Origin of the sequence: Paraburkholderia acidicola (assembly GCF_002362315.1) — a bacterium.
GTDB lineage: Bacteria > Pseudomonadota > Gammaproteobacteria > Burkholderiales > Burkholderiaceae > Paraburkholderia > Paraburkholderia acidicola.
Window position 1 is genome coordinate 1 of sequence record NZ_MTZV01000006.1, and the last position, 56895, is coordinate 56895.

Sequence of the window (56895 nt, forward strand, 5' to 3'; positions counted from 1 at the left end):
ATGCCTGATGACCATAGCGTGTCGGTACCACCCCTTCCCATCCCGAACAGGACCGTGAAACGACTCCACGCCGATGATAGTGCGGATTGCCCGTGTGAAAGTAGGTAATCGTCAGGCTCCTCATGCTGCAAGACAAGACCCCGCCCTTAACCAGCGGGGTCTTGCCGTTTACAGCGCACGGGTTTTACCGTGCGGCCAGACGCGTCTCCGTTACGCGTTCAGCTGAAATACCCCACACAGCGCAAGCGTACCCGTCCAGAGCAAATCGAAGTTCACCCACTTCGTTCTGAGACCGCCCAATCCCCACCAGTCGAATACCGCTAGCGATATCGCTCCAATCGTTGCGAGCATGGCTGCGCTGTGCAGCAGGAGCGCGGCGAAAGCGAGCAGCGCAATAGACGGCGTACCCGTGCCTACAGCCGTCAACGCATTGCAAGTCGGCATCAATACCGGAATCAGCATCAGCCCTGCACCGTGCGAGCCGGACATTGCAAAAGACCAGGCAGCGAGTCCGGCAAACCCTGTTTGCATGCCGACGCGTGAACGCATCTTGTGCCCTCGCACCCAATGCCAGATGGCCCAGCCGATCAACAACGCGCCACACACCCGGTTGAGCGTCGTATGACCGATCGCAGCGCTTAGCGAAAGTCCGGCAGCCAGCAACAGACCTGCCGCAAGCGCATGTCCAAACGCAATCGGCACCAGCGCCAGCAGCACCACCCGCCGGCTCTTTCGATAGAGACCCAACGCTACGGCGAACAGCCAGCCCATCGCAGGGTTGATGCCGTGGAACACACCGAGCCCGACGATCGCGGCCCACATCCAGGCGGAGTGTGGCGTTGGGCTCCAGAGTGTCATGGATAGCAGTACGAGTCCGACGAACAGTCACCGCCTTCGAGCCGTATCTGGTGCGGACGATGACCGGCCGGCCACTCGAGAAAGAACTTCGGATCGAACCCAATGCCTCCGTTCGCGGCGACGTCGAGCTTCACCATCCAGCCATCGATACCATCGGGATAGAACTGCGAGTCGACCGCACCGTATAGTGAGTTCGTGAAGTAGACGCGCTTGCCGTCGCGACTCACTTCAACCATCTGCGGACCGCCATTGAGCGCACCGTTCGACGCGCCAGGATGCGACGCACGCGACACGATGCCGCCGATCCGCACCTTCCCCACCAGCTTCGGCGCAAACGGATCGGAGACGTCGTACTGCAGCAGATCGCCGGTCCCCCAGCAGGACACATATAGAAAGCGATCGTCCATCGACAGATCGATGTCCGACACCAGTGGCGGCACTGCGCCAAACGACTTCAGCATCGGTGGCAGGAGTTCAGCGGCGGCCGGCTCGGCGGGAATATCGATGATCTTGCGCACGCCCCATGCGTTTCCATCGCGGTACCACACCCAGATCGACGACGAGAGATCCTTCAGGCTGATCACGCAATTGACGAAGCCGTAGGCCTTGGTTGGATCGTGTGCAGGCCGCAGTTCGAATACCAGTTGGTACTCCGGCCCGAAGTCGATCTCCTGAAGGTGCTTACGCCGGGTAAGGTCCCAGAAATGCAGCCGATGCCCATACTTTCCACCGAGCAGTATCTCGGGAACCAGACCGTTCTCGAACGTATCGGGCGTTCCCCATTCACTTGTGACGAGCGTGTCGTAGCCGAGATGCCACCAGCCGTCGTAGGCGAGCTGCTGTGAGCCGCGATCGACTTCCCAGCGCCCGAGTGGCTCGAAGCTATCCGGATCGAGCAGAAAAATACCGCCAGGCGCACCGCCCTCCGCGCTACCGAGCGCAGTCACGTAGATGCCGCCCGGACCGCAGTGCACGGTATGCGGTCGCGTGTAGCCGGTCCGCTTCGCGATCGTTTCGGGCTCGATGATCTTGGCGATCGAAGGCTTCAGCGGATCGGGTTTCGTATCGACGATATAGATGCGCGACGAACGGAGCCCAGGCACAACCAGATAGCGCCGTTCGGTATGCGGATGAGGCGCATTCGGACAGAGACACGAAGAGCACGCGTTCCATCCAAAGTGATGCAGTTCGTCTCCGACGTTCGGCATCGCGAGGTTGCTCACGATCGTGGCGTAACGCGATGAGGTCGAGTCGACATCGACGACTGCTATGCCGTCAGGTTGCTTGCGCTCGGGATCGAACGCGGCGACGTAGGCGAACTTTTCCGGCGGCGCCTGCGCAGCGAGGCGCGGCGATGGATAGAAGCTCGGGTCCGGCTTCCAGATACCCATAATGTTCCTCCATATCTCGACAGCAGAGTCAGACAGGACAGCAACATCATGAACTGTAGCCGCTTCGGCCGCGGCTCAAAGCTCGATATCGAATAAGCAAATGAGTTCGCGGCATGTGCGTTGCATTCAGCAATGGACGAGCAGCACATCGCCATACGCAGACCGCGTATTGAACGAATGGGGACGCGCAAAAGGGAAGAAGAGAACAGCTTGCACAACGTGCGGCACAACGCGGCGCACGCAGTTCGATCGAACCGGCCCGATGCTACAGATTGCTACCTGAGTAGCAGGGCGGTGCGTGATGAAGCGATCAACAAAACGATCAAACGATCAAGGCAAACCGAAACGATGTCGATCGCAGAGGCGTCAGGCAGCGGCTGCTACCTGACGCCGGAAACGCTACGCTCCTCGTCGGAAGAGCCGGATGATGAACAGCAGAATGACTGCGCCGATTACCGCAGTGATGATCGAACCGATCCAGCCACCGCCGAGCGTAATACCCAGCACGCCGGCCAGCCACCCGCCGATGAACGCACCGACGATGCCGACGATGATGTCGACGATCAATCCGAAGCCGCCGCCTTTAACCAGCACACCTGCTAGCCAGCCAGCGATCGCACCGATGATGAGCCATGCAATGATGCCGTGTTCCATAATCGAGACTCCATGGTTGAACGTGAAGGGGTTCACCGAACGGAGCTTAGTCGATGGCGAGGGCGCCGTCCATCCTTCAGGATATGGAATTAACAATATCTGAACCAGCCGGTAGCGTATTGCAACCTGGCGTGAGGCGCTGTGGAGTATCGCAAGCCGCCTGAAGACCCGATCCAGAGAGCATCTGGCGATGCAGCATTACGACGTCATTCGGGGGTTGGCTCTGCTTCCTGAGCGATCCAGCTGACGCTCGACACACTCTTTTCCATGCTGATCCGGCTGGCCATCCACTCGAGCTTCGGTTGGTCTTTCGGATGCAGTTTCAGTGTCGCCGTGACGAGAATGCGTCCCGGTTGATCGGCGACATCCTCGCTCGTCAGGCTCTGGAACGACAGGGGCGTCGACGACATTGCGTTCGACAGGGCCGTGCGGATATGGATTTCGTCGTCGTCGCGGCACACTACACTCAACACGTACGCCCGGATCAGGTCGGCGTTTGAAACGGGCGTCGCGTTGATCAGCTGGCTGACTTCGCGCAGCACGGTGTTCGTCAGCAGTACGACGCAGGTGCCGGCAAGCGCGGGACCAAAATGGCCGCTACCGCTCAGCACACCGACTGCTGCAGAGCACCACAACGTGGCCGCCGTATTGATGCCCTGGACGGAACCCTTCTCGCGCATGATCACGCCGCCTCCGAGAAAACCGACCCCCGAGACGACATACGCGGCGATCTGCGTGACGCCGGCGGTACCGTTGCCGGTCAGTACGCCGAGCGTGACGAACAGGCACGCACCGCTCGCAACCAGCGTGATCGTGCGCAGCCCGGCCGTGCGCTGGCGCATCTGCCGTTCGATGCCGATCGCGACACCGCAGGAGAACGCGACGAGAAGCCGTAGAAGAAATTCAAGCGTCATGAGATAAAAGACAAAACGTGCAGACGCACAGGTTGATCGATACGCATGACAGGCGCGCGAAACGGGCGTGCGATGTCGATGCGCGGTCACGCGCGGCAATCCATGACCATTCGCGACGCTCCGCGATCACGCGCAAAGAGAATACGGATGATCGCGAAGCGATGTTCTCACGCGCGGGCGGCAACGTGCGCAACATGCAATGCATGGCGGCAACACGCAACGTGCGTGGAAACGGTATGACGCGCACCGCTTGCCCGGATGGCAAGACGGCGGCAGGAGGAAATCGGGCGCGGGGTCTTGCCGGTCAGGCGAGCGGGAAAGTCGGGATTCGGCTACTGCTACTGTCCAAGGTACAGGTTCCAGTTCGACGGATGGCCGGATTTTGGCGGGGCGTTCGCGCGAAGTCAACCGCTGTGAGGCGATGGTGTGCCATTCCGCGGTACCGGTCGAAGCCGATGCATTCAACCTGCATGGGTAACGAGATCGAGGGTGAAGCGCGTCCATCCGGCCTCGTGCGCTGCCGTTGTGATCGTGCCATTCAAAGCGACCACACGACGCGTGTCCGCCGCCGGGATCAGGAGATCGATCGAAGCGAATGGCGGGCGCCCATGTCCCGCCCATTCGACCGATACCGAAAGCGTCGCGGCATCGCATGCGACGCGCAGCTTCACGCTTCCATGTTCGCCGGCGCGCCAGGCTTCGGATATACCGTCGTCTTCGACACACACACCTTCGACAACACCGCTACCCACGCACGGTGCAACGACAAACGCACGCTGTTCAGCGGGCTGGGCAAAATGCTGCGTTGCGATGTTCAACGGGATGGCCGTTCCTTCACGCATCAGCATGACGGGCTGGTCCCAAGGCGCAGGGAAGCTTACGGTTTGCCCTCCAGCAAAAGTTTCACCGCTCCAGTACGACACCCAGTGCACCCCGTCGGGCAGCCACACCTGACGATGCGTCTGCCCGGATTCAACCACCGGCGCTACGAGTAACGCGCTACCGAGCATCATGTCGTCGCCGTCCTCGTAGCATCGAGGATCGTGCGGGAATTCAGCGAACATCGGACGCAGTACCGGTTCGTAGCGCTGCGTCGATTCCCACAGCAGGTGATAGAGATACGGAATCAACCGGTAGCGCAGTTTGATCAGCGCCGATACGTGCGTTGTCGCTTCGCGATGCATCCACGGTTCGTTGACCGTGCCGTCGTCGTTCCACGAATGAATGCTGAAGCGCGGCATGAAGATGCCGAACTGTATCCATCGCACGAACAGTTCCGCGTCCGGTGCCGGACCCGAAAATCCGCCTATATCGTGGCCCGTGTTCGACACACCCGACATCGCGAGACCCAGTCCCATCTTGAGGTTGTAGCGCAGCGTTTCCCACGACGTGTAGTTGTCGCCCGACCACGTCTGCACATAACGATGCATGCCGACGCCGCCGGAGCGCGACACGAGAAACGGTCGTTGGTCCGGCGCATGCGTGCGCTGTGCATCGCGTGATGCACGCATCATCAGCATCGTTTGCAGGACCTTCGCTTCGCGTGCCGGGTACGGCTTGCCGAAGCCCTGTGCGATCGCATCGTCGGTCCAGATTTCGAATTCGTTGTTGTCGTTCCAGGTCGCTGCGATGCCGTGATGCAGCAGCGCATCCGTGACGTGCGCCTGCCACCACGCAAGCGTGTCCGGATTCGTGAAGTCGAGGTATGCACCGACCTCGTCCCAGAACTGCACCCAGGCCGGTGCGCCGTCGCGTGCGCGGATCAGCAGACCATCGCGCGATGCCTGCTCGAACTCGGGATGATCGCGCAGCAGACACGGCTTGATGTTCGCGCAAAGTCGCACGCCGTGTGCGAGATAGCCCTGCACGAAGCCGTCGATGTCCGGAAACTTGTCGTGGTTCCAGTTGAACACATAGCGCTTCGCGCCGATCGACGTGTAGCCCGACGACAGATGAAACGAGTCGCACAGCACATCGTGTTCGCGACAGCGCTCGAGGAATTCGCCCATCTGGTGCTGCGCATCGGGTGCGTCGGTATAGCTCATCGTCGAGCCGGAATAGCCTAGCCCCCACTTCGGCATCAGCGCGGGTCGCCCGGTGAGCCAGGTGAAGCGGCGCACAGCTGCAAGCGGTGTGGCCGGCGATGCAATGAAGTAGTAGTCGAGATCGCCATGTTCGGCGATGAAGTGTCGATAGTGGCCGTGATAGTTATCGAGTTCGCGACCCATGTCGAATGCGCAGTCGGCGAGGGTGTCGTAGAAGAGACCGAAGCCGAGCGCTGTTTCGCGCTGCCACGTCAGATAGAACGGGATGTGCTTGTAGAGCGGATCGGTGGTGCGAGCGCTGTAGCCCATCGCATCGACGTTGACCATCCGGTACTGGCCGCCCGCGCGATCGAGCGAGCCGGCACGCTCGCCGAGTCCCACATACATCTCGCCGGGCTCGCGTCGCAGGTAGTGATAGACGCGCTTGTCCCACCAGCCGAAGTTATAGGCCTGGGTCGCGCGATCCTGCAGCACACGTCGCCATTCGCTGCCGTCATGCAGTTCCCATGCGCAGTGGCCGCCGTTCAGCGTCACGGTGAGACGGATCTGCGTGGTTTCGATCTGCACACGGTCGTTACCGGCAACGACGCCGAAAGCGGGCAGTGCGAATCCCGACAGATCGAGCCGGTCGCGGCCTTCCACGGGGACATCGTCGAGCCCGGGTGCAATCGCCCATGTACGTGGACCGTGTGCATCGCCGTCAGGCAAGACGCGTACGCGGACGATGTCGTCCTCGAGTACGAAGACTTCGATGCTCGCGCCTACCGCGCTTGTGAAATGCAGCGCGTTACCGTCAGTGTGGGTCAGGGCGAATACGGGAGGGTGGAGCAGCGACGTCATGAGACGGGTTCCTTGAACGAATCTTGTGTAGCGAGGAGGCGGGCGCGCATCATCGGCATCATGAAGCGGCGTGTGCACGTTCCTGCTTCGTCTGGCCGCGGATCAGCAACACCAGCAGCGCGGCGCCGATCAGATCGAAGGCGCCGAGACAGGCGAACAGCGGCCCATACCCCACGGTGTCGGCAAGCGCCCCGACGACCAGCGAAAACCCCAGCCCACCGATCCACGCCGCCATACCGGCAAAGCCACTTGCGGTGGCGACTTCGTCGGGATCGAAGACATCGGCGCTGAGCGTGTTGACGAGTGCGGAGATCATCTGGTGCGCGAAGCCGCCTACGCAGAAGAGCGCAATGGCCGAGTACGGTGACGCGACAAGCCCGATGCAGGCCGGCCCGATCATCATGAACGCGCCGAGTATCACACCGGCCACGCGCGACCAGATAAGCGGAATACGGCAGTAGCGCATCAGGAATGGCGACAGATAACCGCCGAGAATCCCGCCCAGGTCGGCCGCGAGAAACGGCAACCACGCGAACAGCGCGATCTGCTTGAGATCCATGTGACGCTCGGTCACGAGATACAGCGGGATCCAGAAGCTGAATGTCTGCCAGGCGGGTTCGGCGAAGAAGCGCGGCAGCGCAATGGCCCAGAAGCGTCGTGAACCGAGGATGTCGCGCACCGGTCGTTTGCTTGCTGGCGGAGAATGCGTCTGGCCCTGCTGAATTAGCGTGCGTTCATCGGTGCCGAGACGTGGGTGGTCAGCCGGCGACCGGTAGACCGCGTACCAGAGCGCGGCCCAGACGAAGCCGAACGCGCCGGTCACGATAAACGCCGACTGCCACCCGTAACGCAACGACAGGAACACGACGAGCGGTGGAGCGAGCAACGCGCCGAGCGACGTACCAGCATTGAAATACCCAACCGCAACGGACTTTTCGCGGTCTGGAAACCATTCGGCGACCGCCTTCATGCCCGACGGAATCGCCGCGGCCTCGAACAGCCCGAGCATGCCGCGCATCGCCCCGAGCGACATCCAGCCGGTCGCGAAGCCGTGCAGGACGCCGGTGGCTGACCAGAGTGCCGCGAACAGTGCGAAGCCGAGCCGCAGCCCGATCAGATCGACGACGATGCCGCACACCGGCTGCATGATCGTGTAGCCGACCTGGAACGCGCCGACGATGTAGGAGTACTGCTGCGTACTGAAATTCAGCGCGTGTTTCAGTTCAGGTGCGAGGACGCCGAGCGAATTGCGCGCGAGGTAATTCATGATCGTGCCGATGCATATCAGCACGATGATCCACCAGCGCAGGCCTCTGACGGTCTTCAAATTCGTCTCCGTTGTATCGCGCGTTCTCTTCGCTGCGGCGGCTCGTTTGATAGGTCATCACATGACTCAACCCCATTCAGCCATCAAAAGCAGGCTGAATCGGGTGTTTTGGCGCGATTATTTGTCAGACGACTGATCTCAATGAGCTTAACGCGCATCGTATGTTCGCAAACGAGCGAGGTCAACCCTTTTTGATGTTCGAATGAACATCGGTGGAGTCGGTCGGCGTCTCAGGCGAAGGCTCCATTTCTCCCGACACCGCGATCTGATCGCGGCCGAGCATCTTCGCGCGATAGAGGCTGCGGTCCGCATCGAGCAGCCACGCGTGATAGTCGGCGCCGTCCGGTGGGCAGGGCGCGATGCCGATACTGATCGTGAACGGCGATACGGTGTGCTCGTGCCGGGTTTTCTCGCGGACCGCGTAGAGCAACCGCGTCGCGATTGCACGCGCCTCGGTCAGCGCCGCGCCGGGCAGTACGACGCCAAACTCCTCACCGCCGTAGCGCCCGATGCTATCGCTGTGCCTGAACGCGTCGCGCAGCATGTCCGCGAACGACTGCAGCACTGTATCGCCCGCGAGATGGCCGCGCGAGTCGTTGATCTGCTTGAAGTGATCGAGATCGATCAGCAGCAGGCACGACGTGAGGCGCTGGACGTTGCAGCGCTCGAATTCCGCGGCCAGCCGCTCCTCCCAGTAGCGTCGGTTGAGCAGGCCCGTGAGCCCGTCGGTGCGGCTCAGATGCTCGAGCGCTCGGGTCTGCGTGGCGAGCTTGCGCGACATCCGGTAGACCGACCAGCCGAGCGCAAGCGGATACAGCACGAGAACCGGCAGGCAGGCCACGACGATGCTCATCTGCGATTGCGGTTCGAGGACGAAACCGAGCGTCGCGATGCCGATTGCCGCACCCGCCAGATTGGCGGCGACGCCGCGCAGAAAGAGCCGTAATCCGCCGGACGCGATGTTGTTCATGCTCAACATGCTGAGCATCAGCACGCCGGGCAGTACGTTGAAGCGGATCGCGACAAGCCAGAATCCGCCGAACACGGCATCGACCATCAGATTGCGCTGTTCGCTGCGATACGGCACGGCGCCGGCCAGCGCGGCGTAGCGTGCGAGATGCGGCCAGACGAAGCCGTACAACAGCAGCAACGCCCATAGCAACGGACCGTGATGCAGTTGCAGGAAGACCGGGGCGATGGAAATAAAGCCGAGCGCGAGCCCCGCCGTGCGCAAGCGATAGATGCGCTGGACGAATCGTTTGCCCTTTTTCGCCGTGGATTCCATGTCTGACATTGATCAGGCACGCGACAGGATCGCCGTGTGGGCGAAGGGTCGGTTGCTCGCGTGTTGTTTCAGCAGAGTGTTGCGGACCGGGTGTAGTCGCTGTACCGGCGAACGATGGTATCAGTAACCGCGACCCGGCGAACGACCCATGCCGCGCTACCCGGCGAGGCTGCGGAACCGTTCGCGGTATTGCATCGGCGTCGCGCCGATGCGCTTCATGAAGACCGCACGCATGCGGTCCGCAGTGCCGAAGCCGCAGTCGTAGGCCACTGCTTTCAACACGCCGTCGCTGCTTTCCAGCAGCTTGCGCGCGGCGTCCATACGCGCGCGCTCTACGAATTCGTGCGGCGTGACACCGGTTTCCTCGACAAAGACACGTGCGAAGTTGCGCGCGCTCATGCCTGCAACATCGGCGAGCTGCCGGACCGTAAAGCGCTCGCGAATGTGCTCCATCACGTGGCGCTGGATCTTTGCGACTGGCGAGGCGTCGTCGGTGGGGGCGGTCAGGTACGGGCTGAACTGGGACTGGCCGCCTTGCCGCTGGGCGAATACCACGAGCCGTTTTGCCACCGCGAGCGCGAGCCGCGGGCCATGATCTTCGGCGACCAGCGCCAGCGAAAGATCGATCCCGGCTGTTACACCCGCCGACGTCACCAGCCGCTCATCGCGCAGATAGATCCGGTCGAAGTCGACCTGTGCGTGCGGAAACTGATCGGCGAGCTGCCGCGCATGCTGCCAGTGCGTCGTGACGCGACGCCCGTCGAGCAACCCCGCATGTCCGAGCGCGAACGCACCGGTGCAGACCGAGCCGTAGAGCGCGCTGCGCGCAGCCGCCTGCACGATCCACGCGATCAGACGCGCATCGGGCGGCGCGACCGGTAACGCCGGTCCGCCCGCGACGAGCACGAGGTCGAAACGCTGCGGCGTTTCGTCGAAGGTGCTGTCGGCCACGATGGCAAGACCGTTCGATGCACGCAGCACGCCTCGTTCAGGACCGACGACCGTAACGGCGTAATGCTCGCCGGCAGGCAGAAAGCCGTTGGCTTCGCTGAAAACATCGAGCGGACCGGCGACGTCGAGCGCCTGTACGCCGGGAAAGATCGCGATCGCTACGCTGCGCATTCGAGGGTCTCGTCAGAGGGCGGGGTAGGCAAAAAGAGCGGCCCCGGCAGTGTTTGCCGTGCGGTTGGCAGTGTTGCACGGTTCGCCGGCGTTGTCCGCAGGCGCCCGATTGCCAATACTGGGTCCATCGCCCCTTCACGGATGAACACCATGAAAAAGCATCTCAGGACAGGAACGCGCAGCGCGCTTGCAGCTGGGCGTCGGGCACATCGCGCACGGCGGTTGGTACTCGCCGCATCGTTCGCCGATGCCGATCGCGCAAACGCCGCGCACGCGCGCCAGGAAGCGTTACTCGACGAAGCGCTCGCCGAGACGTTTCCGGCCAGCGATCCCATTTCGCCGAGTTATATCGGCTGATCGAATGCGCGTTGCGCGGCTATCGCACGATGCGCGATCTTTTCCCCATCGAGGACATTCACATGGCAACGACCATTGCAGGCATCAAGATTCCGGACAGCATCATGGCGCGCGAAGCGACCGATCTCGTGCGCGACACGGAAACCGATCTGCTGTTTCATCATTCGCGGCGGGTGTTTCTGTTCGGTGCATTGACCGGCGAACGCAAGGCACTGAAGTACGACCCGGAGCTTCTCTATATCGGTGCGATGTTCCACGACATGGGACTCGTCGAACCGTATAGCAGCAAGGACGAACGCTTCGAGGTGGACGGCGCGAATGCCGCACGCGATTTCCTGCTGCGACACGGTATCGCCGAAACGGACATCGAGCAGGTGTGGGACGCGATTGCGCTGCACACGACGCCGGGTATTCCGAAGCACAAGAAGCCGGTCGTCGCGCTGGTCACTGCGGGTGTCGAGATGGACGTGCTCGGTCTCGCGTATCACGACTTCACGCAGGAGCAGCGCGATCAGGTGACGCACGCCCATCCGCGTGGTGACGGCTTCAAGGAAGGCATCATCGATGCCTTCGCTCAAGGGACGATACACAAGCCCGGGACGACCTTCGGCAACGTGAAGGCGGATGTGCTTGCACTGAAGGACCCGCACTATCACCGCGGCAACTTCTGCTCGATCATTCTTGGTTCGGCATGGAAGCAGTGATGATGCAGGGCGGGTGCGTGCGCATCATCCAGGCACAGCCGGGATTAGCCGCAGGCGTGTGATCTCCGAGGGTGCGCCCAGACGCTTGGGCGGTCCCCAGTAGCCGGTGCCGCGGCTCGTGTAGACCCACAGTCCGTTCAGTCGCGCGAGCCCTGCGGTGAACGGCTGCTGGAAGCGCACGAAGAAATTCCACGGGAAGAACTGGCCGCCGTGTGTGTGACCGGACAGTTGCAGTGTGAAACCGGCGTCGGCGGCGGCGTCCGCAGTGCGCGGCTGATGCGCGAGCAGCACCTTGATGCGGACGTCGGCCGGTGCGCCCAACAATGCGCCCGCTGGATCGCTGCGATGCGCAGGATCGAAATGTCCGGCCGAATAATCGGTCACGCCCGCGATCACGAGCTGCGCATCGTTATGGTCGATGACTTCGTGCTCGTTCATCAGCACGCGCAGGCCAAGGCGCTGAAACTCGGCGATCCATGCATCGGCACCCGCGTAGTACTCGTGATTGCCGGTGACCAGATACGCGCCGTGTCGCGCGGTGAGGCGTGACAACGGACGTGTGTGTTCGGTCAACTGCTCGACACTGCCATCGACGACATCGCCCGTCACCGCAATCAGATCGGGCTTCAGACGGTTCACCGCATCGACGATCGCATCGACATAGCGGCCTTTGATCGTCGGGCCGACATGGATGTCGCTGATCTGCACGATCGTGAAGCCGTCGAGTGCGTTCGGTAGATCGTCGATCGGTACGTCGATCGTGACGACGCGGGCGCGTCGGCGCGCGTTGAAAAATCCGACTGCAGTAGACAGCAGCGCGAGCAGCGGAACCGCGGCCGCGCTGTTCGTGCGCCAGTGTGCAAGCGCGATCGTGTGCGGCCAGATTGCGTCGATGGTCAGCAACGAGGCGAGCAGCAGATCGCGCACGAAGGTCAGCACCAGCAGCGACGAAAAGAAGCCCATCGGCATCAGACCGAGCCATGCAAGCCGGTCGCCGAGCTTGGGTCGCGTCACGGTAATGCTGCGCGCGAGCATGCCGAGCGGAATCAGCAGGCACGACAGCACGAGATAGAACGCGGCGAGCCAGTGCCAGGTGCTGCCGACCGGAAGATCCGGAATCAGGCGAAAACCGACATAGACGTGGAACAGGATGCCGATGAGGATCAAGCGGATGAAGAACTGCGAAAAGCGGCGCATAGGGGAGGCAGCAGACAAGAGGGGCAGCAGTGCTCCGGCGCAGCAGGGGCTGGCCGGCGGTCCATTCTACCGGCACTTGCCGGCGGCCGCTGAAGGCCCTGTGGACGGGCTTCTGGCGGTGTTTGCGGCGCTTTCGGCGGGCGGCGCTGACACGTTCCAGCAGGGTATCTGCCTTGTCGGTGCGTTGATCGGCAGGATCGTGTTCTCCGTAGTGCGGCGGATCAACTGAGAGGCTCGCTAGTGGACCGCAATCAAAGCGCAAGTTCGCGCGTCGTAACGCGAACCTTCCGGCGCGATAATGTCGCGTGTGTTTTCCTCTGCTGACCGTTTGTGCCGCACGGATGCGCGCGTGCCGACGATGATTGCCTCATGCCAACGCTCGATCTGTTCGACGATCTACCTACCCCCGATGTGGCCTGGTTTCCCGACTGGCTCGCGGCCGATGCCGCCGCGCAATTCCTCGCGCGCGTGGCCAGCGAAGTGGCGTGGAAGCAGGACACGATGGGCACGCCCGCAGGCCGCGTGCCGTTGCCGCGCCTCACCGCATGGCAAGGCGAACCGGATGCCGTCTACACGTACTCGGGTATTCGCAATGTGCCCGATCGCTGGACGCCGGCGGTCGCCGAACTGAAATCGACTGCCGAGGCGGCAAGCGGAGCGCGCTTCAATAGCGTGCTTTTGAACCGTTATCGCCAGGGCAGCGACAGCATGGGGTGGCACGCGGACTCCGAGCCGGAACTCGGCGCGCAACCGGTGATTGCCTCCGTGAGCCTCGGGGTGGCGCGCCGCTTCGATCTGCGTCACAACGGAACAGGTGTCGTTCAGTCGTTTCAGTTGAAGGGCGGGAGCCTGCTGGTGATGCGCGGCAGGACGCAGGCGGAATGGCGGCACCGGGTACCGAAAGAACCCGACGTGCAGGGCGAGCGGATCAATTTAACGTTTCGCTGGGTCACTCCGCGCAATTCGCCGTCACGCTAGTTAGATTTATAAAAAATGTAAGAAGTTTAATTAGTTTATGCGCATAACGATCGTGCTACGCGGCGGTGTCGAGCCGTCGGCGGATCGTCGTCGCAAGCGCATCGAAGCCGGTCGCGCTTGCCGCGAGCGCCGATGTTTCCGGAAAGTGCTCACGAGCGATATCGGTTAACACCTGTCCGGGCGGCGCTTCGACAAACACCCGGGCGCCCATTTCATGCATGGCAGTCAGCGCGTCGAACCAGCGCACCGTATAGCGCATGTTGACGGCGAGATCTTCGCGGATCGCGTCGGCGGTGTAGAGCGGACGGCCACCGCGATTGCCAATGTACGCGCTGTGCGGCGCATGGAAGGGAACGGTTGCGGCATAGGCGAGCAATTCGTCGGCGGCGGGCGCAAGCAGTTCGCAATGCGACGGCACGCCGACTGCGAGACGTGTCGCCTTGCGCGCACCGTTTGCCAGTGCGCGTTCGATGAACGCATCGAGTGCGGTATCGGCGCCAGCCATCACGATCTGGCGCGGCGCATTCACGTTGCCGATATACACGCGCGAATTGCCATCGCGTTCGTGCATGAGGGCCAGTTGTTCGATCTGCGCTTCGTTGAGTCCCGACACGGCGGCAAGCCCATAGCCCGACGGGTACGCGGCTTCCATCAACTGCGCGCGTCGGCGAACCATTCGCAGTGCGTCGTCGAAGGCGAGGGCGCCACAACTGACCGCCGCTGCGTAGGCACCAACCGATAGCCCTGCGTTGAAGTCCGCCTGCAATTGCTCGCTAGCGAGTGCACGCACGGTAGCCACGCCTGCTACGACGAGCGCGATCTGCACCGCGACCGTCGAACGCAACGCATCGTGTGTGTCGAGCGTCAGCACGTCGAGACCCAGGACCTGTGACGCTTCGCCCAACGTTGCATCGACGCAGGCGCGTTGCGGCAGGCGATGCAGAAACCCCTCGCTTTGCGCACCCTGGCCGGGGAACAGATACGCGAGCATCACGCGACGCCGTAAGCGGCGCTCCACGGGTTGTCGATCAAATGCGGGCCGTGTGCGCTGCGTGCGAGCACGCGTGGTTTGCCGGCTGCATATTCCGCGAGTGCGATGCCGCCTGAAGGTGTTTCGAGTTGTGCGTCGACGCGCGTACCGCTATGTTGCGCAGCGCGTTGAAGTTCGCCCAGTAGAAGCAGGGCATTGGCGTGCGACAGCGGCTCGGGTACGCGGATCAGCAGATCGAGATCGCTCGTCGGTGTGACGGTGAGTGCGTGTGTTGCGAGTTCGAAGCCGGCGCTGCCCGTGGGGCCCCATACGAAGGTGTGCAGATAGCGTGCATCGCTTCGCAGTGCAGTGAGCGCGACAAAGGCGGGCAGCGTGTGGCGGCTCGCTGGCAGCGTGAAGAGTTCAACGTCGCAGAGATCTTCAGGGGCGATGCACTGTTCGATGTCGGATGTTTTTGCCCACGTGCCGTAGCGCTGTGCACGTGTGATGCCACGTAGTCCAACAGGTACTAAACTTTCCGCCGCAAGCGGAAGCGCGCGCCGCACGACAGCGAACGGCGCACGCATCCATGCGTCGTGTACCCATTCCGGTTCGTCGTCGGCACGCTGGATGTCTCGCAAGCGCAGCAGGTCGTGCGGCTGCGAGTCCATTCGATGCACGGGCACGGAAGAATCGACGGCGCACCGCGCTGCGGCACAGGCACACATCACACGGCATCCCACTGTTCGGCAAGCCGCCGTCTAACGTCGATCGACGCGGCGCGCGTCTTCTTCGCATTAGCCGACTGCAGACGATGAGACAGATCGCGCGTACCTGTGCGCGCGCTTTCAACCGAATCGATCAGCACCTGCCGCACGCGTTCGATCTGCACGGCGTCGGGCGCGTCTGCATCGATACCGCCGATCAGTTCGTCGAGCAGTCCGAGCTTCGCAAACGACGCCATCGAATACGACATCGGCACGATCGTTTCGCCGAGCTTGTCGAGTTCTTCGACAGTGCGGCGCGTGACGCGCGCGGCGGCTTCGCGACCCATCGCGTGAACCATCGTGCCGGGCGCGTCGAGTGCGACGATCCGGTTCGCCTGATAGCCGTGCGCGAGGAACGCACCGGACATCGCCGGGCCGACGATCAGCGCGATCACCGGGTGACCTGCATCGCGTGCGGTCGCATAGGCGTCGACAGCGGCCGCGCACGCGAGATGCACGCCGAGCATTTCCTCGCGATAACCGTAGGCCTGGCTCTTGACATCGACGATGGCGACGATCGGCCGCTTCGTTGCGCGCTGTGCATCGTCAGCGATCGCATCGCGCACCGCGCGTGCGAGTTGCCAGCCTTGCATGAGGCCGACCACGTTATCGACGGCACGCGGAAAGCGGTTGTCGGGATCGGGAACGACCGCGATAAAGCGTGCGTTGTTAGCGCCGAGCGGCGCATCCTGGTACCAGACGGGCGCGCTGCTCGCGGGTGTACCGGCGAGTGCGTGGAACCAGCGTGCGCCGCGGGTTGTCGGGTTCGAGTCGTTCACAGTGCCTCCTTACGATCCGCGTTGAACACCACGCGCATCGTGTCCGGCGCGATCGTCGCGGGATCGACGCGCGTAAGCCGCGCGAGATATTCATCGACCTGGGCGCTACGCGGCACAGGTTGCGCACCATCCGCACGAGGCGCGCTAGCTTCGCGCACGGCCGCGCGTATGGCATCGAGATCGTCGTCGACCAGAACATCCGCAAGCCCGGTCGCAACGCGTTGTTCGCCACCGATCAACTGCCAGATCCGTCGCTTGTCGCTCGCATCGAGTTCGTCGATACCGGCTTCCTGTTCGATCACTTCAGGGCCGTTCATGCCGAGCCGTCCCTGCTTCGTCACGATCAGTTGCGAGCACAACGCAGCCGCAAGCGACATGCCGCCGAAGCAGCCGACCATTCCCGCGATCACACCGACCACCGGCACATACCGGCGCAGCGCAACGATCGCTGCCTGGATTTCGGCGATCACCGCGAGCCCGAGATTGGCTTCCTGCAATCGCACGCCGCCGGTTTCGAACAGCACGACCGGCCGTATGAGATGGCCGCGTTCGCAGTCACGCAACGCAAGTTCGAGCGCGCCCGCGATCTTGCTGCCCGACACCTCGCCGATGCTGCCGCCCTGAAACGCGGGCTCGATCGCGGCGATCACCGCGGGCGCACCGTCGATCGTGCCGCGTGCAATCACGACGCCGTCGTCGGCCTGGCAGACCACGCCCTGCATCGGCAGCCACGGTGATTCGAGCCGGTCGAACGGGCCCAGCAACTCGCGGAAGCTGCCGGAATCGAGCAACGCGCGTGCGCGCTCGCGTGCCGACAGTTCGATGAAGCTTTCGCGCAGCAGCGGTGCGCGAAGGGAGGTAGCGGTGCTCATGGGCGTTGCTCCGGATCGGCCGCGTGGGTACCTTCAGCAGCTTCGGCGGCTTCCGCGAGCCGCAGCGCAACCACGCCAGGTGTCGCGCCGAAATCGTTGATCTCGATCTGCGCCGCGCCGTCGTAGCGCGTGAAGAATCGGTCGAGCACGCTCTTCCAGATATGGCTGTAGCCATCGACACTGGTCCGCACGATCACGCTCGCGCTCATCGAAGTCGCCGGCGAGAGCAGCACTTCGAGATCGCCGGAGCCGACCACGCCCACATGTGCGCGCGCGGTGACGGCGCGTTGCGCCGGATAGTCGAATGTCAGATGTTCCATGCGGTGGTACTCCTGTCGATGTCCTGACGCATCAGGCTGTCGATGAAAAGGGTGGCGGCGAGCAGATCGGCGGCGCCGCCAGGCGAGGCGTTGAGCGACAGCAGCGTGTGCTCGAGTGCAGCGAGTGCGGTGCGGCCCTCTGAAGTCGAACTGCCGCCGAGCGCAAGCACACGCGCCGCGCCCGTACGCCCCGCATTCAGACCGGGCAGGCCGGCGCGATGGAGCAGGCAGGTGTCGTCGAGCGACGCCATGATCGCGAGCAGCGTGTCGAGGCGCGCGGCATCTTCGCCGATTCCACGACGCCGGGCAGCGACGAGTGCTGGCAAGCCAACGTCGATGACGTGCGGAAAACCGTCCTGCGCTTCGCGCCGCGCGCCACCGACGCGATACCGCTGACGCACGCGTTCACCGTTACTATCGATGGCAACGGCGAAGCGATCGGGAAAGCAGGCGATCTGCGCGGCGAGCGAGCAGATACGCACAGCGGACGAACTCGATGCATCTGCGCGTTCAAGGCCCTTGTCGGACGAATGAATAGCCGCACCCGCAACCAGCAGCCCAACGATCCAGATCGCCCCGCGATGCGCGTTGCTACCACCGGTGGCGAGCAGCATCGCGTGTTCGCCGGCACGGCCGATCTGCGCGAGTTCACTGCGTAATGCCGCTGACGGTGTACGCCCGCGAGCCGCGCGTGCGAGAGCCGCGAACGTCGGTTCGAGCGCGTGCGCGGAGCGCAGCATCGCGGCGAGATCGAGATCGCGATGCGCACCGCTGCCGCGCCGATCGACGAGCGCGGGCTTCGGCGTCAACTGTGCTTCGTCGATCAGCGCTGTGACGGCGAGCCGTGCGAGCGGGGTATCAGAATCAGATCGTGCAACGACTGCGCGGACATCACGACGCATGTGCCGCTCACCTGCGCTCACCGATGAGGGGGAGATACAAGCAGTGGTCGACACAAGCGCAAGCGCAGGCGCAGTCGCACGCAAAGACGCGAGAACAGAGACCGTCATCGCATCACCAGCTACGAAAACGTGCAGGCGGTTCATAAAGACCACCGGACCACGTCACCAGATCGTCGATGCTGCGCGCCGCGAGCAGCGAGCGCTTCGCTTCGCCGCGCCGGATGCCGAGATCCTCCGGATACGCGACGATGCCGCGTCGACGCAGTTCGGCGGTTTTTGCGGGTTGTGCGCGCAGACCGATCGGCGTGACACCGGCCACCGCAGCGAGCGCAGCGCGCCGCTCATCGATGCCTTCGGCCTTATGTAGATGCGCGATGCCTTCTTCGGTGACGACATGGCTCACGTCGTCGCCATAGATCATCACGGGTGCAATCGGCATGCCGTTCTTCGCACCGACCGCAATAGCATCGAGCTCGTCGACAAAGGTCGGCTCGCCGCCTTTCTTGTACGTCTCGGCCATCTGCACGACCAGCTTGTGCCCACGCGATACCGGTCCTTCGTCCTTCAGCAGCTTGAGCCATGCGGTGCTCGAATGACGCCGGCCGCGCGGATCGTGACCCATGTTCGGCGCACCGCCGAAACCCGCCAGCCGCCCTCGCGTGACCGTCGACGAATTCGCATCGGCATCGATCTGCAGCGTCGAACCGATGAACAGATCGACGCCGTACTGGCCGGCCAGCTGGCACAGCACGCGGTTCGAACGCAGGCTGCCGTCGCGGCCCGTGAAGAACACGTCCGGCCGCGCTTCGATGTACTTCTCCATGCCGACTTCGCTGCCAAAACAATGCACGCTGTCGACCCAGCCCGATTCGATCGCGGGAATCAGCGTCGGATGCGGATTGAGCGTCCAGTTGCGGCAGATCTTGCCTTTCAGGCCGAGCGCCTCGCCGTACGTGGGCAACAGCAGTTCGATTGCAGCGGTGTCGAAGCCGATGCCGTGATTCAGCGACGTGATGCCGTACGGCTCGTAGATGCCGCGAATCACCATCATCGCGGTGAGCACCTGCAGGTCGCCGATATGGCGCGGATCGCGTGTGAAGAGCGGTTCGACGGCGAATGGACGATCCGCCTGCACGACGACGTCGACCCACGAACCCGGAATATCGACGCGCGGCAGCGTATCGACGATCTCGTTGACCTGCACGATCACGATGCCGTGACGGAACGCGGCAGCTTCGGCGATGGTCGGGGTGTCTTCGGTGTTGGGGCCGGTGTACAGATTGCCGTGACGGTCGGCCTTTTCGGCGCACAGCAGCGCGACGTGCGGCGTCAGGTCGACGAACATCCGCGCATACAGTTCGACGTAGGTGTAGATCGCGCCGATCTCGAGCTGACCGTCTTCGAGCAGTTGCGCGACGCGCAGGCTCTGCGGTCCTGCAAACGAAAAATCGACCTTGTGCGCGATGCCGCGCTCGAACAGCGTCAGATGTTCGGGTCGGCTGATGCTTGAAATCAGCAGATGCACATCGTGAATTTTCTGTGGATCGACCTGCGCCAGCGAGCGCGACAGGAAGTCGGCCTGCTTCTGGTTATCGCCTTCGAGTGCGACACGGTCGCCTGGGCGGATCAGCGTTTCGAGTGCATCGACGATGCGCGCGGACGGCAGCACGCCATCTTCGAGCCACGGAGCGATGGCCGCGAGGCGGCGCGCTTTTTCGTCACGGCGCGTGGTCCAGGAGCGGGCGGCGGGCGCTGCATCTGCGGTAGTGGGAGGGGGCGCTTCGGTGTGCTGGTTCATCGGCGGATTCAACTCCCGGAATGAGAAGCGCGGACGCGTCGGGCGCGCCGCGGCTCGGCTTGCGCGGCGTCGGCCTGCGCACGCTCGGTGATAAAGCGGTACAGCAGATCGCCGGTGCCCAGCAGATGCGCGGCCACCAGCGATTGCGCCGTGGCGACGTCGCGCCGGCGCACGGCATCGAGGATCGCAACGTGTTCTGCATCCGACTCGCCTTTGTGCAACGGCAAGCCGAACTTCAGCCGCAGATAACGTTCGCCGCGGCGGTGCAGCGTCTCGATCATCTCGGCCAGCTGCGGACGGACGACGGGTGCATACAGGCTCAAGTGGAACGCCTGGTTGCGCGCGACATAGCGCGACGGGTCCAGCTCGCGCGCGGCGGCTTTACACAGCGATTCGGCGGTGCGCAGCGAGCAGGCGTCATGCAGTGGAATGGCGAGGCCGATGGCGAGGCTTTCGAGCGCCGAGCGGATCTCATAGATCTCACGGGCTTCCTCTGCGGAGAGCAGGGCGACAGTCGCCCCTTTATTGACCTCCACCTTGGCCCAGCCTTCGCTTTCGAGCTGCCGCAACGCCTCGCGCACGGGAATCGCGCTGACCGAGAAGTGCCGCGCAAGCGCGTCCTGCCGTAGCGGTGCGCCCGGCGCAAACGTCCCATCGACGATCGCTGCCCGCACCGCGTCCGCGATCATCCGCGCCGTGCTGGACCGAGGTACGGCGGGCATGGGGGGCAAAGACGCGGAGTCGTCGGCCAGGGGAAAACCATCTGTTGCGTTGCTCATAAGATCAAATATTATATATAAAAATGCGGTTTTCCAAGAGGCAAATCAGACACACCGCGACAACGCATAACGTAATCCAACTGTATGGCCGGAGGAGATGATGAATTCAACAACAGACCGCGCACGTATCGCGCGGCAACGCACACCGCTCAACCGGTCGCAGATCGTCGGTTTCTGGGGCGCGTGGGCAGGCTGGACGCTCGACGGGATGGACTCGTTCATCTATGCGCTGGTTCTCACGCCCGCGCTGACCGAGCTGTTGCCGCGCTCGGGCTACGCGGCGACACCGGGCAACGTCGGTCTTGCCGGATCGATTCTGTTTGCGCTGTTTCTGGTCGGCTGGGGGCTGTCGTTTATCTGGGGGCCGCTTGCCGATCGCTTCGGGCGGACCAAGGTGCTCGCTGGGACCATCTTTACGTTTGCGATCTTCACGGGGCTTGCCGCGACTTCGCACAACGTGTGGGAGCTGGGGATTTACCGGTTTATTGCGGGTGTCGGGATCGGTGGTGAGTGGGCGCTGGCCGGTACCTACGTCGCGGAGTCCTGGCCGGAGGATCGTCGCAAGATGGGGGCGGGTTATCTGCAGACCGGTTACTACGCCGGGTTCTTTCTGGCTGCCGCGCTCAACTACACGGTCGGCGTGCACTTCGGCTGGCGCGCGATGTTCCTGACTGGCGCAGTGCCGGTCGTCATTGCGATTCTGGTGCTGCTGCGCGTGAAGGAATCGGAGAAATGGCAGAAGGCCGAAGCCGGCAGTGCGCCGAAGAAGCCATTGCGCGAAATTCTCGGACCCGCTTATCGACGTCGCACGTGGGTGGCCTGCGCGCTGCTGACCATCGCCATCATCGGTTTGTGGGCCGGGGCGGTGTATGAACCGTCGGCGGTGATCCAGCTCGCGACGCGCGCCGGTATGGCAAAGGGCGATGCGATCAAGACGGCATCGCTGGCAACCGGTTTGCTGTCGATTGCAACGATTCTCGGTTGCCTCGCGCTGCCGCCGCTCGCGGAGCGGATCGGTCGCAAGAAGACACTCGCTATCTATTTCACGGGGATGGCGGTGTCGATTGCCGGCGCGTTCGGTTGGGCGTTCTATCTGCCGAACGGGCTCGCGCCGTTTATCGCGTGGCTGTTTGTACTGGGATTTTTTGGCGGCAATTTCGCGCTGTTCAGCCTGTGGTTGCCCGAGCAGTTCGAAACCCGCGTACGTGCGACGGCGTTTGCGTTTTGCACGTCGTTTGGCCGCTTCGTTGGAGCCGGCGTGAACTTCCTGCTCGGCGCTGCCGTGCTGCAGATGCATACGCTCGGTGTGCCGGTTGCGTTGACCGCCATCGCGTTTGTCATCGGGCTGTTCATCATTCCGTTTGCGCCGGAGACGAAGGGCGAAGTCCTGCCGCAGTAAGTGAATGGGTATCAGTGAATGGGTATCGGGCCCGATACGCTAATCGGCCCGATACCACTATTTGCGCCAGACCTATCGCGAACGCTACTCCACCGCCATCGGCACTTCTTCCGTTAGCGGTGCAGGAACGGCATGATTTGCTTCGTCGTCCTTGTCGCGTGCAATCTCACCGTGATCGGAACGAACCCGCCCAAGCAACCCAAAGACCAGAACAGCAGCAATCAAGGTCAGGATAATCGCGACCCAAAGAAGTTTCTGGAACGCCAGTTCATAAGCCTGGAGCAGTTGTGCATGATCAAAGCTCGAAAGGATCGATCCGGCCTTCGCCAACGTGCCAGCGGCAAGTTGCGCAGCGCCTGACGTCAGAATGTCCGGGTTCTGATCGGGCTTGAAGTCGGTCAATGTTTGCCGGGCGAAAAACGCCAGCAATGAACCCACAATGGCCATAGACGTACTATCGATCGAGACGCGCAAAGCGCCAAAGATACCGATAGCCATCCCGGCTTTTTCGCTGGGCACGACACTGACGGCCAGGTTGTCCATCAAACCCCACGGAATGGCGGCACCTAAACCAATGAGAAGCAGATCGACGCGCATCAGGATGCCATGATTTCCGAGTGGCACCTGTGTGAACAGCAAAAGTCCCGCGACGGATATCAGCATGCCGATACCCGAGAGTATGCCCACCGGAAAAAATCGGGCGAGCATCGCCGAAAGAAACGGAATGAATAGAAGTGGTGCAGAAAAATAAAGCATCAGTATCCCGGCCTCCAGGGGACTGAGCCCTTCAATTCCGATAAAACGCAGCGGCAGGATAACGAGTAGCGCGATATAGGAGTACGCGGTCGCGAGCGGCAAAAGCTGCGCGCCCACAAAGCGCGGATAGCGGAACAGGCTCAGATCGAGCATGGGATTCGGGACTTTCAACTCGATCGCAACAAACACGACAAGCGCCACGCCGCTCGACAGAAAGAGACCCAGAACCAGCGAACTCGTCCAGCCATGCACAGGGGCTTCAATCACGGCAAAGGTGAAGAGCGTGAGCATGAGCGTGAAGGTGCCGGCGCCTAGCCAGTCGAGGCCATGCGTTGCGGGATTCTTGCTGTCCTTCATGTAGAAAATGCACAACAGCAGAGCAATTGAACTGATCACTGCACTGCCGAGAAACACCGCGTGCCAGTTCGCCAAAGCGATCAGACCGCCGGCCAGCGTTGGGCCAAAGGCAAGGCCCGCGCCAAACGCAATGCCGATAAGACTAAAAATCCTGACGCGCGCGGGACCTTCAAACTCCTGGGCCAGCATCGAGACGCCGCCCGCATAGGCGCAGGCGGCCGCAAGACCATGCGGCACGCGCAGGAAATCAAGCCACAAAACGCTTGGCGCAAACGGCATGGCAAGTGAAACAAGCGTCATGACCAGCATGCCGATAAAGAAGATCTTCTTGCGGCCATAGTGATCGGCAAGTGCACCCGCCACCATCAGGGTGCTGCCGCAAGCCAGCATGAAGGCATTGGTGATCCAGGAAAGGGCAACGGTCCCTCCCGCAAGATCGCGGCTGATGAAGGTTTGAGCAGCGGGACCCGCCGAAAGACTCAAAGGCAAGCTGATGCAGGCCAGAATCACTGCGATCAGCACAAGCATTTTTTCGCGTGCGGAGCGCGGCACTGCCGCGGAAGCACTGGGGGAGTTTTGATGCATCAGTGAGACATTCCTGTGGTTCGCGCGATACAGGTACCGCGCAATTCTGCGTTTCGGGACATGGATGCATGCTGAGGGCATCGGCATCATGGATAAAGAAGCGCAACGCGAATTCATCTGTCGTGAAACACGAATAGTGATGAAACCTGGCCAACATTCAGTTCACAGGCGGCACGACCGGGCGCTCCAGAGGCGCTACGCTGACGCTTCGAAATATCGTCAATAACGGAGGATTCGTTGCGCAAGCGCTGACCCTCTCCGACGCAGATGTGCTTTGGACAAGCGTGCAATGACGGTCGGACGGAGTCCGACTCGTCTGGAGGTCAAGCTCGTGGATTTGGCCGGTGACATCGTGCCGGTCGGTGCAACCGGCGAACTGCGCAGGAAGGGTTACCCGGTCATGCAGGGCTACTGGGACGACGAGCGGACGTACGGGGATGACATCGTCATCCCCGTATCGGCCGGTGCGTCAGGTGTGTCAGGTGCAGCTTTGCGGACCGTCCGGCATATACGCCAGAGAACCTGGCGTAGTTAGAAGCTGCCCGGTTTCCAGCAGCGTCTTGAGACCGGACAGCACCATCGGCCAGCCGCCATAGAGTTCTTCGCATGCGCCTTCGCGCATCTGGTCGTGCGTGACGGTGAGCCGGCATGAATCGCCGACCGGCTCGATCTGCCAGGTCACGCGCGATGTGCCTTCGGCCTTCGCGTCATCGCTCCACAGCGCACGGAAACTCTGCACGAGGCGGCGCGGCGGATCGACTTCGAGATTCTCGCCTTCCGCAATGATCGGCATGTCCGTGCGGCTGGCGCCTGCGGGCGCAGGCGGCCGCGCCTCGTGGCGTGAACCTGGCGTGTAGTCCGATAAGGTCTGCAGGCCGAACGTGTATTTGGCGCGCAGATCGGTGCGGGTAATCGCTTCCCACAGACGCTCGGGGGTCGTCTTGATATAGATCTCGTAAACCTTTTCCATTGTCTTCTCCAGTTCGTCTTTCAGGTCGCTCAGCGCCGTCACCCACGGCTGCGCGTACTTGCTTACCCAGCGGTCATGGATGAGCCGGATGGGGACCGCATTCAGAAAGTGCAGCTTCTCGCGTCCTTTTTTCCGGCTCACGACAAGCCCCGCTTCTTCGAGCACTTTCAGGTGCTTCATGACGCCGAAGCGCGTCATCGGCAAGCGCGCTTCGAGCGCGCTCAGCGTCTGCCCGTCCTGCTTGAACAGCTCATCGAGCAGGCTGCGGCGGGTCGAGTCGGAAAGGGCTCTGAATACGTCGTCCATGGAGCAGATAATAGGTGACCGTTTGGTCACGTGTCAAGGCGATTTCGGATCGTAAATGTAGAAAGGCCGCCGGTCCTTGTCGGGCGGCGGCTAGCTGGTTCTGGCAGGGCGAGGTGGAGCGAGAGGGTGCTGGGTGGTGCAACAGTAGTGTGCGGGGGCCGTTACTCCGCCGGCCGTCGCACCCGCCAGCCATGCCGCACGACACTCACGAGCGGCCAGCCAAGATTGACCCCAAGGCTCGAAACAACGATTAGCGCCATGCCCGCAAGTTGCGGCACCGACAGCGCGCGACCATAGACGATCGCATCGACGGCGATCGCCGTCAGCGGGTAGACGAACAGCAGAACGGCGATCACGGGCGTGGTCAGCTTGGGCAACGCCCCATAGATCAGCACATACGACAGCCCCGTATGCAGCACACCCATGCCGACGAGCCAGAACCACTGCTGCGGCTCGATATGTACCGCGCCAAGCGGTGCGATGAACGGCAGGCAGACCACACCGACGAGGCATTGCGCGAGCGTCAGTAGATGCGGGCGCAGATCGCCGAGGCTCTTCGCGATCAGCGTCACGGCGGCATAGAGCACGGACCCGGCGAGCGCTTCGGCGATCCCGATCAGATAACTCGAATGGCCCAGCAGGTTGCCGCTCGCCGCGACACCCGACGCAAGCACCAGCCCGACGAACGCCGTCGAGATCCACCCGAGCCGGTCAATGCCGAGCCGCTCATGAAACAGCGCCGCACCGATCAGCACGACCCAGAACGGCTGCACGTGAAACACGACGGTCGCGACCGCGATACTCGTGCGATGGATCGCGTCGAAGAAGCCGACCCATTGCGTGACCATCAGCACGCCCGACAGCACCGCCAGCGCGACGGTACGCCGCGTGAAATGGCGGCGCGCGAAGAAGCCTTTCCACGCGCAATACGCGGCCAGCGCAAAGAAGCCAAACAGGCAGCGAAAAAACACCATCGAGAGCGCGTCGAGCCGCGCCTCTTCGACGAATACGCCGAGAGTGCCCATCAGCAGTCCGCCGCTGGCTAGCGTGATGGCGCCTTGCTGGCGCTCGGTGAAAGACATGGACACGCGACTCCGCAACGATAGACCGATCGAGTATCCGCGACTTGTAAGCCATCGACAAACGAATTAAATTTGGAAATTCCATAAGCCGGATTGATAAATCATGCACCCGGAATTCGATATCGATTTGCTGCGCACCTTCGTCGCGGTGGTGGAAACGGGGAGTTTTACGAAGGCATCGGTGGCGGTGCACCGGTCGCAGGCGGCGGTGAGCATGCAGATCAAGCGGCTCGAACGGATGCTCGGCACGACGCTGTTCGCGCGCGACACCCGCAACCTCGCGCTGACGCGGCCGGGCAATACGCTGCTCGAATACGCGCGTCGCGTGATCGATCTGCATCAGGAGGCATGGGCCGCGATCGTGCGGCCTGAAGTGACGGGGCGCGTCGTGCTCGGTGCGCCGGACGACTATGTGTCGTCGTTGCTCTCGCCGGTGCTGCGGCGGTTTTCGAATCTTTATCCGCACGTCGAGATCGAGATTGTCTGTGCGCAGAGCACGGCACTTGCGCCGATGCTGGCCGACAACAAGATCGATCTGGCGTTCGTCACGCGCGACCGCAAGCTGCACGGCGAATTCGTGCGTAGCGAGCCGATGGTATGGGTGGGTTCGTCCGATGAACCGGCTGTGCTTGCCGCCTCGCCGTTGCCGGTCGGGCTGTACGAGCCCGGTTGTGTCGCGCGTCTGCATACGCTTGCCGCGCTCGATGCAGCGAAGATCCGTTATCGCGCCGCGTATAGCAGCGCGAGTCTGCTTGGCCTGGTCGCGACTGTGGATGCTGGCCTCGCGGTGATCGCGCTCGCGCGTTGCAGCGTGCCGGCGCGGCTCGCCATTCTCGGCGAAGCGCAGGGGTTGCCGTTTATCGAGCCGCTTGAAATCGTCGTTGCGCGGAGTGCGAAATCGGATCGACCGACTTGCGACTATCTTGCCGCGCAGATGGTGCAGGATCTTGCGGTGCGCGTGCAGACGCGTGCCCAGCCGGCGCAGGAGACTGCGTCGCGCGACAATCTGCCGATGTGAATCTGCAGGTGTGGCGAGTTAAAGATGGGATCAACCGTGCGGATACGCGCTCACTCGACAGTCTGCTCGCGTGAATCTGCCAGCGCAGAAAACAGGAGATGGGATCAACCGCGCGGATACGCCGTCGCATCACCATCAACAGTAAGCGTGACCCGCTCACCCGGCTGCGGACTACGATAACCCGGCACACGCGCCCGCACGATGGTGTGCGCGGCAGACTGCATCCGCAGCGTCACGGCAGCATCCTGCCCCTGAAACACAACATCCTGCACGATAGCGTCGAAGCTCGGCGCACCACTCGGCGCGGCCTCATGCGCATGCAGCACGCGGATCTGCTCCGGCCGCACCATGACATCGACAGCACCATCGGCAACCGGCACGGACAGAGACAGCGTACCCAGCTCGCAGGTCGCACTGCCGCCGCGCGCATCGCCCGCGAGCAACACCGCTTCGCCAACGAACGATGCCAGCTCGCGCGTCACCGGCTGCCGGTAGAGCGTTTGCGGCGTCGCAGTCTGGATCAGCTTGCCGCGCCAGAGCACGGCCACTTCATGTCCCATCGATAACGCTTCCGACTGATCGTGCGTCACGAGCACGGCAGTCGCTCCTGCCGCGGCAAGCGCCTGCGCTACGGCCTGGCGGGTCTCGAGGCGCAACGCGGCATCGAGCGAAGAAAACGGCTCGTCGAGCATCACGAGCGTCGGCGAAGGAGCGAGCGCGCGGGCCAGCGCAACGCGCTGTTGCTGGCCGCCCGAAAGCTGCTGCGGCGCGCGCGTCGCGAACGAAGCGGGCAGGCCGACCAGTTCGAGCAGTTCGGCCACCCGATGGCCCACGCGACGTTGCGCGCGCGGCAAACCGAACACGATGTTGTCCGCCACCGACAGATGCGGAAACAGCGCACCTTCCTGCGGCACATAGCCGATGCGCCGTTGTTCAGACGGCAGATGCAGACCGTCACCGACCACACGTCTACCGTCGATCTCGACATTACCGCCATCCGCGCGTTCGAAGCCGCACAGCACGCGCAGTAACGTGGTCTTGCCGCTGCCCGATGGGCCGAGTAGCGCGAGCAGCGTGCCGCGTTCGACGGACAGATCGATGCCATGCAGCACCGGGTGACCGTCGAACGATTTATGCAGCCCGCGGATACGAAGTTCGCTCATGTGAATCCGATCAAATTGCAGAATGCCCGGTTTCGCTCACACGCTCATGAGCGCTCGCCCAGCAGCGCCGAGCGACCAAGCAGTGTAAACAGCAGCCCCGATGCGCACAGCGAAATGCCGGTCAGCAACGCTGCATACGGTGCGGCGGCAGCGAACGCCATCGTCGACGTATCGGACCAGACCTGGGTGGCGAGCGTGTGGGTATCGATGGGCGAGAGCAGCAGTGTCGCGTTGAGTTCGGTGACGACCGAGATGAACACCATCGCGGCTGCCGCGCCGAGGCCTGGGCCTGCTAGTGGCAGCAGCACACGCAATACGGTCTGAGCCCAACCGAGACCCAGCGCCCGCGCCGTTTCTTCGAGTCGTGGCTGCGCCTGCATCAATGCGGCACGCACGCTAACGAGCGCAAGCGGCAGGAACAGGATCGCGTACGCGATCACGAGCAGTGCCGCGCTTTGATAGAGCGGCTGCAACGCGTGCACGGCAAGCGACACGATCGCGAGCGCGATCACGAGACCGGGCACGCCTTGCGCGATAAACACGGTGCGCTCGAACAGCGTCGCGAGACGGCCGGGGAAGCGCACCAGCAGGAATGCGAGCGGGATCACGAGCACGGTGGTCAATACGGCGGCAGCGAGCCCAAAGCCGAGCGACGACATCGTTGCGTTGAACAGCAGTTCGGGCGAGACATCGGCGGGCGTCACGGCGGCGGCGCCCGGCTGCGTGAGCCAGAAGCCGATCATGCCGAGCGGCACACCGAGCGTCGCGATCGCAAGTGCCGCGAAGCCCGCGACGACGAGCCAGCGCCACGCGCCAAGGTCATAACGCAGCACGGCGCGACGAGCACCACGATCGACACGTTCATAGCGCGCCGCACCGCGCACGCGAAATTCGCCGGCAAGGCACACGAGACACATTCCGATCAACAGACACGCGAGCACCGACGCACCACCGCCGTCGAAACTGGTGCGGTACTCGGCGTAGATCTCGGTGGTGAAGGTGCGAAAACGCAGCAGCGTGAACGCGCCGAATTCGGACAGCACGCCAAGCGCGACGAGCAGCATGCCGCCGAGCAGCGCAGGTCGCAGTTGCGGCAGCACGACCCGCATGAACGTAGCAATGCGACCGCAACCAAGCGCGCGTGCACTCTCTTCGAGGGCAGGGTCCATGTTGCGCAACGCGGCGGCAACCGGCAGGTACACGAGCGGAAAATACGCGGACGTGATGACGAGCAGCGCCCCCGCGAAATCCTGCAGATCGAGGCTGAACGACACCCAGGCATAGCTGGTGATGAACGCGGGCATCGCGAGCGGCGCCGCGCTCAGCACGGCCCACAGTCGGCGCCCAGGCAGACGCGTGCGTTCGACGAACCACGCCGCAGCCGTACCGATCACCGCAGAAGCGAGCGTCGCCGAGACGGTAATCAGCAGCGTGTTGACGAGCAGTTCACCGACGAGCGGCCGGAACACGAGATCGACGGCATCGGCGAACCCGAAGCTCGCTGCGCGCCAGAACGTAAACGCAATCGGCAGCAGCACCAGCAATGCGCTGAGTGCCGCTGCCGCGAACAGACCGCGCGGTGCACGCGCGCGGCTGCGTATTGCTACGGGCGGTGCGTCGACCGGCATACCGGCCGACGTAGCGTCGCTCATTTACAGCAAACCAGCCTGGCGCAGCAGCTTGCCGGCCTGGCTGTCGTCGCCGAGTTGCTCGATCGTCAGAGCGGGCGGGCTCAGCTCGGTGAATGGCTTGAGGATCGGGTCCGGTGCGACGCCTGCATGCAACGGATACTCGAACTCGACATGGCTCTTCGCGACCAGATCCTGCGCACGTTCGCTCACCAGGTACGCGATGAACTTCTGCGCACCGTCTGCGTTATGTGCGGCCTTCAGCACGGCCGCACCCGATACATTGACGAGCGCGCCCGCATCGCCATGACCGAAGTGATAAACCGCACTGCGTGTTCCCTTGTCGCCGATCTCGGCATGCAGACGGGCCCAGTAGTAGTTATTGATGATGCCGGTGGCAACCGCACCGCGATTGACCGCGGCCACCACGCCTTCGTCGTCGTCGAAGATTTGCGCGTTGGCTTTCAGGCCCTTCAACCATTGCACCGTTTGCGCTTCGCCTTTCAGTGCGAGCACGGCGCTCACGAGCGGCAGGAAGTCGCCATCGCTCGGTGCAATGCCGACCTTGCCTTTCCACTCGGGTTTCGCGAGATCGAACAGCGACTGCGGCAACTGCGCCGGCTGAACCTTCGTCGTGTTGTACGCGAGCACGTTTTCACGCGCGGTGACGCCGACCCATGCGCCGGTCGGCGAGTTGTAGCGTGCCGGAATCGTCGCGAGCGTCGCCGGATCGATCTTGCCGAGCAGCCCCTTTTCTTCGAGCAGCATCAGCTCTGGCGAATTCTCCGTGAAATACACATCGGCCGGTGATGCCGTGCCTTCCGCGACGATCTGCGCGGCGAGCGCCGGGCCTTCGCCGCTGCGGATCTTCACCGAGATGCCCGATTCCTTTTCGAAGTCCTTCGCCAGCATGTTGACGACCTGTTCATGCTGCGCGTTGTACAGCACGATCGACGCGGCATGTGCGGACAACGGCAGTGCGCCGATGGCTGCAAGCGTCAGACTGGCGGCGGCGCCGAGCACACGCAGGCGAGTGCCAAACGAGGAGTGGGTCATGGTCGTAGCGTTCCTTCTTCAGATTCAGATGATGGTGTCGGTTCGTAGGGTTGCGCGTGAGTGTGCTCAGGTCTCGAACAGTCCCGCGCCGATAAACGATCCCTGGCGCGCGCCCGGCGGACACGCAAACACCGCGCTGCCGATATGCGTCGTGAACTGGTTCATCAGATCGAACTTCGAGAGCTTCTCGTTGATCGGGATGAAACCGGTACGCGGATCGCTCTGGTGCGCGATGAAGATCAGCCCGGCATCGTATTCGGTTTCCTGGCGCCATGGCGGCCAGCGCTCGATATAGAAGTTCGTGCCGTCGTTATACGAATACGAGCGGCGCAGGATCTGCGCGCCGTTGTTCGATGCGTGATTCGACAGCCGCACGTGCGAGTTGTCGGGGATCACGTTGTTGCCGTCCTTATCCTGCGCGTCGAGATTGACCGCATCGAATTCGTTCTTCTGGCCGATCGGCGCACCGCTGTATTTGTGGCGGCCGAACACCTGCTCCTGAAACCCGAGTTCCATCTGGTCCCAGTGTTCGAGCGTGATGCGAATACGGCGCACGACCGTGTAGGTGCCGCCCTGCATCCACGGTGTATCGGCAGAGGTGGCCCAGACGAACTCGTTCATCAGCGGCGCGCTTTGCGTCGATGGATTGTTGGTGCCGTCCTTGAAGCCCATCAGGTTGCGCGGCGTTTGTCCGCGCGGACCGGACAGGAAGCCTGCCTGGCCCCAGCGCATCTGTGCGATGCCGTAGGCCTGGCGTGCCAGTTGCCGCGCCGCGTGGAATGCAACCTGCGCGTCGTTGGCGCAGGCCTGGATGAACAGGTCGCCACCGGTTTTCTCTGCGACCAGTTGATCGCCGTTAAAGCGCGGCAGATCGACCAGTGCAGCGGGGCGGCGCGACGCGAGGCCGTAGCGATCCTTGCCTTCGTGTGTGAAAAGCCCCGGGCCGAAGCCGAAGGTAATCGTCAGGCCGGCGGCGCCGAGGCCGAGTACGTCGCCGGAATCGGGCGCGGATTTGTCGTCGGCGGTTTGCAGCGACGCGGCGGGTGACCCTTGCGTCATGCGCGCGGCGGCATCGGTCCATGTGCGCAGCAGGCCGATTACGTCGTCGCGTTTTTCGGTCGTCAGATCGAGCGCCACGACGTAGGTGTGGCTCTGCTGCGGCGTGACGATGCCGCCCTGATGCGGCGCGAAGAACGGCTCGACCGCTAGCTGCGGATCGTCCGCATGCGTCTTGCCGAGCGCGGCCTGGGCCGCCGCCTGTGCGACCCCTGCGGTGCCGAGACTCGCACCGGCCGCGACGGTTGCCGCGCCTGCCTTCAGAAAACCGCGTCGCGCGGGCCGTGAGGGGGGAGAGGAGTCGTTTGCCATGATTACTTCGCCAGTACCAGCGTGTTCACGTCGTCCTGCACAAAATAGAAGCCGTCGCCTTCCGGTGTCAACGCGATGCCGAACAGGTCGCCGTTGCCAGGCGGCGATTGTGCCTTGTCGGTGTCGATCCAGCGCGCGTACAGCTGCTTGCCGCTCGCGGGATCGATCTCGACGACCTGACCGTTCAGCGCGTTGGTGACGAGCAGGTGGCCGTTCGGTGCGGTGACCATCGCGAGCGGACGGTGCAGCAGGCCGTCGGCGGTCAGTTGACGGCCGACGCCCGCGCTCGTGTCGCGCGTCATCGGATCATCGATTTCGTTGACGCGGTTACCGATCGCGTCGGACACATACAGCAGTTTCTGATCCGCCGACAGCGCGAGCCCGGTCGGCCCGACGAGGAACACGCCCTTGTCGGCCTGCGCGCCGAAGCCGCTGCCGACCACGGTTTCCTTCTTCACGACCGGCGGCTTGCCTTGCGGAATGTCGAGGTCGAGACGCAGCACGGTGGCCTGCTTGAAGACCGGCGGATTGCCGGTCGCTCCACCGACGCCGAAGCCCGCATTGCTGACGAACAGCGTCGCGCTCGTGCCGTTGTCGACGACGGCCATGTTGCCCCACGGGTCGTTGATGTTGGCGCTGGCGATGGTCGACGCAATCTTGCCCTGGCTGTCGATCACGATCAGGCAGCCGGCGCCTTTCGTACCGGTGGTGCCGTCATTGCTCGGCGTGCTACCGACGATCACCCAGCCCGACTTCAGCATCGTCATCGCCGTCGACAACCCGATGCCACCGGGGCAATCCTTCAGATCGCGCGGGATCGTCGCGAACAGCGTCATCTGCTTCGTGTCGGGGTGATAGTCGACGATCGTGCTGCCGGTGCCCTGCAGGTTGGTCGAGTTGTTGAAGTTGTCGACCAGCACGTCACCCTGTTTCACCGTGCCCGCCGAGGTCGGCGCGACGACAATCGCGTAGGGGTTCTGGTCGCCGTTGTCGGGCACCGTGTTGATCAGCGTCGTGTGGTGATGCAGGGTTTCGAGAAAACCCAGCGGTTCAGCGTAGGCGGTAGCAGCGACGGCGCATGCCACTGCACCGGCGACGAGAGCCAGAACAGTGCGGGTAGAGCGCGACGAAAGCTTGCGCTTGAGATGTTTCATATGAGTCTCCGTGCCTGCGCACAAAGCGTTGAATGCGGTCATGAGCGAAGCGTAAAAGCGTGTGATTGCATGTAGTTGCGTGCGGCGTGAGCGAACGATGCCTAGAACGTGATGTTAGTCCGCACGCCGACAACAAACGTATTGCGCAGCGGCTGCGTCGGGTCGCTCGGGTTCTGGCCGGCACCGGCGTTGAACGTGTATTGCGCGTCGCCCTGGATCTGGCACCACGGCGTTGCCTGATAGATGTAGGTCGCTTCGAGCGTCGTTTCGCTGGTGCGCACACCGTAAGGTCCGCCGCTCGCTGCAAGCGTGTCCTGATCGAGGTCGTGAATGCCGTTGCCGACCTTGATGAAGGTTGCCGCAAGCCCGACGCTGTCGTTGTCGCGGCCCGCGAACGGCGCTTTCATCACGATGCCGACGTTGGCGGCGAGGCTCACGAGATTGCGGTCGCCCGGTGCGCCCATCACGCGTGCGAACACGCCGATGCTGCGCGGCTCGTCGGGGTCCGGGCGCCAGATCATCTGGTCCGCGACCGCATAGATGCTGTAGTTACCGTGATGCTGGCTCGGAATGCCGGTCGACAATGCCGTATTGGCGAGCGACACACCGGTATTGTCCAGATGCTGGTCGGCGAAGCTTTCGTTGTTGTACCAGAGGCCGAGCTTGTAGGTGCCTGGCAGTCCATTCGAACCAGCGCCGACCATTTCGCCGTCTGCCGGCTGGTTGATCGAGTACTGCAGCTCGCCGATATACAGCGCGCCGTTATGCAGGTTGAAGTTGGTCCCGCTGATGTTGTTCGGATTGTTGCCGAGCGGATCGCCATCGAACACGCCTGCGAGCGCGGTCAGCGACGGTGTGATCTGGCCGCGTACGCGCACGCCGAGATCGGCGAGCGGATAGGCGGGGCCGCCCGACGGCATGTCGTACGACGGCAGCGCAGGCCAGCCGAACATCGTATTGATGAAAGTCGCCGCGTACTGACTGGTGATGAATTCCTGATCGATACTTTGCTGACCGACCTTCACGTCGATGCGCTTGTTCAGAAACGACTGCTGGTACCACAACTCCCAGAGCCGCGTCGTGTCCTGCGCCTCGATACCGGATGCGGTGTTCAGCGTGCCGAGTTTGTTGGCGCTCAGATTCTGCCCATGAATATTCAGCGCGCTGACGTTGAAGAGGCCGCCCGGCAAACCGAATGCCTTCTGCGTATCGACCTGGACCGTGGCGGTGGTGAGGCCGTCGTAGTCGCCGCCGGTGTGCAGGCCGCCGCGCAGGTTCGCGAGGTATTCGCTGGTTTCAGTCAGGCTGAACGTGACGCCGTATTTGCCGAGCCACGGCCGCAGACCGCCGATGTCGCCGAACAGATTCTGGCGTGACCACACGCCGGTCCACTGGCTGGTTTGCTGCGCCTTGATGTTCAGGTCGGCCTCGGGGGCCTCGGGCGCGGCGTCCGGATTCGCTTCGGCGAACGCGGCGTGAGCTGTCAGCGCCGTGCATGCAAACGCGAAAGACAGCGCAGCCTTACGGATCGGCGACAGCGGCCGCGCATGCAGCGGCGAGCGTCGCGCAGGACCCGGACGCACACATGCTGGCGCAGCGTGTCCAGTGAACAGGGCGAGTTTCATGTGAATCCCTTCGGTGTTGTTTTATGACTGAACCCGACAACTCGCCGGCGGCTTTGAAAGCCTTGATTCAGTAGATGGCCATACCGGGTTCGCGACGTCCGATGCGGCGATTGGCGCCATCGTACGCAGGGGAAATATGCCCGTCAACATAAATGAGAACGATTCGCATCTACTTTACGGGGTGTAATCTTTAGCCTTCCTTTTTGCTGTCGTAATGCTTTCTTTATGCCTTCATTCGGGATGTCGAAGCAGCGCGCACGCTTGTTCGTTGCGACCCGGCGCTATGATGGATCGCTGTCATCCGGTGCGTTCCGCGCCGGAGCAAAAGAGGACCGCCACGATGTCGTTTACGCTCGATCTCGACCGTTACTTTTCCCGCATCGGCTACACCGGTCCGCGTACGCCGACGCTCGACGTGCTGCGCGAACTGCATCGGCTGCACGCCTATACGATCCCCTTCGAGAATCTCGATCCGCTGACCGGGCGCCGCGTGCTGCTCGATCCGGCTTCGATCGAGGGCAAGCTGGTCGGGCGTCGGCGCGGCGGCTACTGCTTCGAACAGAACGGGCTGTTTGCACGCGTGCTGATGCAACTCGGTTTCCGCATCACACCGCTGATCGCGCGCGTACTCTGGGGCCGCGCGCCCGATGCGGTCACGGCGCGCACGCACATGCTGGTGCGTATCGATCTCGACGACGGCCCATGGATCGCCGATGTCGGCTTCGGTGTGGTCACGCTTACGGAGCCGCTGCGGCTGATCGCCGGGCAAACGCAGCAAACCTCGCACGAAGCGCTGCGTGTCGTCGACGCGCCGAACGGTGCATTCGATCTCGAACTGCATTCCGGCGATGCGTGGATGAAGATCTATCGCTTCGAATTGCAGCGCGCCGAATGGATCGACTACGAGACGGCGAACTGGTACACCTCGACCTTCCCCGAATCGCTCTTCGTCACACAACTGGTGGTGTGCCGCGTGCAACCGCACGGCCGGTTGACGCTGTTTAACAACCGCTTCACCGAACGGTCGAAAGACGGTCACGGCAGCGAACGCATGCTCGGCAGCGCGCGCGAACTGACGATGTGCCTGCGCGACGCATTCGGCCTCGATCCCGACGATATCGATGTGGAATCGATCTATGCGCGCGTCAGCGACCTGGCTCCTGGAGTGTGAGCGATGATCGTCCGGATGTTTACGCAGACCTTCGTTTTCCTCGTCGGCATGGGTGTGCTGCTGTTCGGCGCGGCCGGCACGCTCGCGTGGCCTGGCGCCTGGTGCTATCTGCTGGAGCTGGGCGCGCTTAGCGTGTGGCTTGGCCTGTGGCTCGCACGGCATGATCCGGCGCTGCTCGCCGAACGGCTCGGTAACATCGTGCAGAAGCAGCAGAGCCGCTGGGACCGGTTCTTCATGGCAAGCGTCGCGATCGTATGGCCCGTGTGGCTCGTCCTGATCGCGTTCGATGCGCAGCGCTGGCGGTGGTCCGCAGTGCCGGTGTGGGCAAATGTTATCGGTGCGCTGGGCATCGCCGTTTGCGTCATTGCTACGCGTTCGGTGTTCCGCGCCAACAGCTATGCCGCGCCGGTCGTGAAGCTGCAGACCGAGCGGGGTCACAAGGTTGCCGACACCGGTCCTTACGCGCACGTGCGCCATCCGATGTACACCGCCACCATTCCTTTTTTTATCGGCACGCCGCTGCTGCTCGGCTCCTGGTGGGGGCTGGCGTGTGCGCCGCTGCTGGTGGTGGCGCTCGGTTACCGGGCGGTGCTCGAAGAACGCATGCTGGCGGAACAACTCGACGGCTACGCGGCCTATGCTGCCCGGGTTCGATATCGCTTCGTGCCCGGTGTCTGGTAGCTGGCCCAGGCCAAGGGCGCTCTGCACCGCACGCGAACCTGTCTAGACAAAACGCACCATCGCGGCGCACACCTGCACCGCTCAGACTCATCCCGCCGGTTTCAAATCTTCTGTCAAATCCCTTGTTTATAGGGCTTACCCGGACGAAATCCATTTTTTCGAGATTTCTCCTTGCGATGCTTTTTTTACTCGGGCAAGCTTGTCTAGTCAAATTAGCTGGAGGCGAGCGATCGTCGAGCCGGCTGCCGGCAACCTCAATCACGGAGATTCGCAATGGGCAAGCGCAGCACGTTGGCAAAGGCATTGATCGGCGTCGTACTCGGCGCCTCGGCGGTTCTCGCGGCACCCGTGCACGCGAAAGACTGGAAGACGGTGACGATCGCGCTCGAAGGCGGCTACGCACCGTGGAACCTGACCTTGCCGGGCGGCAAGCTCGGCGGCTTCGAACCGGAACTGGTCGCGAATCTGTGCGCGCGCATCCAGTTGCAATGCAATCTGGTCGCGCAGGACTGGGACGGCATGATTCCCGGCTTGCAGGCCGGCAAGTTCGATGTGTTGATGGATGCGATCTCGATCACGCCCGAGCGCGAAAAGATCATTGCCTTCTCGCGGCCGTATGCAGCCACGCCCGCTACGTTCGCCGTCGCCGATACGAAGGTGCTGCCCAAGGCCGCGGCCGGTGCGCCGCAGGTCAAGCTGACCGGCGACCCGAAAGCCGACCAGGCCACCGTCGATCCGTTGCGCAAACAACTGAAGGGCAAGTCGATCGGCATCCAGTCGGGCACCGTCTATACGAAGTTCATCAACGACAACTTCAAGGACGTCGCGACGATCCGCGTCTACAAGACCTCGCCTGAGCGCGATCTCGATCTGGCCGCGGGCCGCATCGATGCATCGTTCGACGACGTGACTTATTACGCGGCGAATCTCGACAAGAAAGAGACGTCGTCGATCGTGCTGGCTGGACCGAAGATCGGTGGTCCGATCTGGGGGCCGGGCGAAGGGCTCGCGTTCCGCAAGCAGGATGGCGATCTGCGGACGAAGTTCGATACGGCGATTGCAGCAGCGATGGCCGACGGTACGGTCAAGAAGCTGTCGGAAAAATGGTTCAAGACTGACGTAACGCCTTGATGGCTTGATGTCGTCACACATCGCACCGCACGTGGTTGCAGTCGTAGTTACAGCAGATAGACATGACGCAGTGAAGGAGACGCACGCATGACTCTGATCGAGATACTCGGTTTCGGGCCGGAAGGCTGGGGCGGCGTGCTGCTGCTCGCCGCACTGATGACGGTCGCGCTGACGCTCGCCGCGCTGGCAGTCGGCGCGGTGTTCGGCGCGCTGATCGCGGCCGCGAAGCTATCGCGCTTTCGCGCCGCGCGCGTGCTCGGCGATCTGTACACGACGGTGTTTCGCGGTGTGCCCGAACTGCTCGTCATCTATCTGTTCTACTTCGGCGGCTCGACGCTCGTCACCACGATCGGCCAGTGGTTCGGCGCCGAAGGCTTCGTTGGTGTGCCGCCGTTCGTGATCGGCGCGCTTGCGGTAGGGATGATCTCCGGTGCGTATCAGGCCGAGGTGTATCGCGCGGCGGTGCTCGCGGTGTCGCGTGGCGAACTCGAAGCGGCGCGCGCCATCGGCATGCCGACCTTCACGATGGCGCGCCGCATCCTGATTCCGCAGATCCTCCGTTTCGCGTTGCCGGGCATCGGCAACGTATGGCAACTGAGCCTCAAAGATTCGGCGCTGATCTCCGTGACCGGTCTTGCCGAGTTGCTGCGCCAGAGCCAGGTCGCGGCCGGCTCGACCCATCAGTATTTCGTGTTCTTCTGCGCGGGCGGCGCGCTGTATCTGCTGATGACCGGCATCTCGAACCGCGTCTTCAACCGGGCGGAAGCGCGCATTGCGCGGTCGTTCCGTCGCAACTTCGCGCGCAACTGAACGGGACGCCGCCATCATGTCATTCGATTTCGACTTTCTGTTCGATACGCTGCGGCAACTGCTCGCGGCCGTGCCGACTACGCTTGGGCTGTTCTTTTCGTCGCTGGTCGTGGGCGGCTTGCTGTCGCTCGTGATCGTCACGATGCGCGTCTCGCGCCACTGGCTGCCCAACCGCTTCGCGCGGCTCTACATTCTCGTGTTCCGTGGCTCGCCGCTGCTGATCCAGATGTTCCTCGTGTATTACGGGCTCGGTCAGTTCGGCGTGATCCGCGAGAGCTTCTTGTGGCCGATGCTGCGCGATCCGTATCTGTGCGCGGTGCTGTCGCTGGCGCTCTGTACCGCAGGCTACACCGCCGAGATCATTCGCGGCGGCCTGATGGCAGTGCCGGTCGGCCAGATCGAAGCCGGTTATTCGATCGGCCTGTCGGGTATCGCGCTGCTGCGTCGCGTGATCGGCCCGATCGCATTGCGCCAGTGTCTGCCCGCGTATTCGACGGAAGCCGTACTGCTCGTCAAATCGACGGCGCTTGCGAGTCTCGTCACGGTGTGGGAAGTGACCGGCGTCGCGCAGCAGATCATCCAGCAGACTTATCGCACGACCGAAGTCTTCATCTGCGCCGCGCTGATCTACCTGTTCCTGAACTTCGTCATCGTGCGCGTACTCGGTGCGCTTGAATGGCGCCTGTCGCGGCATCTGCGTGCCGCGCCCGCCAACGTCAAGCCATCGGCTGCCGCGGCTACGCCACCCGCTGAAATCCGCCGCGCCGCGCGCTAGGCGACTGCCCCTTTTCCCGGAGAGGAGAACCTCATGAACGCTACGGCTCCTGTTGCATTGTCGGTCAAGAACATCCACAAATCGTTCGGCGACCATCACGTGCTGAAGGGCATCTCGCTCGAAGCCCACGAAGGCGACGTGATCTCGATTCTCGGCGCGAGCGGCTCGGGCAAGAGCACGTTTCTGCGCTGTCTGAATCTGCTGGAGACGCCTGATGATGGTTCGGTGGCGCTCGGTGGCGAAGAGCTGAAGATGAAGCGTCGCAGTGATGGCCGTCTGCAACCGGGCGATCGTCGTCAGGTGGATCGCATCCGCTCGCAACTCGGCATGGTGTTCCAGAACTTCAACCTCTGGTCGCACATGACGGTGCTCGAAAACCTGATCGAAGGTCCGATGCGCGTATTGAAGCGCAGCCGTGCCGAAGCGGTCGAGGAAGCCGAAGCGTTGCTCGCGAAAGTCGGTCTTGCGGAAAAGCGCGGTCACTATCCGGCGCATCTGTCGGGTGGACAGCAGCAGCGGGTGGCAATTGCCCGCGCACTCGCGATGCATCCGAAGGTGATGCTGTTCGACGAACCCACCTCGGCGCTCGATCCGGAACTCGTCGGCGAAGTGCTGCGCGTGATGCGCTCGCTTGCGGAGGAAGGGCGCACGATGCTGGTTGTCACGCACGAGATGGGCTTCGCGCGGCACGTGTCGAACCGCGTGATGTTTCTGCATCAAGGGCAGGTCGAAGCGGACGGCACACCCGATGAGGTATTCGGCGAACTGAAGTCGGACCGGTTCCGGCAGTTCGTCTCCAGTCATCACAACCGTACTGCCAACTGAGCACTGCCATGGCCATCCTCCGTTCCGTTCGTCCTCTCGACTGGCGTCAGGTCGCGGCCATCGCGGCTGGCGAAACGCTTGAACTCTCCGCCGATGCCCGTGCGCGTATCGACGCCGCTCACACACTCGTTGAACAGATCGTCGTGCGCAGCATTCGTGCGTACGGCGTGAATACCGGTGTCGGTGCGCTGTGCGATGTGGTGGTATCGCAGTCGGAGCAGCGCACGCTATCGCGCAACATCCTGATGAGCCACGCGGTCGGTGTCGGTACGCCGCTCGGTGCCGCCGAAACGCGCGCGATCATCGCCGCAGCGGTCAACAATTTCGCGCACGGTCACTCGGGTATTCGCCTCGAAGTCGCCGAGCGGCTCGTCGCATTGCTTGCGGCCGACTGCCTGCCCGAAGTGCCGGCATTTGGCTCGGTCGGTTACCTGAGTCATATGGCGCATATCGCGCTCGTGTGTATTGGCGAAGGGCACGTGCGCTATCGCGGTGAACGGCTGAGCGGTCGCGAGGCGTTGCAGCGGCTTGGGCTCGAACCGCTGGTGCTCGAGGCGAAGGAAGGTTTGAGTCTCGTCAACGGTACGCCGTGCGTGACCGGGCTCGCGGCACTGGCGCTTGCGCGCGCCGAGGGTCTGCTCGACTGGACCGATGCGGTCGCCGCGATGAGCTTCGAGAATCTGCACGGGCAGCTCGCCGCGTTCGATGCCGAATCGCTGGCGATGCGCGTGTCGCCGGGGCTCAACCTGGTCGGCTCGCGGATGCGGGCAGCGCTCGCGGATAGCGGCATCCTCGCGTCGTTTGTCGGTCAGCGCACGCAGGATCCGCTGAGCATGCGCACAATCCCGCACGTACACGGCGCCGCGCGCGACGTGCTGACCGCAACCGCCGATGTCGTGAACCGTGAACTCGCCTCGATCACCGATAACCCGATCGTCGCCGGCACACCGGAAGCGCCGCGCGTCTACTCGCAGGCGCATGCGGTCGGCGCTTCGATTGCGCTCGCGATGGACAGTCTCTCGACCGCGATCGCGCAGGTCGCAGCGATGGCCGAACGACGCCTCGACCGGCTTGTGAATCCGCTCGTCAGCGGCTTGCCCGCGTTTCTCGCGGAGCCGGGCGGCACCTGTTCCGGCTTCATGATCGCGCAGTACACGGCGGCTTCGCTGGTTGCGCAGAACCGGCGGCTTGCAGCGCCCGCTAGTCTCGATGGTGGTATTACGTCGGGACTGCAGGAGGATCATCTGTGCCATGCGACACCCGCTGCATTGAAGGCGCTTGAAATCATCGATAATGCCGGGCGGATTGTCGCCATCGAATTGCTGGCTGCGGCGCAAGCCTACGATCTGCAGGCCGTCGACGCAGCGCGTGCGCCGCATACCGAAGCGCTGTGGCGCCGCGTGCGCGGCGTGGTCGCGACGTACCGCGACGACCGGCCGCTCGCCGACGACATGGCCGCCGCGTTCCGATTAATCGCGGATGGAGCGCCGCCGCCGTTGCCGAATCCGGGCAACCTGCAGCCGCCACGTCACGACGATGCAGATAGCGGCGTGCCGATCGTTTCTGCTGGATCTGCGGGCGCTGCCGCCAACGATCCGCGTCCGGTGGCAGCGGGCGCGGCGGCAAGCCGCTAGGCACCAGACGGCGTCGCACGCATTACCCTGTGTTGCAGACGCGACGTACTACCCACGAGGTCGACGTGAACATGAATCTGAAAGAGCGGGCCGACACCGGGCCGGATCGTGCGGAACCCGGTGTTAAAACGCCGGCGAAACCGATGCCGGCTTACGAGCAGATCAAGCGCTACGTCCTGCAACGGATCGCCGAGGGCGAGTGGAAAGCCGGTGGCGTGATCCCATCGGAAACCGAACTGGTGAAAGAGTTCGGCGTCGCGCGCATGACGGTGTCGCGCGCGCTGCGCGAACTGACGTCGGAGCGTGTGCTGACGCGCGTGCAGGGCTCCGGTACGTTCGTCGCGCCGCAGCACTACGAGTCGACGGTGCTGGAAATCCGCAACATCGCCGACGAGATCGCGGCGCGCGGTCATCGGCACAGTGCCCATGTGCTGACACTGGAACCGAGCGACGACCCGCTCGCCGTCGATGCACTCGGCCTCTCGACTGGGCCGATTTTCCATTCGCGCATCGTGCACAGCGAAGAGGGCGAACCGATCCAGTACGAGGATCGTTACGTGAACCCGAAGGTGTTTCCCCACTACCTGGAACAGGACTTCACGGTCGAGACACCGAACCACTACATGGTGCGGCTCGCGCCGATCCAGCGCGCCGAGTTTCGCATCTATGCTCAGAAGCCGGACGCGCATGTCCGGCGGCATCTGGCGATGGAGATTGGTGAGCCTTGCCTGATGTTGTGGCGTCGTACGTGGGTCGGTGCGGCGGTGGCGACGTCGGTGCAGCTGTGGCATCCGGCGTCGCGTTTTCATCTGGCGGGGAAGGTTTGAGGGCGCTCTGGCTCGGTGTGGCGCCTGCTTAGAGATTTAGCCCTGACGCTGCGAGTCGTCCGGCGTAAACCGGCAGCCGAGCCGATAACGCGAGCCCGGATGCACGAACCGCGCATACGTCACCGCGACACCACTGGTCCACGTCCGGCGCACCAGCGTCAGACACGGCTCGCTTTCGACGATCTCAAGATGCTCCGCTTCCTCGCGAGTCGGCAGACCCGCATCGACGACATGTTCGATGTCGTGCAAGGGCACGGTGTTGAACAGATACTCGGACGGTCTGAGCGTCGAGAAATCCTGTTGCAGGAACGCCGGCGCGGCCGCCGGATTCACATAACGGTCTTCGAGTTGCACCGGCAGACCGTTCTCGCGATGCACACAGATCACATGAAATACAGACGCGCCTGGTGCGAGACCCAACGCGTTCGACACGGGCAGCGGTGCGCTTACACGTTGCGCAAGCAGGATGTCCGACGTGTACTCGTGACCCCGCGAGCGGATTTCGTCGCCGATGTGGGCGATCATCAGTAGCGTCGATTGCGGCTTGGCTTCGGCGACGAACGTGCCGACGCCGGACACGCGTGTGAGCAGCCCTTCGTTCGTGAGTTCGCGCAGTGCGCGGTTGACCGTCATCCGCGAGACGCCAAGCGAGGCGACGAGGTCGAGTTCCGACGGAATGCGGTCGCCGGGTCGGCGTGCACCGGACTCGATCGTGCCGCGGATGTGGCGCTTCACCTGTTCGTAGCGCGCCGGTGCGGCGGCTTCGACTGGAACGGCGGCAGCGGGGCCGCGCGCGACGCGTCCCGTCTGCCTCGCGACATGCGCGCCGTCAAGCGGTTTAGCGCGGCGGCGGGTGCGGAGCGTGGCGGACATCGGGCGGCCGGCGCGCTAAAGCTGCACGGCGCGTGCCGCACATGCGCCGATAGCAGGGTGGTGGTGTGCGCCGCTCATGGCGCATCCGCCTCGCCGCTGCGCGCCCAGAACGCGTTGCGATCGAAGTAGTTCTGCAGAAACTGCCGCAGACGCGGCTGCCCGGCATCGTGAAAGACCTCACGCGGTGCGCCTTGTACTGCAATCTGCCCTTGGTCAATAAACACAACCTTGTCGGCCACCTGCGCCGCAAAACCCATCTCGTGGGTGACGACGGCCATCGTCATGCCGTCGCGTGCAAGCTGCTTCATCACCTGCAAGACTTCGCCGACCAGTTCGGGATCGAGTGCCGAGGTGGGTTCGTCGAACAGCATGATGTGCGGCTCCATCGCCAGCGCACGCGCGATCGCGACGCGCTGCTGCTGGCCGCCGGAGAGTTTCGCCGGGTACGCATCGGCTTTGTGCGCGAGGCCAACCGTTTCGAGCATCGCGAGCGCGCGGCTGCGTGCTTCATCGCGTGAGAGTCGTCGCACACGCAACAGCGCTTCGCTGACATTGCCGAGCGCCGTCATGTGAGGCCACAGGTTGAACTGCTGGAACACCATACCGACATTGCGCCGCACCCGGTTGATCTCGCCGTGCGACGCACGTACGCGCTGCCCGTTGCGTTCGGTATAGCCGAGCAGGTCGCCTTCGATGCGCACGTCGCCTTCGTCGTAGGGTTCGAGCGCGGCGATGCAACGTAGCAGCGTGCTCTTGCCGGAGCCCGACGGCCCGATGATGCAGACCACCTCCGACTTCCTGATGTCGAGATCGACACCGCGCAGCACCTCGACTTCGCCGTAGCGTTTGTGCAGACCGCGGACCTGCACGAGCGGTGTTCCCTGAGCCGACGAAGCGGGCGCAGGAGAAGAGGAGGGCATATCGACGATGGCGTTCATGGAAAGACCCGGATTCAAGCGATGAAGCGCGTCAGCCGCGCCTCGGCCCACATGCCCGCACGCGAGGTGAGTTCGACGAGCGCGAGATAGCAGAAGCACAGCACGAGCAGCGTTTCGACAAAGGCGAAAGTCGCTGAGCCGATGCCGGTGAGCACGAATGTCAGTTCGGGCACCGTGACGATCGACAGTACGGCCGTTTCCTTGCTCAGCACGATGATCAGATTGGTTAGCGCGGGGACGATCAACAGGAGCATTTGCGGTGCCTGGATACGGAGCACGGCTTGCCAGCGCGAGAGGCCGAGGCACGCTGCCGCTTCGAGATGACCGGGCGGCACCGACTGGAAGCCCGAGCGGAACGCTTCCGCGAAATAGGCGCTGCCGTAGAGGCCGAGACCGAGCACGCCGGCCGTCATCGGTTCGAGCGTGAGGCCGATCGAGGGGCCGCCGTAGTACAGCAGAAATAGCTGCACGAGAAACGGTGTGCCGCGGAAGAGTTCGATATAGACGCGCAACGCGGCGCGCACACCGCGGCCGCAGAACAGTTGCAATACCGCGATCAGGAAGCCGAGCACGAGGCCAATCGCGACACCCGCTGCCCACGTGCCGAGCGTTGTCGCGAGACCGGCGGCGATCGGCTGAAGGTTATGGGTAATGACCGTGGGGTCGAGTTGCTGCATCGCCATGGCCTCAGTTGTGCTGCAAACGATACTCGGCCGCATGCGCGACGAGCGCCAGCGTGCCGCAGATCAGAAAGTAGATCAGCCCCGCCGCCAGATACGCTTCGAGCGGACGATAGGTGCTGGCCGCGATATTCTGCGCGGTGCGCGTCAACTCCGCGACGCCGACCACCGAGATCAGCGACGACGCCTTGATCAGCAGCACCATTTCGTTGACGAGCGATGGCAGCGTCAACCGAAACGCCTGTGGCACCTGAATTCGTCGAAGCATATCGAACGGCGACAGACCGAGCATGCGCGCGGCCTCGATCTGCCCGGGCGCAATGCTCAGAAAACCGCCACGGAGAATCTCTGCGATGTATGAAGCCGAACACAGCGATACCGCGCTGATCGCCGCTGCAAGCGGCGGCACGTTGATACCGACGAACGGCAGCAGGTAATACACGAGCAGCAACTGCACGAGCATCGGCACGCCGCGAAAGAAGAACACATACGCGCCGCCGGCAAGACGCGCCACCCGATGAGCCGACAGCCGCGCCGCGCACACGCCGATCGCAACGAAAAAGCCGATCACGAGTCCCGTCAGCGAAATACCGACAGTCGCGAGCGCCGCGTGCAGCAGCAGCGGAAAACCTTGCGCGAAGACCGAGAGACTGAACATGGGCGCAGTGCCGGCGAGCCGATAGCGGTGCTATCAGTAGTTCGGGGTGGGTAGCGTGGTCGGCGCGTCCATGGCGACGCCAAACCACTTCTTCTGCAGCGTGGCGAGGCGCCCGTCACCGTGCATCTTCACGAGCGCGGCGTTGAATGCATCGGCGAGCGGCTTGCTGTCGGCATCCTTGCGCAGGCAGTACGCGAAGTAGACTTTCGCGCCGAATGACGGTTGCACAACCGTGAACGTTTCGGGCCGCTGTTTCGCGACATAAGCGATGTTGGTCACCGAGTTCGCCACTGCAGCGATGCGGCCCGCGGCGAGATCGGCGTACGCCTGATTGTTATCGACGTACTCGCGGATTTCCGGCGGTTTCGGCAGCGTGGCGACGTAGGTTTTCAACTGATCGAGCTGCGCCGAACCTTTGCCCGCGCCGACCGTCTTGCCGGCGATATCCGACGATTGCTTCAGCGACGTATCGTTCGTGCGTTTGAGCAGTGCGTCGGTCGCGTCGGCGACCGGTAGCGTGTAGGTATAGCGCTCCATGCGCGCCTTCGTGATCGTGATCGGACCGCCGACCATATCGAACTTGCCCGCTTCGAGACCGGGCAGCACGCTCGGCCAGGGCAGATCGATAAAGCGCACTTTCACGCCGAGTTCCTTGCCGATTTCAGCAAACAGGTCCTTGTTGAAACCCGACTGCTGACCGTTCTCGAGAAAGTCGAACGGCGCGAACTGCATCTCGGTTCCGACCACCAGTTCGCCGGCCTTTTTTACTTTGGCAAGCTGATCTTCCGCGTGCGCAGTCGCACTGATGGCAACGCTTGCGGCGCACAGCGCCAGCGTCGCAAAACGACCTTTCCAGCCTGCAAGAATGCTCATGGATTTTTCTCCGTCAGGGAAGCGGCAATGCGTGAGGCAAGCCGGAAACGCGTGGAATGTGAGGGGCAGTATATACCGCAGATTTTTCGCAAAAAATAAAGAAACGTGAACGCGCGGACTAGGGTTTTCATGCAATGTCATCGGACACAATGAGCCGTGCACAATGGCCTTTCTATGTGCATGCTGCGACAGAACAGTGAGGTTTTTTGTCGCACTGTCGCCAGCGCATCGCAGCGTTGCTTGCCGCGTTGGTTTTGGCGGTATATACAACTTGGGTTCACACGAATTCAGCTACTGTGAACGCGTTGTTCGTCATCTGTCGTTTGCCGTCCACCTGTCGCTATTCGTCAGTGGAATGGCTGTCTTTCAAGGAGCGTTGCGATGCCGTCGGCCACCCGTATCCCGATTATCGATCTCGCTGGCGTGCATGCCGGCGATCCTGCCGCACTCGCGCGCGTCGGCCGCGAAATCTACGACGCGTGCACGACGATCGGTTTCTTCTACGTCGTGAATCACGGTGTGCCGCAGATCGTGATCGACACGGCCGAAGCCGGCGCGAGCACGTTCTTCTCGTTTTCTACCGCGATGAAACGCCGCGTGGCCGTGAACGCACGCCATCGCGGCTTCAATGCGCTCGGCGACGCGACGATGTACCAGGCAAAGCGTCCCGATTACAAGGAGTTCTTCAGCATCGGGCTCGAACTGCCGGAAACCGATCCCGATGTGATCGCCGGTCAGCCGTTGCGCGGACCGAATAACTGGCCCGATTTCATGCCCGCGTTGCGGATCATGCTGTATCCGTATTACGAAGCGCTCGCTGTGTGCGGCGCGGACCTGCTGCGTGCGGTGGCGGTGGGCCTCGGCGTCGATGAGCATTTCTTTGCGTCGCGTTACACGAAGCGGATGCAGCGCACGCAGATGGTGTATTACCCAACGCAGCCGCCGCAATCGGGCGAAGACCAGTTCGGCGTTGCGCCCCACACTGACTACGGTTGCATCACACTGTTGTGGCAGGATCAGGTGGGCGGTTTGCAGGTGCGCGAAATCGCCAACGATACCTGGATCGATGCGCCGCCCATTCCCGGCAGCTTTGTCGTCAACGTCGGCGATCTGCTCGCGCGCTGGACCAACGATCGCTTCCGCTCGACGCTGCATCGCGTGATCAATACATCGGGGCGCGAGCGCTATTCGATCGCGACGTTCTACGATCCGACCTACGGTGCGAGCGTCGATCCGCGCGAACTCGGCACGGCTGAGGCGGACCTTCGATATCAACCGATCGCAGCCGGCGACTACATCCTCGGCCGCATCAACGACTCGATGGGCTACCGCAAGAAACTCGCTGAGGGGAACGCCGCATGACACCGGATCGGCGCAAGCCGCTCGATGCAACCGTTGCCGCGTTACGCGATGCGCTGGGCGCCGATGCCGTGCGCGTTGGCGACGCGATCGGCGAACGCTCGATGACCGACTGGACGCGTCACGCACCGACGCGTCCCGCAGCGCTGCTGCTGCCGCGTTCCACCGAAGACGTCGCGCGTGCACTGACAATCTGTCACGACGCGTATCAGCCGGTCGTGCCGCAAGGCGGGATGACCGGTCTAGCAGGCGGCGCGATCCCCGCTGCCACCGATATCGCCCTCGCACTCGATCGCTTCGCCGGTGTCGAGGAACTCGATACTGCGGCGGCGACGCTCACGGTGCGCGCGGGCACGACGCTGCAGGTGGCGCAGGAGGCAGCGATCGCTGCCGGTTTCGAACTCGCACTCGATCTGGGCGCACGCGGCTCGTGCCAGATTGGCGGCAATCTGGCGACCAATGCGGGCGGCAATCGGGTGATCCAGTCGGGCACTGCACGCGACCAGGTGCTCGGGCTCGAAGTTGTGCTCGCTGATGGCGCGGTGCTCAGTTCGCTCGGCAAGATGGTGAAGAACAACACGGGCTACGATCTCAAGCACTGGTTCATCGGCTCCGAGGGAACGCTCGGTGTGATTACGCGCGCGGTATTGCGCTTGCATCCGCAGCGCGCGGCGCGGCATACCGCGCTCGTGGCGCTGGACGGCTACGATGCCGCGGTTGCGTTGCTGCGGCGTCTCGCGCAGCGCTTCGGCAACGACATCGGTGCGTTCGAGATCATGTGGCCGGACTTCTACGATTTCGGCGTGACGTTGACTGCAAGCGGGCGCTCGCCATTTGCCACTGCCCATCCGCTCTATGCGTTGATCGAGCATGCAGGCTTCGATGCAGACGACGCAGGCGAGCGCTTTGCGACTGCGCTAACCGACGCGCTCGACACACAGATGATCCGCGATGCGGTAATCGCGCAATCGGTGGGCGACGCGCGCGCGTTGTGGGCGATCCGCGAATGCACAGCCGAGTTTCCGGCGCGCCTCGATCCGGTCAATTTCGACGTGAGCCTGCCGATCGGCGAGATCGGTGGTTTCGTCGATCGCTGTCGCGCGGCGCTCGATCGCCGCTGGCCCGGTAACGTCACGTACTTCTTCGGACATATCGGCGACTCGAACCTGCATCTGACTGTCGACGGTCGCTCGGTGCCTGGCGTCGCACACGACGACGTCTATGCGTTCGTGTATGACATGCTCGCGCCGCTGCACGGTTCGGTGTCGGCGGAACATGGCATTGGTTTGTTGAAGCGCGCGTACCTGCCGGTGTCGCGCTCGCGCGAAGAACTGGCCGCGATGGCCGCCATCAAGCACGCGCTCGATCCGCACGGCATTCTCAATCCCGGCAAGGTGCTGTAAAGCGCAACGGCCACGGGCAGCGTCGTTAGCGCTGGCCGTGGCCGCTGTGTCGGCGGATCACTTCAATTTCAGTACGCGTCGAGATGCTGCCCAATCGCCGGATAGACATCGCGCGCCGCGTTCTTGCCGAAGATACAGTCGATGTGCCCATACCCATCGATCACATGCCGCGAGTAGTGCGTCGCCCCAAACCGCTCGACCAGCATCTCGAAGGTCTGCTCGGTGCTGGTGGGCAGATAGCAGCGGTTCTGTTTGCCGTGAATGAAAGCGATCGGCAGCTTCATACGATCGATATTCGGCAGATACACGTCGCGACCCGATGCATCGACGACATGCCCCGCGCGCACGATGGTGGCGAGGTGGTCGAACAATTCCATGTCGTGCACGCCGAACAGCTCGTGCAGGTTTTCATGCAGCGGTTCGTCGAGCTGCCCGTGTTCGTAAAGCTCCCCATACAGGAACGTCGCACGATGGCAAACCGCGTTGTTGCAGTGCCCGACAGGCAGAAACCGTAGCGCCTCGTCGAACAGGTTCTTCGGCCACTTTGCGTCTTTCGTGTACGCGGTCAGATCCTTGATGCCGAGATGCCTGAGGAGGTTCGGCACATGGAGACCCGCCTTGATCGTCTGCAGATCGCCGGCTATTGGGTGAGCCGATACCTGCGACAGCACCGCCGAGCGCACCCCCGTCAAACCCGACAGCAACGACATCGAAAACGCGAGCGCGCCGAAACAGTGCGCAACCACCTGGATGTCCGGTGCGCCCGACAGCTCGCGGACTTTCGCGACCGCGGCCGGAATGTCCTCGCGCGCGATGGCGTCGGCGGTGGTTGGTTCGGGGGCGCTCGGCAGCTCGATGCTCACGCGCAGATCGACGAGCCACACGTCGTATTGCGCTGCGCACAGATACTCGACCAGGTTCGTCCCGATCAGATCCGTCGAGAAGATCCGGCTCGACACACCCGATCCGTGGATCAGCAGCACGGGTCCTTTCGTACCGCCCTGGTAGCGCGTGAGCTTCAGGGTCTTCTGGTCGGCGGTGTTGAAGAACGTAATGACCGGAGCTGGTGCGCGCAGCGTGCGGCGCGCGCGCGGCGGCGCGTCCGGATCGAAGTACTGCAGCGGCGCGGCGATACCGCCGTATTCGGTGAACAGAACGCCCGCGAAGAACCGGCCGAACTTTAGCGTCCACGCAAGCCGTGTTTCGATGTCGGGTGCGTTCGTGACTTCCATCGTGCGCGATTGCCGCAGGAAATTTTCCGGCGTGATGATCAGCGTCGCGCGGCCGATCAGCGGGGCATCGGTTGCCGCGGAATCGCGCATCTCCACGTAGAGCGTGTTCGTCTGCGACCACAGGTTGAGCAGCGACGAATGCGTGACAATCTTCTGACCGAACAGGTAGTAAGTCTTGCCCTCGACCGATTCGAGCGTCATCCGGTAGTTCATGTTGCGGACGTCGACCTCTTCCTCGTTATCGACGAACAGGTTGAAGCGGCCGTCGACGATCATCAGCGGTTCGGCCGACAGTGCCGTGCACGTTAGCGTGCCGACCATCCGCGCCTCGTGCTGCGGGTCGGCGAGCATGTGTTCGAGATCGTCGGATTCGACGGTCAGCGTGAAGCTCATCGGGACTGACGAGACTGCGTCTGCGGCACTCGCCGGTATCGGCGTGTAATCGCCGAGCATCGTTTCGGTGAAGCGCAGCCCGATCTTCGGCGGCGGAGGCGGTGCGGACCGGCCCGCAGATGCATAGTCGATCTGCCAGCCGTGCTTCGCCGCGAGCTGCGCGCAGTTGCGTTCGGCGAGCGCCGAGATCGTGAGGAGCGGATTCACGCCGAGCGAGATCGGCATCACCGAACCGTCCATCACGTAGAGGCCGGGATGCACCGCGTTGCCGAGCGTGCCGCAATACACCTGACCCGCCTGATCGACGACCCCACGCGCGGCATCGTCCGCCATCGCGCAGCCGCCCAGCGGGTGCACGGTGACGAGACTGTCGTTGAGCAGTTTGGTGGACATCGGATTGCGCACATAGGTGCCGCCCAGTGCCGCCGATGCCGCTTCGAGCGTCTTCTCGACGGTTGCATAAATCGGCTGCTTGCCGGCATTGGGCCAGCTGATGCGCGCCCGTCCGTCCTTGACGAGGATCTCACCGCTTTCGTCGTCGTGCGCCATCACGAGGTAGGTCTGGGTGTTGCGCATCGCGCCGTGATACGGTCCGCGCAATACGCTATCGACGACGCGTGCTTCCGGATCCAGCACACCGCCGCCGGCCGCTGCGTGCAGACCAGGCAGGGCGACGCCGTCGACTGGCGTGACGATGCCGAGCATGCCCATCAATGCCGCACCGATCGGCGCCGCGAGCGTGCCTTCTTCGATGACGAAGCCGTCGCGCACATCCGGCGTGTTGCGGTGATCGATGATGCCGGCGATGGTCGGCCCGACCGGCGCAATGTCGGTCTGCTTGCCCCAGCCGACGGCGTTGATGTCGTGATCGGTATTCACGGCGAACGCGAGCACGTCGCCGTTGCCCGTGAGGTGCTGGCCGAGCTGGGTCGAAACCGGCAGTCCGGCTTGCTGCGAACGTAGCAGCAGCGCGGTCGAGCCGAGCGTACCCGCCGAGATGATCACGATGTCGGCGGTCACGAACAGATCGGGCGCGTCGTAGCTCTCGCGACCGAGCCCAACCAGTTGATAGCGCACGCACCACTTTTGCAGCGCTTCATCGCGTACAACCGAATGCACCGCGACGCCCGTGAAAATCTCCGCGCCGTGCGCAACCGCATCGGGCAGGTAGTTCATGTGCGTCGAGTTCTTCGCGTCGTGGTTGCAGCCGGAGTTGCAGTCGCCGCAGCCATTGCAGGCTTTTTGCATCACGCCGGCGGCGTTCGGGCCGTCCTCGAAGGTGACCGTGATGGGCGGCCGGTAGAAGCGGTCGGTCATCTCCATCTTGGCGGCGGCCAGCTCTAGCGCATCGAGCTTCGGCAGGCGCGGGAAACTGGCCGGCACCGGCGACGGCTGCAACATCGCGGTCGCGCGCGCATAGCCCGCGTCGCGTCCGGCGGCATCGGCGCGTACGGCAGCCGGCCAGCGCGGATCGTCCCACAGGCGCGGGTCGGGCGGCAGCGCGACGTTCGCGTTGATCAGCGACGTGCCGCCGAGCCCGCAGCCCACCACCACATTGACTTCCGGATTGACGTGCACTTCGAGCAGCGCGAGCGGCGAACCGATCTGGGCCAGGCTGGTGTTGTACTGCACCTGCGTCAGACCTTCGATCGGCGTGGCGGGATACTCGCCGGCCATGAACTCGCGGCCGCGTTCCAGCAGACAGACGTTGCGCCCGGCGCGTGCCATGCGGCTCGCCGCGATGGCGCCGCCATAACCCGACCCGACGACCACGATTTCGTAATGCGGCTGCATGGCATCAACGGCACTGGACAAGCGGTTCATACGACCACCTTTGGAATAGGAAGGGGTGGGGAAACCCCTGGAAACCTTCGAGAAGCAGGCTGAGCGCTCCTCAGCCCATCTATCCTGCATGGCGTCGCCAGAAAAGCAAGTCCATCGCGCGGCTCATTTGCCTGGGCGAACTCCAGAGCTCGCCTAAGGGCGAACTCCAGCACGAGCCACGTCGGCCTCAGGCTATCTGAGGTCTCAGTGGTCGCGTGGAAAGAGCCGCGGCCGGCGCCGACGCGCGATTATGCAGCGGCGTCGATCATTTCGTCTTCGCTCGATTCGGCAGCGAGCAGATTCAGTGCAATCAGGATCGCCGTGCGGTTTTCGCTATCGATATCGATGCCGAGCACGTTGACGAGCCAGCGGCCGATCTTGGTATTGGAAAAATCGCTGGCATCCGCCGTCTTCTTCATAGTGACGCCCAGTTTCACCGCACGATAGTGATATGAGGGCACCCGATGCTGCGTAGCCACCGCCGACAATCCGCCTTTACAGCCCGAGCACCAGCCGAGGCTGCCGGCCAGCACGATCCGCTCCGGCTCATCGAGACCGGCGATAAACGTGCGCGCGGCCAGCCGGACGCGGTGTTCGTCGAGCCCGTATTCCATCAGCACGCTTTCCACCGGATCTTCGAGCGCATGCGCGTGCAGGTCGATTTCCTGTTCCATGCCTTCGTCTTCCATCGACACATTGCGCTGGTGGCTCGCGCTACGCAGGCAATCGATCAGATAGCGGCGGAAGTAGGCGCACAGCGCATAGCCGTTCGACGGCGCGCTTTCGGCACAGGCGTTCGATTCGGTGTGACCGGGCGCGAGACGCAGAACCTTCGTGTAGATGAACTGGGCAACCAGTTCTTCCTTGTCTTCGCCGAGCGCCGACAGTTCCTGCGGGTGATACGAACGCAGCGCGCGGCGTACGAGGTCGTACATCGAGACCATCTCGTCTTCCGACAGCCGGGTACGGCGGCGCCATAGTTCGGGCAGGATTGCGTCGTCGAGGGTACGTGCCAGCTCACGGCTCGGAAGAGCGCTCATGAAAACCTCCATCAAGGGTTGAGACATGAAGCGCGGGAAGCGGAAAGCCGCCAGGGAGCCGATGAGACAGGCAGTGAGACGAGGTCCGCAAGGACTGTGTGCCGCGCTGAAAGTGCACCCAGTATCGTTTTGAGATACGACTTCGCCTATATGGATTAAGTGATAGCTGACGGGTAAACTGCCGGGTAAACCGTCGGGCGAGCTGTGCCCCCGGCGGGTGCTTTTTTGTCTCCCGGCCAATGCTGGTGCGGCCGCCGCGGTTTTCCGGCGCGCCATCCGTCAAACCATACAAATTGCCAGACCCGACAAGGAGACCGCATGATGCGGGCCGACCCAATCCAGCGTGCGGTCGACGAAGATCTCGTGGGCGTGTTGTATGCGCAGGATCCGATTGCTTTTTTTAGCCACTGGTTTTCGATCGCCGTCCTGGTCTCGATCTACTGGCGCGACATGCCGTCGCCGCACCTGTTTGCGGCCTGCTTCACGTTCTACGGCATCGCGAACTGCGCCGGACTGGCGATGTGGGTCTGGAACCGGCGCCAGCCGGGAGCGTTGACGCCACGCGGCTGGATCAGGCTGCATGCGCTGCGCAGCGTGCTGCTGTACAGCGCGCCGGGACTCGCGATCTGGTTCGCGTTTCATAGCCGGCAGGCCGAGCTGCCGTTGCTGCACACGGTCTTGCTGGTGACGCTCGCGGCGGGCGTGTTCATGTCGAACGGCTTCGACCGGCTCAATTTCACGACCTCGGTCCCCTTGCTGCTGCTGCCCGCGATCGTCCTGCACATCGGCAGCCATACGTTCGATCGCACCATCCTCGCGATCGTCCTCGCGTTCTTCTTCTGTGCGATCAACGTCTACGCGATCAGTTACCGCAGGCTGTTCCACCGCGTCGTCGAGGCGCGGGTCGATCAGCAGTACCTGGCCGAATCGCTGGCTGTGCAGAAGCACGTGGCCGAAGAAGCCAGCCTCGCGAAGACGCGCTTCTTCGCGGCCGCGAGCCACGACCTGCGCCAGCCGCTCCATGCAATCGGCCTGCTGGCCGCGTCGCTGAACGACCCGGCGGCGACCAGCGAGCAACGCACGAAGACCGCCGACCACATCGTCAACAACGTCGATGCGCTGAACCAGCTGTTCAACCAGGTGCTCGACCTCGCGCGGATCGAGAGCGGCGTGACCCAGGTGATCCGCATGCACTTCCGGCTGTCCGAACTGTTCGAGCGGGTCGGCAACCAGTACTGGCCGCAGGCCGCGGCGAAAGGGCTGGCGCTGCGCATCGCGCCGACCTCGATCGTCATTCACGACGACCCGGTGCTGCTCGAGCGCGTGCTTAGCAACCTGCTGTCGAATGCCGTGCGCTATACCGAGGAAGGCGCGATCTGGATGGGCTTCCGGCGCGCGGGCCGGCGCATGGGCGGCTTTATCGAGGTGCGCGACTCGGGTATCGGGATTCCGCAGGCCGAGCAGGATCACGTCTTCGAAGAGTTCTATCAGGTCGCCAATCCGCAGCGCGATGCGCGCCAGGGCCACGGGCTCGGCCTGCCGACCGTGAAGCGGCTGATCGGGCTGCTTGGCAGCGAGTTGCAGCTACGTTCCGTGCCGGGACGCGGTTCGGTGTTTCGCTTCGCAGTCGAGCTAGGCGATCCGGTGCGGGCCGTCGCGGGTCTGAGCGACGCGGCGGCGGCCGTCGTGCTGACGGCGCAGGGGCGGCACGTGCTGTGCATCGACGACGATCCGTCAATACTCGCTGGCCTCGCGAGTCTGCTCGGGCGCTGGGGCTGCATCGTGCGCGGCGCGCGCGATGAACGCGAGGCGCTCGAGGCGCTCGTCGCCGGCTTTGTGCCGGATGCGGTGCTATGCGACTACCAGCTCGCGAACCATCGCACCGGCGCGCAGGCGCTTGCCGCGGTGCGCGGCGCGTTGCGGCGCGGTGGTCACGAGAATGTCGTGACGCTGCTGATTACCGGCGATATGGCGTCGGTCGAACTGCAGGCGCTGGCTGCGCAGGGCATTCCGGTGCTGCACAAACCGGTCACGCCGGCGCGCCTGCGGCGCACGCTCGAATTGCTGTGGCAGCAGGCGGACAGCATGCGTGCAGCAACTTCAGCCAGTGGGGCAGGGACGGCTCAAGGGAGTGCGGTCGACACGATCGCCGATACCGCCGGTGTCGTTCCAGCGATCCAGCTGGGCCGGCCGGGGCAGATGGCCTGACGAGGCGGTGCGTCAGTCAGCACCCCAGCGACGAACGCGGCCGCAGTGCGGGCCGCGCGTATCGAGCGTGGGGTGTGTAAGAAGCTGGACCAGGCGCCGAAGTCGAAGCGCGGCTTACAACGTCTTGCCGGCTTCGAGCCAGCCGTTGATCACCGCAATCGCAGTCGACCGGTTGTGCACGCCGAGCGCACGGAAGATCACCGACAGATGCACCTTCACGGTTCCCTCGGCGAC

The 56895-nt window shown here is 63.3% G+C and carries 52 protein-coding genes, 1 rRNA gene and 1 pseudogene (1 of these 54 only partly in view); 20 read left to right on the plus strand and 34 right to left on the minus strand.

Annotated elements, in window-relative coordinates; translation table 11 throughout:
- Nucleotides 1–3: 3 nt before the first annotated feature.
- A 5S ribosomal RNA gene (gene rrf, locus BWP39_RS19065) occupies nt 4–117 on the plus strand.
- Between the two features lie 93 nt (nt 118–210).
- Here the strand turns inward: rrf and BWP39_RS19070 are convergent.
- The 8 genes from BWP39_RS19070 to BWP39_RS19105 form a co-directional block, all read right to left on the minus strand.
- A complete protein-coding gene (locus BWP39_RS19070; protein ID WP_096723017.1) occupies nt 211–858 on the minus strand; it encodes a hypothetical protein in 648 nt (215 codons plus the stop codon).
- Nucleotides 855–2249 carry a selenium-binding protein SBP56-related protein gene (locus BWP39_RS19075; protein ID WP_096723019.1) on the minus strand — a complete coding sequence of 465 codons (1395 nt, stop codon included), beginning with the start codon at nt 2247–2249 and terminating at the stop codon, nt 855–857. The genes BWP39_RS19070 and BWP39_RS19075 overlap by 4 nt, the downstream gene beginning before the upstream one ends.
- 399 nt (nt 2250–2648) lie before the next feature.
- Nucleotides 2649–2903 carry a GlsB/YeaQ/YmgE family stress response membrane protein gene (locus BWP39_RS19080; RefSeq protein WP_091017649.1) on the minus strand — a complete coding sequence of 85 codons (255 nt, stop codon included), beginning with the start codon at nt 2901–2903 and terminating at the stop codon, nt 2649–2651.
- A gap of 206 nt (nt 2904–3109) precedes the next feature.
- Nucleotides 3110–3817 carry an MgtC/SapB family protein gene (locus BWP39_RS19085; RefSeq protein WP_096723021.1) on the minus strand — a complete coding sequence of 236 codons (708 nt, stop codon included), beginning with the start codon at nt 3815–3817 and terminating at the stop codon, nt 3110–3112.
- A 461-nt stretch (nt 3818–4278) separates the two neighbouring features.
- Entirely contained in the window at nt 4279–6702 is a 2424-nt protein-coding gene (locus BWP39_RS19090) for a glycoside hydrolase family 31 protein (RefSeq protein ID WP_096723023.1), read from the minus strand.
- A 58-nt stretch (nt 6703–6760) separates the two neighbouring features.
- Entirely contained in the window at nt 6761–8029 is a 1269-nt protein-coding gene (locus BWP39_RS19095; protein ID WP_096723025.1) for an MFS transporter, read from the minus strand.
- Nucleotides 8030–8210: 181 nt separating this feature from the next.
- Complete coding sequence (locus BWP39_RS19100; RefSeq protein ID WP_096723027.1) at nt 8211–9314, minus strand: diguanylate cyclase; 1104 nt, start codon at nt 9312–9314, stop codon at nt 8211–8213.
- 156 nt (nt 9315–9470) lie between these two features.
- On the minus strand, nt 9471–10436 hold the full coding sequence (locus BWP39_RS19105; RefSeq protein WP_096723029.1) for a GlxA family transcriptional regulator: 966 nt from the start codon (nt 10434–10436) through the stop codon (nt 9471–9473).
- A gap of 150 nt (nt 10437–10586) precedes the next feature.
- Here BWP39_RS19105 and BWP39_RS19110 point away from each other — a divergent pair, with 150 nt between their 5' ends.
- Together BWP39_RS19110 and BWP39_RS19115 are read left to right on the plus strand one after the other, a co-directional pair.
- Nucleotides 10587–10793 carry a hypothetical protein gene (locus tag BWP39_RS19110; protein ID WP_133116895.1) on the plus strand — a complete coding sequence of 69 codons (207 nt, stop codon included), beginning with the start codon at nt 10587–10589 and terminating at the stop codon, nt 10791–10793.
- Nucleotides 10794–10855: 62 nt separating this feature from the next.
- Nucleotides 10856–11497: an HD domain-containing protein gene (locus BWP39_RS19115; protein WP_096726034.1), complete on the plus strand. Its 642-nt coding sequence runs from the start codon at nt 10856–10858 to the stop codon at nt 11495–11497.
- Nucleotides 11498–11521: 24 nt separating this feature from the next.
- Here the strand turns inward: BWP39_RS19115 and BWP39_RS19120 are convergent, their stop codons facing one another.
- A complete protein-coding gene (locus BWP39_RS19120) occupies nt 11522–12694 on the minus strand; it encodes a metallophosphoesterase (RefSeq protein ID WP_096723033.1) in 1173 nt (390 codons plus the stop codon).
- Here BWP39_RS19120 and BWP39_RS31545 point away from each other — a divergent pair.
- Together BWP39_RS31545 and BWP39_RS19125 are read left to right on the plus strand one after the other, a co-directional pair.
- A complete protein-coding gene (locus tag BWP39_RS31545) occupies nt 12669–12923 on the plus strand; it encodes a hypothetical protein (RefSeq protein ID WP_133116896.1) in 255 nt (84 codons plus the stop codon). The genes BWP39_RS19120 and BWP39_RS31545 overlap by 26 nt on opposite strands.
- Before the next feature lie 140 nt (nt 12924–13063).
- The gene (locus tag BWP39_RS19125; protein WP_096723035.1) at nt 13064–13672 is read left to right on the plus strand and encodes an alpha-ketoglutarate-dependent dioxygenase AlkB family protein; all 609 of its coding nucleotides are present in this window, start codon (nt 13064–13066) and stop codon (nt 13670–13672) included.
- Nucleotides 13673–13727: 55 nt separating this feature from the next.
- Here BWP39_RS19125 and mdcH read toward each other — a convergent pair whose 3' ends face one another.
- From mdcH to BWP39_RS19165, 8 genes are all read right to left on the minus strand, one after another.
- Nucleotides 13728–14663: a malonate decarboxylase subunit epsilon gene (mdcH, locus tag BWP39_RS19130; RefSeq protein WP_096723037.1), complete on the minus strand. Its 936-nt coding sequence runs from the start codon at nt 14661–14663 to the stop codon at nt 13728–13730.
- Nucleotides 14663–15313, minus strand: coding sequence for a malonate decarboxylase holo-ACP synthase (locus BWP39_RS19135; protein ID WP_207556966.1), 651 nt, complete (start codon nt 15311–15313; stop codon nt 14663–14665). Before BWP39_RS19135 ends, mdcH begins: the two co-directional genes overlap by 1 nt.
- Nucleotides 15314–15369: 56 nt before the next feature.
- Nucleotides 15370–16188: a biotin-independent malonate decarboxylase subunit gamma gene (gene mdcE, locus BWP39_RS19140; RefSeq protein WP_096723039.1), complete on the minus strand. Its 819-nt coding sequence runs from the start codon at nt 16186–16188 to the stop codon at nt 15370–15372.
- A complete protein-coding gene (locus BWP39_RS19145) occupies nt 16185–17060 on the minus strand; it encodes a biotin-independent malonate decarboxylase subunit beta (RefSeq protein WP_096723041.1) in 876 nt (291 codons plus the stop codon). Before BWP39_RS19145 ends, mdcE begins: the two co-directional genes overlap by 4 nt.
- On the minus strand, nt 17057–17380 hold the full coding sequence (locus BWP39_RS19150) for a malonate decarboxylase subunit delta (RefSeq protein ID WP_096723043.1): 324 nt from the start codon (nt 17378–17380) through the stop codon (nt 17057–17059). The genes BWP39_RS19145 and BWP39_RS19150 overlap by 4 nt, the downstream gene beginning before the upstream one ends.
- Nucleotides 17368–18282 carry a triphosphoribosyl-dephospho-CoA synthase gene (locus BWP39_RS19155; protein WP_096723045.1) on the minus strand — a complete coding sequence of 305 codons (915 nt, stop codon included), beginning with the start codon at nt 18280–18282 and terminating at the stop codon, nt 17368–17370. The genes BWP39_RS19150 and BWP39_RS19155 overlap by 13 nt, the downstream gene beginning before the upstream one ends.
- A 112-nt stretch (nt 18283–18394) precedes the next feature.
- The gene (mdcA, locus tag BWP39_RS19160; protein ID WP_096723048.1) at nt 18395–20080 is read right to left on the minus strand and encodes a malonate decarboxylase subunit alpha; all 1686 of its coding nucleotides are present in this window, start codon (nt 20078–20080) and stop codon (nt 18395–18397) included.
- 8 nt (nt 20081–20088) lie between these two features.
- Nucleotides 20089–20859: a GntR family transcriptional regulator gene (locus BWP39_RS19165; RefSeq protein WP_096723050.1), complete on the minus strand. Its 771-nt coding sequence runs from the start codon at nt 20857–20859 to the stop codon at nt 20089–20091.
- A gap of 100 nt (nt 20860–20959) precedes the next feature.
- Between BWP39_RS19165 and BWP39_RS19170 the strand changes: the two genes are divergently transcribed.
- Nucleotides 20960–22258, plus strand: a complete 1299-nt coding sequence (locus tag BWP39_RS19170) for an MFS transporter (RefSeq protein WP_235851460.1) — start codon at nt 20960–20962, stop codon at nt 22256–22258.
- An 84-nt stretch (nt 22259–22342) separates the two neighbouring features.
- On the opposite strand, the gene BWP39_RS19175 is transcribed toward BWP39_RS19170, so the two are convergent.
- Nucleotides 22343–23956, minus strand: a complete 1614-nt coding sequence (locus tag BWP39_RS19175) for an MFS transporter (RefSeq protein WP_096723055.1) — start codon at nt 23954–23956, stop codon at nt 22343–22345.
- Nucleotides 23957–24156: 200 nt separating this feature from the next.
- Here BWP39_RS19175 and BWP39_RS32545 point away from each other — a divergent pair, with 200 nt between their 5' ends.
- Nucleotides 24157–24249, plus strand: coding sequence for a hypothetical protein (locus BWP39_RS32545; RefSeq protein ID WP_328590129.1), 93 nt, complete (start codon nt 24157–24159; stop codon nt 24247–24249).
- Nucleotides 24231–24404, plus strand: a pseudogene (locus BWP39_RS32635) (AMP-binding protein); the annotation flags it as partial. The gene BWP39_RS32545 and the pseudogene BWP39_RS32635, both read left to right, overlap by 19 nt.
- A gap of 30 nt (nt 24405–24434) precedes the next feature.
- Here BWP39_RS32635 and BWP39_RS32550 read toward each other — a convergent pair.
- Both BWP39_RS32550 and BWP39_RS19190 read right to left on the minus strand, forming a co-directional pair.
- Nucleotides 24435–25232: an ArsR/SmtB family transcription factor gene (locus BWP39_RS32550; RefSeq protein ID WP_096723059.1), complete on the minus strand. Its 798-nt coding sequence runs from the start codon at nt 25230–25232 to the stop codon at nt 24435–24437.
- 161 nt (nt 25233–25393) lie between these two features.
- On the minus strand, nt 25394–26314 hold the full coding sequence (locus tag BWP39_RS19190) for a DMT family transporter (RefSeq protein WP_096723061.1): 921 nt from the start codon (nt 26312–26314) through the stop codon (nt 25394–25396).
- 103 nt (nt 26315–26417) lie between these two features.
- On the opposite strand from BWP39_RS19190, the gene BWP39_RS19195 reads away from it, so the two are divergent.
- Nucleotides 26418–27332: a LysR substrate-binding domain-containing protein gene (locus BWP39_RS19195; protein ID WP_096723063.1), complete on the plus strand. Its 915-nt coding sequence runs from the start codon at nt 26418–26420 to the stop codon at nt 27330–27332.
- A gap of 104 nt (nt 27333–27436) precedes the next feature.
- On the opposite strand, the gene BWP39_RS19200 is transcribed toward BWP39_RS19195, so the two are convergent.
- The 6 genes from BWP39_RS19200 to BWP39_RS19225 all read right to left on the minus strand — a co-directional run bounded on the left by BWP39_RS19200 (nt 27437) and on the right by BWP39_RS19225 (nt 35326).
- On the minus strand, nt 27437–28495 hold the full coding sequence (locus BWP39_RS19200) for an ABC transporter ATP-binding protein (protein WP_096723065.1): 1059 nt from the start codon (nt 28493–28495) through the stop codon (nt 27437–27439).
- 44 nt (nt 28496–28539) lie between these two features.
- Complete coding sequence (locus tag BWP39_RS19205) at nt 28540–30147, minus strand: ABC transporter permease (protein WP_096723068.1); 1608 nt, start codon at nt 30145–30147, stop codon at nt 28540–28542.
- Nucleotides 30148–31179 carry an iron ABC transporter substrate-binding protein gene (locus tag BWP39_RS19210; RefSeq protein ID WP_096723070.1) on the minus strand — a complete coding sequence of 344 codons (1032 nt, stop codon included), beginning with the start codon at nt 31177–31179 and terminating at the stop codon, nt 30148–30150. It lies immediately after the preceding gene.
- 66 nt (nt 31180–31245) lie between these two features.
- A complete protein-coding gene (gene efeB / locus BWP39_RS19215) occupies nt 31246–32547 on the minus strand; it encodes an iron uptake transporter deferrochelatase/peroxidase subunit (protein WP_096723072.1) in 1302 nt (433 codons plus the stop codon).
- A 2-nt stretch (nt 32548–32549) separates the two neighbouring features.
- Nucleotides 32550–33701, minus strand: coding sequence for an NHL repeat-containing protein (locus tag BWP39_RS19220; RefSeq protein ID WP_096723074.1), 1152 nt, complete (start codon nt 33699–33701; stop codon nt 32550–32552).
- 101 nt (nt 33702–33802) lie between these two features.
- Nucleotides 33803–35326, minus strand: coding sequence for a carbohydrate porin (locus tag BWP39_RS19225; protein WP_096723076.1), 1524 nt, complete (start codon nt 35324–35326; stop codon nt 33803–33805).
- Between the two features lie 340 nt (nt 35327–35666).
- Between BWP39_RS19225 and BWP39_RS19230 the strand changes: the two genes are divergently transcribed.
- The 8 genes from BWP39_RS19230 (at nt 35667) to hutC (BWP39_RS19265) (ending at nt 43180) form a co-directional block, all read left to right on the plus strand.
- Nucleotides 35667–36497 (plus strand): arylamine N-acetyltransferase family protein, encoded by an 831-nt coding sequence (locus BWP39_RS19230; RefSeq protein WP_096726036.1) that lies wholly within the window; start codon nt 35667–35669, stop codon nt 36495–36497.
- A gap of 3 nt (nt 36498–36500) precedes the next feature.
- A complete protein-coding gene (locus BWP39_RS19235; protein WP_096723078.1) occupies nt 36501–37178 on the plus strand; it encodes a methyltransferase family protein in 678 nt (225 codons plus the stop codon).
- Nucleotides 37179–37451: 273 nt separating this feature from the next.
- Nucleotides 37452–38309: a transporter substrate-binding domain-containing protein gene (locus tag BWP39_RS19240; protein ID WP_096723080.1), complete on the plus strand. Its 858-nt coding sequence runs from the start codon at nt 37452–37454 to the stop codon at nt 38307–38309.
- Between the two features lie 87 nt (nt 38310–38396).
- Nucleotides 38397–39119, plus strand: a complete 723-nt coding sequence (locus BWP39_RS19245) for an ABC transporter permease (RefSeq protein WP_096723082.1) — start codon at nt 38397–38399, stop codon at nt 39117–39119.
- Between the two features lie 16 nt (nt 39120–39135).
- Entirely contained in the window at nt 39136–39894 is a 759-nt protein-coding gene (locus BWP39_RS19250) for an ABC transporter permease (protein WP_091017717.1), read from the plus strand.
- A 33-nt stretch (nt 39895–39927) separates the two neighbouring features.
- Nucleotides 39928–40719: an ABC transporter ATP-binding protein gene (locus BWP39_RS19255; protein ID WP_096723084.1), complete on the plus strand. Its 792-nt coding sequence runs from the start codon at nt 39928–39930 to the stop codon at nt 40717–40719.
- 8 nt (nt 40720–40727) lie between these two features.
- Nucleotides 40728–42353, plus strand: coding sequence for an HAL/PAL/TAL family ammonia-lyase (locus tag BWP39_RS19260; RefSeq protein WP_096723086.1), 1626 nt, complete (start codon nt 40728–40730; stop codon nt 42351–42353).
- Between the two features lie 71 nt (nt 42354–42424).
- Nucleotides 42425–43180: a histidine utilization repressor gene (hutC, locus tag BWP39_RS19265; protein WP_170043922.1), complete on the plus strand. Its 756-nt coding sequence runs from the start codon at nt 42425–42427 to the stop codon at nt 43178–43180.
- A 36-nt stretch (nt 43181–43216) separates the two neighbouring features.
- On the opposite strand, the gene hutC (BWP39_RS19270) is transcribed toward hutC (BWP39_RS19265), so the two are convergent.
- From hutC (BWP39_RS19270) to BWP39_RS19290, 5 genes are all read right to left on the minus strand, one after another.
- The gene (gene hutC / locus BWP39_RS19270; protein ID WP_096723088.1) at nt 43217–44053 is read right to left on the minus strand and encodes a histidine utilization repressor; all 837 of its coding nucleotides are present in this window, start codon (nt 44051–44053) and stop codon (nt 43217–43219) included.
- A gap of 74 nt (nt 44054–44127) precedes the next feature.
- Nucleotides 44128–44991, minus strand: coding sequence for an amino acid ABC transporter ATP-binding protein (locus tag BWP39_RS19275; RefSeq protein ID WP_096723090.1), 864 nt, complete (start codon nt 44989–44991; stop codon nt 44128–44130).
- A gap of 14 nt (nt 44992–45005) precedes the next feature.
- Nucleotides 45006–45668: an amino acid ABC transporter permease gene (locus BWP39_RS19280; protein ID WP_096726038.1), complete on the minus strand. Its 663-nt coding sequence runs from the start codon at nt 45666–45668 to the stop codon at nt 45006–45008.
- Between the two features lie 10 nt (nt 45669–45678).
- The gene (locus tag BWP39_RS19285; RefSeq protein WP_096723092.1) at nt 45679–46329 is read right to left on the minus strand and encodes an amino acid ABC transporter permease; all 651 of its coding nucleotides are present in this window, start codon (nt 46327–46329) and stop codon (nt 45679–45681) included.
- Nucleotides 46330–46362: 33 nt separating this feature from the next.
- Nucleotides 46363–47202 carry a transporter substrate-binding domain-containing protein gene (locus BWP39_RS19290; protein WP_096723094.1) on the minus strand — a complete coding sequence of 280 codons (840 nt, stop codon included), beginning with the start codon at nt 47200–47202 and terminating at the stop codon, nt 46363–46365.
- Nucleotides 47203–47583: 381 nt separating this feature from the next.
- Between BWP39_RS19290 and BWP39_RS19295 the strand changes: the two genes are divergently transcribed.
- Both BWP39_RS19295 and BWP39_RS19300 read left to right on the plus strand, forming a co-directional pair.
- A complete protein-coding gene (locus BWP39_RS19295; protein ID WP_096723096.1) occupies nt 47584–48564 on the plus strand; it encodes an isopenicillin N synthase family dioxygenase in 981 nt (326 codons plus the stop codon).
- Complete coding sequence (locus BWP39_RS19300; protein ID WP_096723098.1) at nt 48561–49964, plus strand: FAD-binding oxidoreductase; 1404 nt, start codon at nt 48561–48563, stop codon at nt 49962–49964. Before BWP39_RS19295 ends, BWP39_RS19300 begins: the two co-directional genes overlap by 4 nt.
- Nucleotides 49965–50032: 68 nt before the next feature.
- Here the strand turns inward: BWP39_RS19300 and BWP39_RS19305 are convergent, their stop codons facing one another.
- Both BWP39_RS19305 and BWP39_RS19310 read right to left on the minus strand, forming a co-directional pair.
- Nucleotides 50033–53413, minus strand: coding sequence for an alpha/beta fold hydrolase (locus BWP39_RS19305; RefSeq protein ID WP_096723100.1), 3381 nt, complete (start codon nt 53411–53413; stop codon nt 50033–50035).
- A gap of 248 nt (nt 53414–53661) precedes the next feature.
- Entirely contained in the window at nt 53662–54453 is a 792-nt protein-coding gene (locus BWP39_RS19310; RefSeq protein WP_096726039.1) for a hypothetical protein, read from the minus strand.
- Between the two features lie 321 nt (nt 54454–54774).
- Here BWP39_RS19310 and BWP39_RS19315 point away from each other — a divergent pair, with 321 nt between their 5' ends.
- Nucleotides 54775–56661: a hybrid sensor histidine kinase/response regulator gene (locus BWP39_RS19315; protein WP_096726040.1), complete on the plus strand. Its 1887-nt coding sequence runs from the start codon at nt 54775–54777 to the stop codon at nt 56659–56661.
- Between the two features lie 114 nt (nt 56662–56775).
- Here the strand turns inward: BWP39_RS19315 and BWP39_RS19320 are convergent, their stop codons facing one another.
- Nucleotides 56776–56895, minus strand: partial view of a response regulator transcription factor gene (locus BWP39_RS19320; protein WP_096723102.1) — the end only. The gene runs 621 nt beyond the window's last position; 120 of the gene's 741 nt are visible here — the last part of the coding sequence; the start codon falls outside the window, past its right edge; its stop codon occupies nt 56776–56778.

Excerpts from the sequence above, each read along its gene's own strand:
- BWP39_RS19070 (WP_096723017.1), bottom strand. The coding sequence starts at position 858 with ATGACACTCTGGAGCCCAACGCCACACTCCGCCTGGATGTGGGCCGCG.
- BWP39_RS19075 (WP_096723019.1), bottom strand. The coding sequence starts at position 2,249 with ATGGGTATCTGGAAGCCGGACCCGAGCTTCTATCCATCGCCGCGCCTC.
- BWP39_RS19080 (WP_091017649.1), bottom strand. The coding sequence starts at position 2,903 with ATGGAACACGGCATCATTGCATGGCTCATCATCGGTGCGATCGCTGGC.
- BWP39_RS19085 (WP_096723021.1), bottom strand. The coding sequence starts at position 3,817 with ATGACGCTTGAATTTCTTCTACGGCTTCTCGTCGCGTTCTCCTGCGGT.
- BWP39_RS19090 (WP_096723023.1), bottom strand. The coding sequence starts at position 6,702 with ATGACGTCGCTGCTCCACCCTCCCGTATTCGCCCTGACCCACACTGAC.
- BWP39_RS19100 (WP_096723027.1), bottom strand. The coding sequence starts at position 9,314 with ATGGAATCCACGGCGAAAAAGGGCAAACGATTCGTCCAGCGCATCTAT.
- BWP39_RS19105 (WP_096723029.1), bottom strand. The coding sequence starts at position 10,436 with ATGCGCAGCGTAGCGATCGCGATCTTTCCCGGCGTACAGGCGCTCGAC.
- BWP39_RS19110 (WP_133116895.1), top strand. The coding sequence starts at position 10,587 with ATGAAAAAGCATCTCAGGACAGGAACGCGCAGCGCGCTTGCAGCTGGG.
- BWP39_RS19115 (WP_096726034.1), top strand. The coding sequence starts at position 10,856 with ATGGCAACGACCATTGCAGGCATCAAGATTCCGGACAGCATCATGGCG.
- BWP39_RS31545 (WP_133116896.1), top strand. The coding sequence starts at position 12,669 with ATGAAGAACTGCGAAAAGCGGCGCATAGGGGAGGCAGCAGACAAGAGG.
- BWP39_RS19120 (WP_096723033.1), bottom strand. The coding sequence starts at position 12,694 with ATGCGCCGCTTTTCGCAGTTCTTCATCCGCTTGATCCTCATCGGCATC.
- BWP39_RS19125 (WP_096723035.1), top strand. The coding sequence starts at position 13,064 with ATGCCAACGCTCGATCTGTTCGACGATCTACCTACCCCCGATGTGGCC.
- mdcH (WP_096723037.1), bottom strand. The coding sequence starts at position 14,663 with ATGCTCGCGTATCTGTTCCCCGGCCAGGGTGCGCAAAGCGAGGGGTTT.
- BWP39_RS19135 (WP_207556966.1), bottom strand. The coding sequence starts at position 15,313 with ATGGACTCGCAGCCGCACGACCTGCTGCGCTTGCGAGACATCCAGCGT.
- BWP39_RS19145 (WP_096723041.1), bottom strand. The coding sequence starts at position 17,060 with ATGAGCACCGCTACCTCCCTTCGCGCACCGCTGCTGCGCGAAAGCTTC.
- BWP39_RS19150 (WP_096723043.1), bottom strand. The coding sequence starts at position 17,380 with ATGGAACATCTGACATTCGACTATCCGGCGCAACGCGCCGTCACCGCG.
- BWP39_RS19155 (WP_096723045.1), bottom strand. The coding sequence starts at position 18,282 with ATGCGTCGTGATGTCCGCGCAGTCGTTGCACGATCTGATTCTGATACC.
- mdcA (WP_096723048.1), bottom strand. The coding sequence starts at position 20,080 with ATGAACCAGCACACCGAAGCGCCCCCTCCCACTACCGCAGATGCAGCG.
- BWP39_RS19165 (WP_096723050.1), bottom strand. The coding sequence starts at position 20,859 with ATGAGCAACGCAACAGATGGTTTTCCCCTGGCCGACGACTCCGCGTCT.
- BWP39_RS19170 (WP_235851460.1), top strand. The coding sequence starts at position 20,960 with ATGAATTCAACAACAGACCGCGCACGTATCGCGCGGCAACGCACACCG.
- BWP39_RS19175 (WP_096723055.1), bottom strand. The coding sequence starts at position 23,956 with ATGCATCAAAACTCCCCCAGTGCTTCCGCGGCAGTGCCGCGCTCCGCA.
- BWP39_RS32550 (WP_096723059.1), bottom strand. The coding sequence starts at position 25,232 with ATGGACGACGTATTCAGAGCCCTTTCCGACTCGACCCGCCGCAGCCTG.
- BWP39_RS19190 (WP_096723061.1), bottom strand. The coding sequence starts at position 26,314 with ATGTCTTTCACCGAGCGCCAGCAAGGCGCCATCACGCTAGCCAGCGGC.
- BWP39_RS19195 (WP_096723063.1), top strand. The coding sequence starts at position 26,418 with ATGCACCCGGAATTCGATATCGATTTGCTGCGCACCTTCGTCGCGGTG.
- BWP39_RS19200 (WP_096723065.1), bottom strand. The coding sequence starts at position 28,495 with ATGAGCGAACTTCGTATCCGCGGGCTGCATAAATCGTTCGACGGTCAC.
- BWP39_RS19205 (WP_096723068.1), bottom strand. The coding sequence starts at position 30,147 with ATGAGCGACGCTACGTCGGCCGGTATGCCGGTCGACGCACCGCCCGTA.
- BWP39_RS19210 (WP_096723070.1), bottom strand. The coding sequence starts at position 31,179 with ATGACCCACTCCTCGTTTGGCACTCGCCTGCGTGTGCTCGGCGCCGCC.
- efeB (WP_096723072.1), bottom strand. The coding sequence starts at position 32,547 with ATGGCAAACGACTCCTCTCCCCCCTCACGGCCCGCGCGACGCGGTTTT.
- BWP39_RS19220 (WP_096723074.1), bottom strand. The coding sequence starts at position 33,701 with ATGAAACATCTCAAGCGCAAGCTTTCGTCGCGCTCTACCCGCACTGTT.
- BWP39_RS19225 (WP_096723076.1), bottom strand. The coding sequence starts at position 35,326 with ATGAAACTCGCCCTGTTCACTGGACACGCTGCGCCAGCATGTGTGCGT.
- BWP39_RS19230 (WP_096726036.1), top strand. The coding sequence starts at position 35,667 with ATGTCGTTTACGCTCGATCTCGACCGTTACTTTTCCCGCATCGGCTAC.
- BWP39_RS19235 (WP_096723078.1), top strand. The coding sequence starts at position 36,501 with ATGATCGTCCGGATGTTTACGCAGACCTTCGTTTTCCTCGTCGGCATG.
- BWP39_RS19240 (WP_096723080.1), top strand. The coding sequence starts at position 37,452 with ATGGGCAAGCGCAGCACGTTGGCAAAGGCATTGATCGGCGTCGTACTC.
- BWP39_RS19245 (WP_096723082.1), top strand. The coding sequence starts at position 38,397 with ATGACTCTGATCGAGATACTCGGTTTCGGGCCGGAAGGCTGGGGCGGC.
- BWP39_RS19250 (WP_091017717.1), top strand. The coding sequence starts at position 39,136 with ATGTCATTCGATTTCGACTTTCTGTTCGATACGCTGCGGCAACTGCTC.
- BWP39_RS19255 (WP_096723084.1), top strand. The coding sequence starts at position 39,928 with ATGAACGCTACGGCTCCTGTTGCATTGTCGGTCAAGAACATCCACAAA.
- BWP39_RS19260 (WP_096723086.1), top strand. The coding sequence starts at position 40,728 with ATGGCCATCCTCCGTTCCGTTCGTCCTCTCGACTGGCGTCAGGTCGCG.
- hutC (WP_170043922.1), top strand. The coding sequence starts at position 42,425 with ATGAATCTGAAAGAGCGGGCCGACACCGGGCCGGATCGTGCGGAACCC.
- hutC (WP_096723088.1), bottom strand. The coding sequence starts at position 44,053 with ATGTCCGCCACGCTCCGCACCCGCCGCCGCGCTAAACCGCTTGACGGC.
- BWP39_RS19275 (WP_096723090.1), bottom strand. The coding sequence starts at position 44,991 with ATGAACGCCATCGTCGATATGCCCTCCTCTTCTCCTGCGCCCGCTTCG.
- BWP39_RS19280 (WP_096726038.1), bottom strand. The coding sequence starts at position 45,668 with ATGCAGCAACTCGACCCCACGGTCATTACCCATAACCTTCAGCCGATC.
- BWP39_RS19285 (WP_096723092.1), bottom strand. The coding sequence starts at position 46,329 with ATGTTCAGTCTCTCGGTCTTCGCGCAAGGTTTTCCGCTGCTGCTGCAC.
- BWP39_RS19290 (WP_096723094.1), bottom strand. The coding sequence starts at position 47,202 with ATGAGCATTCTTGCAGGCTGGAAAGGTCGTTTTGCGACGCTGGCGCTG.
- BWP39_RS19295 (WP_096723096.1), top strand. The coding sequence starts at position 47,584 with ATGCCGTCGGCCACCCGTATCCCGATTATCGATCTCGCTGGCGTGCAT.
- BWP39_RS19300 (WP_096723098.1), top strand. The coding sequence starts at position 48,561 with ATGACACCGGATCGGCGCAAGCCGCTCGATGCAACCGTTGCCGCGTTA.
- BWP39_RS19305 (WP_096723100.1), bottom strand. The coding sequence starts at position 53,413 with ATGAACCGCTTGTCCAGTGCCGTTGATGCCATGCAGCCGCATTACGAA.
- BWP39_RS19310 (WP_096726039.1), bottom strand. The coding sequence starts at position 54,453 with ATGAGCGCTCTTCCGAGCCGTGAGCTGGCACGTACCCTCGACGACGCA.
- BWP39_RS19315 (WP_096726040.1), top strand. The coding sequence starts at position 54,775 with ATGCGGGCCGACCCAATCCAGCGTGCGGTCGACGAAGATCTCGTGGGC.